This window comes from Streptomyces sp. NPDC027672, from assembly GCF_055566335.1.
The window spans coordinates 512,787-567,473 of sequence record NZ_JBVHSO010000005.1 but is presented as its reverse complement, the minus strand read 5'-3'; the positions used below and the strand labels follow the sequence as shown (position 1 = coordinate 567,473).

Sequence of the window (54,687 nt, the reverse complement as noted above, 5' to 3'; positions counted from 1 at the left end):
CCACCGGCGACATTAACCGCGAAACGCTCGTCCGTCAGCAACAGACGCAACGTGTTACAGATCCAGTTCCCGGTCGGCTGCTGCGCGGCAGCAATGACGGAGATCAAATCCTGCACAACCTCCACGTCACTCAGCCCGGCAGAGTGGACCAGCATGCGCGAGGTGACGTCCGGGCCGGGACGCTCCCGCTTCTCCTTCACCAGCCGCATGATGCGCTCACCGACGCGCGTGTACGCGGCCACCGGGTCGTCGCCCTCGCCGGCGTCCAGGGAGATGCGCAGGTCGTCGACGAGGCGCTCGGTGTCCGTGTCCCCCGCCGGCATCCCGCACATCCACAGCACGCCACGGGCGGGCAGCGCGTGCGCGTACATGCTCATCAGTTCCGCCCGGCCACTGCCGGAGAAGGAGGAGATCAGCCGCGCCGCGATCAGCTGACACTCGCGGGCCAGCTCGAACTGGTCCACCCCTTCCAGCGCCTGGGTGATCACGCCCGCCCGGCGCTGGTGCTCGGCGCCCTCGGTGAAGAGCACCGACGGCTGGTAGCCGACGTACGGCAGCAACGGCCAGTCGGGCGGGATGTGCTCCCACTGGTTCCAGCGGCGGGAGTCCCGCGCGAACAGTTCGTCATGGGCCGTCACATAGCTGACCTCGGGGTAACCGAGCACCAGCCAGGCCGGGATGCCGCCGTCGAGCAACACCGGCGCGACCGCTCCGTGCTCCCTGCGCAGGGCGCGGTACAACTGCGAAGGCGTCTGCTGGTACTCCAGCCCGGCCAGGTGCACGGCGGAGCCGTGCGCGGGGCAGCCCGGCGGAGGGGCGTCCGTGGACAGGAAGCCGGTGGTGTCGCTCACGGTGTGCTCTCCTTGGCCAGTGCACGTGTGTACAGGTGGTCCACCAGAGCGATGAGGACCTCCTTGCCCGACGCCCTGACGCGGGCGTCGCACTCGATCATGGGTACGTGCTCGCCCAAGGCGAGTGCCTGACGGATCTCGTTGAGGGAGAACCGCTTCTCGTCGCCGTCGAAGCGGTTGACCGCCACCACGAATGGTGTGCCGTGGTGCTCGAGCCGGTCTATGGCATACCAGCAGTCCTCCATGCGACGGGTGTCGACCAGGACGACCGCACCGAGGGTCCCGGCGAACAGGCGGTCCCAGAGGAACCAGAAGCGCTCCTGGCCGGGTGCGCCGAAGAGGTAGAGCACCATGCGGTCGTTGAGGCTGATGCGGCCGAAGTCGAAGGCGACGGTCGTGGTGGTCTTGCGCTCCACCCCGGTCGTCTCGTCGACGCCCTGTCCCGCCTGGGTCATGACCTCTTCGGTGTTCAGGGGCCGGATCTCGCTGACCGAGCGCACGAGGGTGGTCTTGCCGACCCCGAAGCCGCCCACGACGACGATCTTCAGACCGGTCTCGGCCGCGGCGGTCAGCGGTGTGCGCTGGGAGGGCAGCTCAGAGGTTGTGGAGCCCATGGAGCACCTCCTGGAGCAGGGCGGTTTCTGGAAGGCCCGCGACGGACGCGGCCGCGCGCGGGTGACGGGCGCTGACCTTGCCCAGGGCGCACAGGTCGCCGAGCAGGATGCGCACCACGGTGATGGGGAGTTTCAGCTCGGCCGCGATCTCCACCACCGCGGTGGGATGCCGGCACAGCTCGAGAATGCGGACGTGCTCCGACTGCATGCCGGTGGAGGGCTCGCACTCGGTGACGATCAGTGTCACCAGGTCGAGGGACGAATCGGCTTCGCTCCGGCCTCCCGTGACCATGTACAGCCGGTCCGGGGCGCCGAGATCCACGGGTTTGCGCATCACGCCGGGGCACCCCGGTCGGCGGGCTTGCGGGGCTCGGCCCGCAGATGGTCCCCGATCTGTTCGACCATTTCGGTCATCTGGTGGCCGACGACACCGGGATCGGCGCTCTCCTGCGCGACGACCGCGAGGTGCGCGCCCTCGCCCGCCTCCACGATGAACAGAAGGCCACCGTGGAACGCGGTCATCGAGTGCCGAACGCCGCCCGATCCGTCGCCGAACTCCACGGAGGCGCCCTGGGACAGCGCCTGCATGCCGGAACAGATGGCCGCCAGTTGGTCGGCCTGGTCGACGGTCATGTGTTCGGTCCAGCAGAGTTTCAGACCGTCGCGCGAGAGCACGAGAGCGTGGCGCGTGCCGGGCGTGCGCTCCAGCAGGTTCTTCAGGAGCCAGGTGAGGCTGTTGTCGGTGGTCTCCATGATGGGTGGGGTCGGCTGCCGACCGGTGAGGTCACCAGCCGCTCCCGTGCCTCCAATCCAGCGAAGTGCGGCGAAAAGTGCGGCGAATCGGTGTCGGGGTGATGGGCTGCTGCGGCCTGCCGACGAAAGGGGCCCGGCCCTCAGGCGTCGGGGGCGGAGCCGTGCGTGTCCCCGTCGGCCGAGGCGCCGCCGGCGCGCCGCCGACCGCGGTGGAAGGCCCCGAACCGGCTCCCCGCGTCGCGGGCGGGACCGGACTCACGCGGGTCGGCGGGCGTCTGAGTGGCCGACTTGCGCCGGGTGCGCTCCGCCTCGGCCATGGCGCGGCCCGGGGCCCGGACGGGCAGTCCGTTGGCGGTGGCCCCACCACGCCCGGCGGACACGTTCGTCGTGGACGTAGACGTAGACGGGGACGGGGACGGGGGCAGCGACGGGGGTGGTCCGACCGGTGCCGGGCGTACGGGCCGCGGCTCGTCGGCGGGGTGCGCGGGCGAGTGCAGTGCTGGTACGGCCTGCCTCGGCCGCTCGGCCGGGACAGGCTCGTGCCGCTGGGCGACCAGTTGCGGCGGAATCAGGACGACGACGCCCGTGCCGCCACGCGAGGAGGGCCGGTAACTGACGCTGATGCCGTACTTGACGGCGAGTCGCCCCACCACGCTCAGCCCCAGCCGGGTGCCTTGCAGCGAGGCGAGGTCGGTGACGCGGCCGGACACGGACTCCACCGCCCGCCGCATCGCCGCGTCGGACATCTTCAGGCCGCTGTCCTCGATGGTGACCACGAGGCCCGCGCTGCGTTCCTCCACGTAGACGTGGACCTCGTCGACGGGTGGGGAGAAGTTGGCGGCGTTGTCCATGAGTTCGGCCAGCAGGTGCATGACGCCCTCTGCCGCGAAGCCGCTGATCGCGGCCCTGCTGGAGGAGTGGAGGCGCACACGCCGGTAGGCGGCGATCCTGCCGACGGCACCCCGCAGGATGCTCTCCATGACGATGGGCTTGTTCCACACGCGGCTGGAGCGGCCGCCCATCAACAGGGCGAGCCGGTCGGTCATCAGACCGAGCTGCGAGGTGCTGTGGTCCAGACGCAGCAAGTCGCCGAAGACCTCCTCGCCATGCCGTTCCTGCATCTCGCGCAGATCGGCGAGCATGCTGACCGTCTTGGCCTGGACCCGGCTGAGGGCCTTGGCGGACGCGGCCTGCGCGGCGGCGGAACGCCGCTCGCTGTAAGCCAGTTCGCGGACGAAGCGTTCGGCCGACGACCGCAGCAGAACGTTTTGCGGCCAGTCGAACCTGGCGAGCACCGTATCGGCGGAACTGCCCTCCCGCAGCAGGGCGATGGCGGCGGGGAGCGTTTCCTCGGTCACGCGCCTCAGCTCGGCCGTGTCCCGTTCCAGCCCGGCGCGCACAGCTTCGAGTCCGGACTCCGCGGCGAGGGCGCGTCCGATCGATGCGGACAGCTCGGTGCCGTAGACGCGCAGCAACCGTTGCAGGTGCGGGTCGGAAGGGAGGGTGATCGTCGACAGCACCTCTTCGAGGCCGGTGCCCTTGCGTACCTGCTCGGTGACGTCCGGCAGAATCACGTCGACGAGCCGGGACGTTTCGGCAGCCTGATGCCGAAACGCGCTCCTGGCCTGTTCCAGTTCGCTACCCTGCGCGGCCGCGCGCCGGTGAGCCCGGCCTACCAGGACCGAGGCCCGGCCGACCACCACCGCGATGCAGATCCAGGCGACGGCCACCACGCCCCACACCCAGCGCCGGCCGTCCTCGGGAGCGAGGACGGCCGCGGTAGCGGCGCCCGCGGCGGTGACGGCCAGGATCGCGGGCGGCGCGAACGGCGAGACGGGCGCCGCCCCTTTTGCGCTTCGGCGCTGGCGGCGGCGAGCTGACATAGACATTCCGCGGTCCCTCGGTCCGTGCATACGGGGCTGTGTGGACGACTGAGCATCACCGATGCCAGGGAAGGGCGGCCGAACGAAGGACGGCGACCCTTCCGGTTGTGGATCACCGTTCATGCTAGTCACCGACCGGAGCGCGGATGACCGGGCGATGCGTTCGTTCCCCCACGAATTCGCTTCGTCGGAAAACAATCACTACCACACGCTTTTATGGTATTGGGGATCAGTCTCACGAGGCTGTTCTGCGAGCGCGGCGAATGCGGACATTCACGCTCTTGTTCTGTGATGTGTCACGCCGTGCGCCGCGTCGTGAGAATCAGGAGCGTACAGATCACGCCAATCACCGGTCGACTGCCGAGTGTTCGGCCAGGAGAGATCACCTCAGTCCCGGGCGAAGCGGCCCCTCACCACGGTCGGCTCGGCCCCGGGTGGCCGGTGGACGACATCCGCCGCCACGCCGGGCAGCACTCTGGCAGTCCAGCGGAACGTCACTCCCGCCCGGCTCTGCCGACGACGGCTGGGCCGGGGTGCGGCTCTTGAATCATGCGCCCTGCTACCTGGCCCCGGCCGCCACCGGCACACCGACATCCGGCCTTCGCGGGACTCACCGCCCATGGCTCAGTGCGGGGGCTGGACGGTGACAGCCCCGACCACTCTTGCTGCTGTCACCAATCAGCGCTGCCCGGATCTGGCGGGATGACCCGGCGAGCGCACGGCGCAGCGAAGTCATCCTGCTTCAGCACGGGGGCGGTTGGTCGCGGTTGGGACCCGGACGGGACCACGGCACGGGCGGGAGGGCATCGCGACATCGGTGCGGTGGCACGCGGGAGCGGAGGGCGTCGGAGCGCCGGAACGGCGCCTCGCGTCCGCCGGTGGGCGGTAGCGCGCGGGCGAGGTCGATGCGGGGGAGCAGCATGGGCGGCGGGCGAGCCAGGCCATCACCGAGATGACCGGCATCGCCGCCGACCGCGTCGCGGTACTGTCCGGCCCGAACCCGGCCCGCGAGATCACGGCCGGTCAGCCCGCCGCCACCATCGCCTGCCCTGACAAGGCCGCCGCCCACCGCGTCCAGCGCGCGTGCCACACCCCCGCACTTCCGGCCCTGCACCTCCACCGACGTGACCGGTTGCGAGCTCGGTGGAGCGGTGAAGAACGTCATCGCCCTCGCGGTCGGCATCGCCTCCGGCATGGGCACGGGCCACAACGCGCAGGCCATGCTCATCACCCGGGGACTGGCGGAGACCACCCGGCTGGCCACCGCGATGGGCGCTCACCCGGCCACCCTCACCCGGCCACCCTCGCCGGGCTTGCCGGCCTGGGCGACCTGGGCGACCTGGGCGACCTGGGCGACCTGCTCCTCCCCGCTGTCGCGCAACCGTACCTTCGGCACCCAAGTCATCGGGACCCACTGACAACGCCCCTTTCCGCGCGGACCGGCTCCCGGCATCCGGCCGGGCGGCCCGGCACATGGCTTTCGACGTCGACCTCGACGAGGTCAGCCTCCGGGACGCATCCGCCTTCCTCGGCCCGCTCCTGGCCCGTACCGCCCTCCACCTCGCCGCAGCCGACGTCCCTCTCGCCGAGCGGATGCTGGCGTGGCCGCGGATCGCCGCCGCAGACCCGCCCCTGCACGACCGGCTGCTCGCCTCCCACCTGACCGCCCACCCGCCCGCCGCAAGCACCGACACCGCGGACGCCGAGACGGTCTGAGAGTGGTGGGACCAGGCGATCGACGTCACCGCGCGGCTGCTGGCCGGCCGGCCGACGCCGGAAGGCGTCCGCCTGGCCGCCATGGTGCTGGACACCTGCCCGCCCGAGCGGAACGGGAGCGGGCCCAGCGGGTGGTGGACGAGATCATCGCCGCAAACGCGGTCGGCGGAGGGGGATGAGAAGGCGCGGTCAGCGACGACACGCGCGCCCACAACGAGGAAGCCACCCGTGCGGCCATCGACCGGCTCCTGCGGGGGCGACCTCCCGCAGGGCGGGAGGCCGACCTGAAGACGCTGGCGGCCCAGGCCGGAGTGACCCGCACCGGCTTCCACTCTGGGAAACCGCGACGGCACGACCCGGCCCGGCCCGCCCCCTGCCAGCACCTTGCCGAGAAGTTCGAACGACGGCTGAAGGCTACCCAGGACGCCAGGGAGATCGGCGCACCTCGTCGTCCAGCCGCCGGCGTTCCTCAGGGTCCGGCCCGGTCTGCCAGGTGGCGAGCAGGAACAGCGCCTCGTCGGCGAGGGCGGCGTTCCAGCGGACGGCCGTGGTTCCCGCCGGGGCGCCCGCCTCGGTGCCGCCTGCCGACCAGACTCGCAACAGGACGAGGGCTTGCGACATGACCGGTTCGAGCACCTCGTAGTGCTCGCCGGGCCCGCCCGTCTCGAGACGCAGCGCGATGTGGTGACCGTCCACCGGCAGGCCAAGCGTCCGACCGCGGGCCGGAGGCAGACGGTCCGCTCCCGGCACAAGGCTGCTCAAGAGGCCTGGACGGTGTACTTCTCGTGCGGGATGCCGCGTTCCCACACCGTCTCCAACGCGGCGGCACACAGCGCGACGGCGGCCGGATCGGTGGTGCGTTCCTTGCCCTCCGGTGCCCAGTCGCCGGTGCCGGTGAAGTGGTGGACCTGCACGAGCGTGTCGTCCAGGAGCCAGAAGTCGTTGCCGGGCAGCGCGATGTCGGAGGCGTGGCGGCGGGGCAGCCGGCGCACGTCCTTTCCGGCCCGGAGGCTGAGCGGGGTGATGGCGTGCTCGTAGCGGATGTAGTCGGTGACCGGCTCGGAGACGATCCGCGCCCGGCGCACCACCACACCGCGAGCCACCGCGTCCTTCACGAGCGGCCTCCACTGGGGCCAGAACGAGCGGCGCGGGTCGAGATGCGGGACGCCGGTCTGGAGGAAGGCGGCGTAGTCGTCGGTTTCGTCTCCGACGGCGTACACGTCGCGCGTCTCCAGGTGGGACGCCGTGTGGTGGGTGTCGGCGAGCAGCTCAGCGAATGTCGAGGTGTTCGGCGGCTGCGTGTTCAGCGGCATCGCACGCCTCCCTCGGAATCGACACCATGCAGGCCGGAATCCGGATCACCGCTCGTTCGGGGGAATCCCGGACCTGTGGCCGGCCACCCACTCGGTGGAGCCGACCAAGTCCTTCAGGAGTTCGTCGGCTTCCTCGCCCTGGAGGACCAGGTCCGCGCTCTCCTCTTCCACCCACGCCGTGGGCGATCCCTCGCCTCCGGTGTTCGGGTCGATCCCGGCGAACCGTAACGTCGTACTTCTCTCCCCTGCGACGTCGTTGCGCATAGTTGCGCGCACCGACCGTCCCGCAGCCAGGAGGGCCGGTCAAGGGGACGTCGGTGGGGCTGACCCACTGGTCGCGGAGCAGGTCAGCCCTCGCAGGTCAGTTCGAGCCGCTGGCGAAGGCGATCGACGAGGTCATCGGGAACGGCACCTCCGCGGAGGTCCTGAAACGCTGGAACCTGTCCGGCGAAGCCGTGGCCAAGTCCTGCGTCAACCCTCCCGGCCTGCCCCGGACCGGCAGGGGGGTGAAAGACGGCGGGGGAACAGCCGGTTGCCCCGGTCATGACGCCGTCTGCTCGCGCGTCAGGTCACCAGGCCTTGGCACCTGCGGGCACCAACTGCGTGGGGATGTGGTCCGACGCCGTACCGCGCGGTTCCCGGCCATCGGCCGGATCGCCGGTGACTGGGGCGGCGGCTGGGGCCTCGCCGAGGAGGCGCTGTGGCACGCGGCGGACGGGCGGCGCGAGGCCACGACGCTCGTGCACGCTGCCCGCCCACTTCGGCTGTCCTCCATGTACGCCCTGCTCCAGGTGCCGCACCTGGAGCACATCGCGCACGAGCGCCGGGGCGAGCCGGCGCCGGTACTGCTCGCCACGGCGGCCGACGGGGAGCCGGTGGCCCGCGCGATCGTGGACCGGCTCGTCGAGGAGGTGACGGTCATGGCCATGGTCGCGCTGACCCGCCTGTACCTGCTGGACGAACCGGCCCCGGTGCTGCTCGGCGGCAGCTTGCTCACCGCCGGACTCCCGCGGCTGAACCTCGGCATCCGGGCCCTGCTGGGGCCCACGCGTCCAAGGCCCGGGTCCGGGTCGTCACCGCGCGCCCGGTGCTCGGCGCGGCCCTGCTGGGTTTGGACCGGCTTTCCGCCCACCCTGAGGCGCTGACGCGGGCGCGGGCACACGGGGAGGTGTCCGGAAAGGGCTGTTGACGGGAAAAAGCGGGTTTCTCCGGGCGATTGCCGGGATTGCCCGCCCTGCCGGAACCCGCGCGGCTAGTTTCCCCGGGTCTTGCAACCGGCGAAAGGACAGCCCATGGAACACCAGTCCATATCCCGATGGCTCCGGGCCCGGCGCGCGGCCGCCGTCGGACTCGGCACGCTCGCGGTGCTCGTGGGGGTCACCGCCGGGACGGCGGCCCCCGCGAGCGCCGCCACCGCCGCCCCCGACCCGGCCCAGCTGACGGGCCTGACGCTGACCTCGGTGAGCAACGGCCGCGGTCTGGACGTGCAGAACGGCAACACCGGCGACGGCGTCTTCCTGGTCACCAACAGCGCCCCCGGCTACCACCAGAAGTGGAACGCCAACCTCGGCCCGGGCGGCTCCTTCACCCTCGTCAACGACGCCACCGGCAAGTGCGCCACCGCCGGGCTGCCGCTGACCCAGCAGCCCTGCGACGGCCGTAGCGGCGAGCGCTGGTACTTCCAGCCCGTCGCCGGCGGCTCAGGCGCCTTCATGGTCCGCAACGCCCAGGACGACAAGTGTCTGGACGTCTGGTACAACGGGCAGTACAACGACGCCTGGACCGACACCTACGGCTGCAACGGCAGCCAGGCCCAGCAGTGGCGACTGCCCGCGAGCGCCCAGCAGGCCGCCGTCGCGGCGGCCGTCGACCACGCGGCGGCCCGCTGCGTCAAGGACACCTCCAGCTGCTCCTGGCGCACCCGGGTCCAGGCCCCGGCCGCGCCGCTGCCGCAGCAGTGCGTCTCGCCCGTCTGGTACAACGGCACGACGGCGGCGGTGCCGTGGACGTTCTCCATGAAGCGCACCACCGGCTGGGGGTCGGAACTGGGCTTCACCCTCGGCTCCGACCTCGGCACCGGCGGCGCGTCCCCGGTCACCGCGAAGATCAGTACGCAGATCAGCGGCAAGGTCACCCAGAGCCTGACCGACGAACTGGGCAACAGCCTCACCATCAGCGTGCCGCCGGCGCAGTACGGCTGGGTCGCCCTGTCGGAGCTGGCGACGAAGGTCACCGGCACCTGGACCTTCGACGTGAACGGCTACCCCTGGACCGCCGACGACACCCTGACCGTCCCGCTGCTCAGCGACGGCCAGGGCGGTGCCAGCATCTACCTGGCCCGGACCAGCGACACCTTCTCCGGCTGCGGCAGCGCTTCCTGACCGTCCCCCGCCCTACGCCCGCCGGGTGAGCGGGTCCTCGGGCCGCCGGCCCGAGGACCCGCTCACCCCGAGGAGCCCGACCTTCGCGAGGGGCTCCAGGCCCAGTCCCGTCCGAACGCCGAGACGCGGTAGGCCCGCCCACGACCTGCCCCCGATCCCGTGACTACCGGCTTGGCATCAACCCCTGCCAGTACCGAGGCCGTCGCCCACGCCCTCCGTCCACGAGCTCCTGCCACCCGGTCAGCGGTTTTCCGGATGCCCTGGTAGCCGGGGCCGAGTCCGCGGCGCTTGCGGGGCCTTGGCGCGGCGGACGCCGTCGCCGCGGCGGAGGACTGGTCGGCGACGGAGATACCGAGGCGCCGGCGGGCGGAGGTGGTCGCGGGCGCCACCGTGGCGAGGGCCTCCGCCAACTCAGCTCCGACGGCGCTCAGGGCCTCGGTGAGGGTGTCGATCGCATCCTCGGCGGCCGCCGTGCTCCACCCGCCCGGACCAGCGGCGTCCGCGAAGTGACAGGCGGCTTCGGCGGCCTGTCCGGCGCACCGCTCCGCCCCTGGTGCTGCCTGATCCGCCAGCGCTGCCCGGCCGGCGCTGCTCGCGCTGCGCCGGCTGGTGGACGCCCTTGCCGCCGAGGCGGGTTCCCTGCTGGGCCGGGACGGGTGAGCCGACCTAGCAGCTTGTCCTCGGTCGGACCTGTAGGGCCTCGCGGGTCCGATCGGGGCGGACCGGCTAGTCGGGTGAGGCCGGAGTCGTTGCCGTCCCCACCGTCGTGGCGCTGCATGCAGCCGAGCATCGAGCGCACTGCGGACGTTGCGCTACGGTGCCTTCGGCTGGACGCGCACCGCCACCCGCCGCAGTGGGGCGCGCTGAGGAGACGAGGTGCGGTAAATGTGGGCTCAGTCATCCGACTGCCCAGGTCAGAGAAGAGCAAGAGGAGGCCGACCGTCGCGGTGAGGAGGACGGCCGGGTGTCCAGCAGTGCGGCGTGGTGCGGGCGCGGCATCAGCAGCGGCGGCCCAGGAGCCGGGCGGGACTGGGGCTGAGCCGCAGGCTGGTCTAACGCGGGCACTCCCATTGGCTTTCGAACGGGAGGGAGTTGTTGTAGATCCAGCCCTTGAGGACCTGGCTGCCGTAGTACGCGGTGACGTGTGTCCACCTGTGTCCGTACAGGTTCGTTGTGGTGCAGTCGTAGACGAGCTTGGTCTGGCCGCTGAGGGTGTAGCCGGGTGTGCAGTCGCCATACGGGCCCGCTTGATGCAGCACAGGGGCTGAGCTCTTGGGGTATGTCACCGATCCGTCCAGGGGTCTCCAGTTCGCCGACGTGCACGCGGCGGCGCCAGAGGGAGCGGCTTGGGCCGGCGGGGCGGCGAAGAGGAATGAGGCGATACAGGCACCCGCCAAGGCGGCGCCACTCACTGAGCGTCTGAACACAGCTGCCTCCACCTGTCGTCATATTCGCTTCTTGGCGGAAGATAGAGGGCGCCCGTCAGCGGGTGAAAGACCTGCTTTGCGTCATCGTCGGCCGCACTGGACCTCGCCGGTACACCGTGCGTGCAGTCCCCGGTCGGCCGCCGCGGGGAGACGAGTGGGTGCCCAGGGCGTGGCCCGGTACGGGCGCAGCGGCGGCGGCCCGGGAGCCGGGGCGAAGCCATCCGCATCGGGCGTTGGCAGCACGATTACGGCTGTGGCCCGGAACCGTCAGCGGTCATTTCCATCGACACACTCTGGTTCACAGCCACCGCTGAGCGGCTTCGACGCTGTCGCCGCCGCTCGTATTGAACGCGATCGCCGCCTTCGGCGCATACCGCCGCACCAGATTCACGACCTGCTCGAAGAGCGGCAGAAGCGGTTCCGGCTTGCGGATCCCGCCCCCGATGACGACAACGTCCCAGCCGTGCTCGGACAGTGCTGCAACGATCGTCGACTCGGCAGACTCATCCAGCTCGATCAGCGTCATAGACGCATCGATGGCGTGCTGGCCGAAGCGGGCCAGCTCCTGGTCGAGGGCCGCTCGGACGGCGTCTCCGTCCATCCCGGGCACTGCACGCGGGTCAATTCCGAGAATGAGAACGCGGGGCATGCCCCAGAGGACGAGCAGCCGATCGTCCAGGTTCCCCCCGCACGAGTCTGGTGTCCGCGGGAGTGATGACGCTCTGGGGAAATACGTGACCGTCGACACCGTACGGAAGTGCGGGCGCCGAGATCCTCGGCGGTCAGGACGCGGTCGGCGGACAGCGACAGACCAGCGTCCGTCGACTGCGACGACGGGTGCGCTCAGGGGCGGGGCTCCAGCTTTTCCAGGGCGCCGGTCCGGGTGTCGTAGCTGCGCAGGGTGGTGAGCCAAAGCGACAGCGGCGGCGCCGGCAGCAGCTCGGAAATCCGCCGGTCGGCGAAAGCGCCGTCCGGCCGAGGGTGATGTGCGGGCTCCAGCGCCCCGGTCGGTGCAAGGGGTTGAGGGTCTCGGGCGGACTGCCGGAGGCCACCGCGTCCCACACCCCGGCGGTGCAACCCGGCCAGCGCGGAGTCGAGGTCCAGCGCCCAGGCCAGTACCGAGATGGGCCGCTCGAAACGGACCACACCGGTGCACCGCGCCGGCAGCGGCAGGGTGGCGGCCACTTCGGCGAGTTCCCAGCGGGTCGCAGCGGTGAGTTCCGGGCAGGCGGCCAGCGTGAGGTGGGGACTGTTGGTCGGTGAGCGGTGGCGTGCCTGACTGGGCAGCCCCGCGTCCGCCAGCCGTCGCCAGGCATTCCTGACCGCCAGATCCGCCGCCTCGTCCCACAGGAGCTCGACCGGGTGCACCGCCGCAGGCTACCGGCGATCGCCCGCAGTTCCGCCATCCGCCGGCCGTCAGACCGGAGGCTCGTCGGCCGCTTGGGGCCCGCCCTTCCCGTCCCCGGCCTGTGCGAGGTGCCGGACGAGCGCGCGGGCGACCTCGCACGCGGCGGGCGCCGCCCAGCGCCGTCGGTGCCGGGCCAGTCGTACGGGTACGTCGGCGAGAGGCGGGCCGTCGAGGGCGATCCGGCGCAGCCGTCCGTCGCGCAGGTGCTCGGCGACGGTCGTCGCCGGCAGCAGGGTCAGGCCCAGGCCCGCCGCGGCGCAGGAGCGGGCCGCGTCCACGCTGCCGAACCGGGTGACTCGCGGGCCCGCGCCGGGCGCGGCGCGCAGCCGCTGTTCGAAGGCGTCGCTGTACGCGCAGCCCTCCTCGAGGAGGAAGAAGCGCTCGGCCGCCAGATCGCCCCAGGCCGCCCGGCGGTCACGCCCGGCCAACGGGTGGCCGGGGGCGGCGACGAGGGCGAGGGCCTCGCGGGCGACCGGTTCGGTGGCGATCTCGCGGGACTCGGTGTCCTCGGTGTCCGCGGTCATCAGCAGCGCCAGGTCGAGGTGGCCGGAACGCAGCCCTTGCAGGCACTCCTCGGTGCCGGCCGCGCGCAGGTCGACGTCCACGTCGGGGTGTTCGGTGCGCAGGGCGGCGATCACGGCCGGCAGCCGGGTGGCACACAGCGATTCGGGCGTGCCGACCACCACCCGCCCCGCGACGGGCCCGTCCTCGCCGGCCGCGGAGCGCAGCCGGGCCACGGCGTCGAGCACCTCCTCGGCCTCCGCGAGGAGCCGTCGGCCGGCGTCGGTGAGCAGGGCGCCGGTGGGCAGCCGGTCGAACAGCGGCACGCCGAGGTCGCGTTCGAGAGTGCGGATGTGCACGGTGACTGTGGACTGCGCGAGGTGGAGTGCGGCCGCGGCGGCGGTGAAGCTGCCGGTGCGGGCGAGGGTGGTGAAGGTCGTCAGAAGTCGCGTGTCCACCCGCGCAGCTTATGCGGAATCCCGATGGGGTGCATCACCATCCATCGTTGGACGCGATGGGGGCAGGGATGTCAGGGTTTCCCCATGACCGACGACACGACCGCCGCCGCCGCCACCGATACGACGACCACCGCTCCGGCCCACGGCGGCCCCGGCGCGCCTTCCGAGATCCTGCGCTACTCCGCGTTCACCCGCACACCGGAGGGCGGCAACCCCGCCGGGGTCGTGCTGGACGCCTCCGGGCTGGACGCGGCGGCCATGCTCGCCGTCGCCGCCGAGGTGGGCTACTCGGAGACCGCCTTCGTCACCGCCGCCGATCCGGACGCCCGGCGTTTCACGGTGCGCTACTTCAGCCCGCTGGCGGAGGTGGCCTTCTGCGGGCACGCGACGGTGGCCCTGGCCGTCGCCCTCGCCGATCGGCTGGGCCCCGGCGACCTCACCCTGGACACCCCGGCGGGCGCCATCGCGGTGACGACCGCCGCCGACGGCGCGGGGGCGGTGCGGGCGACGCTCACCAGCGTGCCGACCCGGTCCCGCCAGGCGCTCGCCGACGAGTTGGAGGCCACCCTCGCGGCCCTCGGCTGGAGCGCGTCGGACCTCGACCCCGCGCTGCCGCCGCACGTCGCCTTCGGCGGCAACGACCACCTGGTGCTGGCCGCGGCCTCCCGCGAGCGGCTGGCCGCGCTCGACTACGACTTCGACGCGCTCGCCGAAGTCATGCGCCGGTACGGCTGGACCACCGTCGACCTGGTGTGGCGCGAGTCGCCGCGCCGTTTCCACGCCCGCAACCCGTTCCCCGTCGGCGGTGTCGTGGAGGACCCGGCGACGGGCGCGGCGGCGGCCGCGTTCGGCGGCTACCTCCGCGCCCTGGGGCTGATCACCGAACCTGCGGACATCGCGGTGCGGCAGGGCGAGGACATGGGCCGCCCGAGCGACCTCCTCGTCGGTGTGACGCCCGAGGACCCCCGGGTCCGGGTCACCGGCACGGCCGTGCTTCTCCCCCGCTGACGGCCCGCCGGCGGCGCGTCGTGCGGGTCGGCCGCGGCCTCCCGCGAGCGGCTGGCCGCGCTCGCGGGCTCCTCGATGGCTGCCGGCCGCAGTTGCGCGGCCCGGACCGGCCCACGTCGAGTGTGCAGGCCCGGTCGAAGTGCGCTGGCGGGCAGTCCGTGAGCGTGTCCGGTCTCGGTGTCAGCGGGCCGGTGCCGCAGGACGCCGTCGTCCCGGACTCAGACCGGGCGGGGGCCGGCATCGGCGACCCGGAACACCGGCCAGCCGATCTCGGTGCGCCACTCCTCGGCGGCCGGGGTGTCGCGCGGGCCCACGAGGTAGGTCTCGCGCACCGGCCCGGCCACGGCGAGGGCGTGGTCGGCGACCCACCTGCCCAGCTCGCCGTAGGTGACGTCGATGGTGTCGTGGGACCCCGGGTGCACGGTGACCGCCAGCTCGGCGGGCGGCAGTTCGGTGCCCCGGACGCGCCCCAGGTCCGGCACGGGCTCGGCGACCGGGACGTACACGAGTACGTCCCCGCGGCCCTCGCTGAACAGCGCGTTGTCGTAGAGGCCGCCCGCGGGGCCCGTGGGCGCGTCGACGACGGCGTCCAGCTCGGCCATCGCGCCCGCGTACCAGGACAGCACCTCCTCGTGGGTGACCGTGCCCCGTACCGCGGCCACGCGCCGCGCGGGCGCGTGGCGCAGCTCGACGGCGACACCGGCCGGTTCGGGGCGCAGCAGCCGTCGCAGCGACGCGACGGCCGCCTGGGTCCGCGACAGCTGGTCCTGGAGCCGCTGGAGGTGCTCGCCCACCAGGTGCGCGCGCACGGTCGGGTCCGGGGTGAGCAGGATCCGCCGGACGTCGGCGAGCGGTACGTCGAGTTCCCGCAGCCGGGAGATGACCTGTGCGCCGGGGATCTGGCCGGGGTCGTAGTACCGGTAGCCGCTCGACGGGTCCACGTGCGCGGGTTCCAGCAGCCCGGCCTCGTGGTAGCGGCGCAGCGTACGGATGCTCAGGTGGGTCAGCCGGGAGAATTCGCCGATCGTCAGCACGCCCCCACTGTGCACCCTCCCCCCGGGGGAGAGTGCAGCGCTTGACCCGGGTGCCGCGGGAGGCGGCACGCTCCGGCACATGACCAGCATCCCTTCCTTCTCCCCCGACCTCGCGGGGCGTCTCGCCGTCGTCACCGGCGCCGGACGGGGCACCGGCGCCGCGATCACGGCCCGCCTGCGCGCGGCCGGCGCCACCGTGCTCCCGACGGCCCGCACGGCGCCCGCGACCGCGGCGGCCGACCCGCTCTTCGTCACGGCCGACCTGACCGCCCCGGACGGCGTCGACACCGTGGTCTCGGCGGTGCGCGACCGGCTCGGCACCCCGGACGTCGTCGTGCACACGCTCGGCGGCTCGCATGCGCCGGCCGGCGGGTTCGCCGCCCTCACCGACGCCCACTGGCAGGACGAGCTCGCCCTCAACCTGCTGGCCGCCGTACGCCTCGATCGCGCCCTGCTCCCGGCGATGCGGGACGCGGGCCGGGGCGCCGTCGTCCACATCTCCTCCATCCAGCGCCGGCTGCCCCTGCCCGACGCCACACTCGGCTACGCCGCCGCCAAGGCCGCGCTGACCACGTACAGCAAGGGCCTCGCCCGGGAACTGGCCCCGCACGGAGTACGGGTCAACGTCGTCTCCCCGGGCGCGATCGCGACGGAGGGCACCACGGCCCTCGTCGCCCGCATCGCCGACGCACAGGGCATCGACCGGGCCGCGGCCTGGGACCAGGTGCTGGCCTCGCTCGGCGGGATCCCCCTCGGCCGTCCGGCACGCCCCGAGGAGGTGGCCGAGCTGGTCGCCTTCCTCGTCTCCGACCGCGCCGCCGCCATCACGGGCGCCGAGCACACCATCGACGGCGGCACGGTCCCCACCCTCTGACCCCACCCCGCACCCAGGAGAGCACCCGCATGATCCCGAACGGCCTCCCCGGCCTGCCCGTCCGCATCCGGACGTACCTCGACGCCCACACCCGCCACGACGCGCCCACGGCGGCCGGCTGCTTCGGCCCCGCCCCGGTGGTCGTCGACGACGGCCGCACCCACCGCGGCCGCGACGCGGTCCGGGCCTGGCTCGACAGGACCTCGGCCGAGTACACCTACACGACCACCCCCCTCACCGCCGTCCCGCACGACGACCTGCGCTGGACGGTGACCCAACGCCTCGATGGCGACTTCCCCGGCGGCACCGTCGACCTCGCCCACGCCTTCACGCTCGACGATGACGGACGTATCACCGAGCTCACCATCACCGCTGTCACGCTCGTGCGACCCGAGCTGGTGGGGAAGTCGGTGCCGCCGGCGCCCGGGACAGTGCCGGGCGCCGGTGACACCCTGTCCGCTGGTACCGCGCCCGGCCCGGCCTCTCTCCCCCAGCGGCGTCGCCCGCCTCAGCACGTGACCCGGTGGCCGGGCCCGTGAGTCGTGCACGAGGTCGCAAGAGGTCGGTCGCCATCCGGCTGTCGAGTCGGCCCGTCAGATGACCTCTTTCTCCTCGGTGACCATCACGGCCACCGAGTCCATGTCGATGAAGCGTGCCTCGTCGGGGTTGACCAGCGTCCGGTAGTTCTCGGAGGCGAAGAAGGCGTTGTGGTCCGCCCAGTCCTCGAACCAGATCTCCGTCAGGCCGTCGTAGGCGCGGGGCGGGTAGTTCTCGGCGGGTACCGGGTGGGACACGGTGTACCTGCGCACGTAGCGCCCCGCCTCCGGGATGGAGGTGAACAGCGGGGCGTGCCGGTCCCGGTGGTGCTCGACGAAACGCTCGTACGACATTCCCTCAACGCGGTTGATCATGAAGATGAGCTTCAGCATGTGGTTAGGCTAAAAGCTCACATCAATGTCAAGGGCAAGTGGTGAGGGGTCCGGTATGCGCATCGGTGAACTGTCCGCCCGTACCGGAGCCAGCCGCCGGTCGCTGCGCTACTACGAGGAGCAGGGCCTGCTCGTCAGCTCCCGCTCGCCCAGCGGACAGCGCCACTACGACGACGAGCACGTCCAGCGGGTGCTCCTCGTGCAGGCGTTCCTGGCGGCGGGCATGTCCAGCGGCACCATCGCCGAGATGGTGCCCTGCATGACCGAGCCGAGCGAGGACAGGGCGCGGCAGGCGCTGGAGATCATGGGTCGTGAGCGGGCCAGGCTGTCCTCGGCCATCGACGGCCTCGCCGCCGCCAGGGACGCCCTGGACCACCTCATCGAGGCCAACCACGCCTACCTCGCACGATCGGCGGACGCCGAGGTCTGAATCAGGGGGTCGTTCGGATTAGCGGGTGGACCAGAGGAAGGTGCCCGCGAGGAAAGCCTGCTCGGCCTCGCCGCCCGCAGCGAACCGGTCACCATCACGCTCGAAGACCGCGCCGACCCGGCCTGAACGGCACTGGCTGGCGGGGACGGGGTCGTCACCGGCGCCCGGACCACGGCCCAGCGCAAGACGGCGGTGCCCCTCTCACTCCATTCGAGCCCTCTGACCTGCCGGTTCAAGGTTCCTCGCAAGGTTCGCCCCAGGACAGTCGGCCAGGATCGGTGACGTGTTCCGGACCAGGCGGCCCCGCCCGGTCCGCCATCATCCGGTCCCGGCTGGTGACCAGCACCCGCAGGCGGGGCTGCCCGGCAGCAGCGGCAGGACCTGCGCGGAGTCCAGGGCGTTGTCCAGGACGACGAGCACCCGTCGGCTGGCCAGCAGACTGCGATACAGCGCGGCCTGGGCGTCGAAGGCCGCCGGAATCCGCCCGGGGTCGACACCAAGCGCGTCGAGGAACCCGCGGAGCACCACCCGGGGGTCGGCCGGCTCCCCGGACGGGGTGAAGCCGTGCAGGTCGACGAAGAGCTGCCCGTCGGGATAGTGGTGTTGCCGGCGGTGCGCCCAGTGCAGTGCGAGGGAGGTCTTGCCGACCCCGCCGATACCGCAGACCACCGTCAGCGGCAGGGTGGCGCGCGGCCCGGCCCGCGAGGGTCTGGTCCAGCACGGCGAGTTCGGCTTCCCGGCCCACGAAGTGCGCGGGCGGCGCGAGTAGTTGCCGGGGCACGGCAGGCGGGGCTCCGGCGGGCGAGGCGGTCGGGGCCTGCGGGGCCTCCTCGGGCGGGGAGAGCGCGGGGTCGTTGGCGAAGATTTGCCGGTGCAGGCCGAGCAGGTGCGGGCCCGGGTCGGCGCCCAGTTCCTCGGCCAGCCGGCGCCGCCGGCCCTGGTAGTGGGCGAGGGCATCGGAGGCGCGGCCGGACCGGTACAGGGCGAGCATGAGCTGACCGGCCAGCCGCTCGTCCAGCGGGTGTTCGCGGGCCTTCACGGTCAGCTCGGACAGCGGGTCGCCGTGGTGCCCGGCGCGCAGGCGCAGGTCGACGTGGGCGAGTTCGGCCGCCAGCCGCTCGCGCAGCAGGGCCTGGCGCTGGTCGTCGAACCAGGAAACGTCTACGGTGCGGCAGCGCTGTGTGCCGGCCGCACTGCTCGTGGACACCCGGCGCTCCTTGTGGGACCGGCGGTGCGCACGCGCGGACGGCGAGTTGTACGGCGGCGGCCGGCTCGGGGACGAGCCGGGCGGGCGGAGCGCGGGCACGGCGGCCGGACGGGGGCCGCTACGGGGGCGGTGGTGCCGCATGGGGGGCCGACGCGCTGCGCGGGTCAGGCCGGTACGGGCCGCACGGGCCCCGCATGACGGACCAGGACAGGCGGTGGCCCAGGGGCCGACGGGCGTCCGGGCGGGCGGCGGGCAGCAGCTCCTCAGCGTCCGGAACGAGCGCCGGGCGAATCACGGCCAAAGACCGGCCGGTCCGGTCGACCACACGCCGACCGCGGCCGCCACGCGGGACGGACACGTCACCGGCCCCCGACGGCCGCCGGGCAGCGGCCCGCCGCACCACGCCTCTCCGGCGCCCGTATCCGCGGCATCCCCCGAAACCGGATGACGCACCTCTGGGAGCGGGCCGAGCGTTTCAGGTCCCGGCCTGCCCGGTGCCCAGTGGACGACGTCGGATACCGGCACCGTGAGCAGCTTCCGTGCCAGGGCCGGCGTCGTGTTCCAGGCGCTCGGTGGCGGTGGCGAGCCGTTCGGCGGGCAGGAGCCGCGCGCGCAGCTCCGAAGCGGGGAGGAAGTCTGGGTCGCGGACCGGGCCGGACCCGGCGGGGCCGGTGCCCAGCGGGCGGCGTGTGTTCATACCCAGAGTGTCTCCGGAAACGGGGCGCCGGGAGGTGGGCATCGTGTAAGAGGGCATCGGCTTTCCTGTGTTCCCAGCGAAACTGTCCCCCGCCCGGCCGGCCCCAGTGCCACGCGGCCGGCGACGCGGGCCCGGTCGGCTTCTGTGTCCGGCCGGAGTGCCCGCATCACCGTCGGCATCGTCTGTGCCGCCGCGCTCCTCGTCCTTACCGCCCGCTCACCGTCTACCGCCGGGACTCGGCCGGTGTCGCTTCGGTCGCGGGGGCGTCGCGCAGGCCGAGCCTCAGGTGCTCGACGTGGAAGAGGGCCTGTTCCAAGAGCTCGGCGACGTGGTTGTCGTAGAGGGCGTAGACGATGGAGCGGCCCCGGCGTTCTCCGGTGACGAGTCCGAGGTTGCGCAGCAGGCGGAGCTGGTGGGAGCAGGCGGAGGCTTCCATGCCCACGGCTTCGGCGAGGTCGCCGACCGCGCAAGGGCCTTCCTGGAGGCGGGCCAGGATGTACAGCCGCGAGGGGGTGGCCAGGGCCTGGAGGGTGGCGGCGACATCCGTGGCCCCCGCCGCGTCCAGGCGCTCGCGAGGGGTGGCGTGGTTCGTGTCGTCAGCTCCGTGGCCCATGACGCCCATCCTACCCGGCACATATGAAGATCTGTTCATATGTTCCTGTACGGTGGATGTGTTGCCGCCTTCCGCCCCGAAGGGTTGTCGTGTCATGTCTTCTGCCCTGCTCCAGCGGCCTGAACGGGCAGCTCCGGCCGCCGCGGGTACGGCGCCGAGGCGCCGTACCCGCGTGTTCGCCCTGGCCGAGGCTCGCTGGGCCGCCGCAGCGCTGGTGCTGTTCCTGATCGCGCTGCCGCTCCAGCTGGCCGGCGCACCCGCCTGGGCGTGGGGCCCGCTGTACGCCGCCGCCTACGTCACCGGTGGGTGGGAGCCGGCGTGGGCGGGGCTGTCGGCGCTGCGGGAGAAGACCCTGGACGTGGACCTGCTGATGATCGTGGCCGCCATCGGTGCGGCCGCGATCGGGCAGGTAATGGACGGCGCGCTGCTGATCGTCATCTTCGCGACCTCCGGCGCGTTGGAGGCCCTGGCGACCGCGCGTACCCAGGACGCGGTGCGCGGTCTGCTCGACCTCGCCCCCACGACGGCCACCCGCCTGGCCGACGACGGGAGCGAGGTGACGGTCCCGACTGAGGACTTGGTGGTCGGGGACACCGTCCTGGTACGGCCTGGCGAGCGGGTCGGCGCGGACGGGCGCGTCCTCGCCGGGGCCAGCGAGGTGGACCAGGCCACCATCACCGGCGAACCCCTGCCGGTGGCGAAAGAGACCGGGGACGAGGTCTTCGCCGGCACCCTCAACGGCGCCGGCGCGCTGCGGGTCAAGGTCGAGCGGGACGCCTCGGACTCGGTGATCGCCCGGATCGTGGCCATGGTCGAGGAGGCTTCCGAGACGAAGGCGCCTACCCAGCTGTTCATCGAGAAGGTCGAGCAGCGCTACAGCCTGGGCATGGTCGTCGCGACCCTGGCGGTCTTCCTGCTCCCCCTCGTCTTCGGCGCGGACATGACCGGCTCGCTGCTGCGGGCGATGACCTTCATGATCGTGGCCTCGCCGTGCGCGGTGGTCCTGGCGACGATGCCGCCGCTGCTCTCGGCGATCGCCAACGCCGGACGTCACGGGGTCCTGGTGAAGTCCGCCGTGGTGATGGAGCGTCTCGGGCAGGTCGACGCGGTCGCACTCGACAAGACGGGCACGTTGACCGAGGGCACCCCTCGCGTCACCGACATCCGTCCTCTGGACGGCTCCGGCCTGACCGGGGACAGCCTGCTGGCGCTGGCGGCCGCAGCCGAACACCCCAGTGAACACCCCTTGGCCCGCGCCGTCGTCGACGCCGCCCGCACCCGCGGCCTGGCCATCGCCGGCATGCGGGACTTCACCTCCAGCCCCGGCATCGGGGTAACCGCCACCGTCGACGGCCACACGGTCGCGGTCGGCGCACCCGCCCGCCTCCTCGACGGCCATGACGACCTCGTCGCGGCCCGTGCCGCCGAGGTCGCGGCCGGCCTGGAGGACGGTGGCCGTACGGCCGTCCTGGTCCTGCGCGACAGCGTCCCCGTCGGGGTACTGGGCATCGCCGACCGGCTGCGTCCCGACGCCGCCGCGACCGTCGCCGCCCTGGCCACGCTGACCGGCAGCGTCCCGATGCTGGTGACGGGCGACAACTCGCGCGCCGCCACACGCCTGGCCGCCGAGGTCGGCATCCCCGGCGACGAGGTCCAGGCCGGATTGCTGCCCCAGGACAAGGTCGAAGCCGTACGGCGTCTGGAGGCGCGAGGGCGCAAGGTGCTGGTCCTGGGTGACGGAGTCAACGACGCCCCCGCTCTGGCCGCCGCACACACCGGCATCGCCATGGGTCGCGCCGGCTCCGACCTCGCCCTGGAGACCGCCGACGCCGTCATCGTCCGCGACGAGCTCGTCACCGTCCCCAAGGTCATCGCCCTCTCCCGGGCGGCCCGCCGTCTGGTGGCGCAGAACCTGGTCATCGCCGCAGTGTTCATCTCCGGCCTGGTCATCTGGGACCTGGTCGGCCACCTGCCCCTGCCCCTCGGTGTCCTCGGGCACGAGGGCTCGACCGTCATCGTCGGTCTCAACGGGCTGCGGCTGCTGCGCGACGCCGCCTGGAACCGCGCCGCCAAGGAGGTACGGTGAGCCGCCGCGCCAAGAAGGCCGCCCCCGCTTCCGGGGCGGCCCGGCCCACCGTCACCGTCTGCCGCGGCTGCTGCTGCGGCACCCCGGCCAAGGTGCCGCGCCTGGACCACGAAGCCCAGCTCACCGACCTGCGCGTCCGGTTGGCAGAAGTCGCGATGGTCCGGCGCACCGACTGCCTGGACGCATGCGAGCGGGCCAACGTCATCGTCATCCAGCCCTCCGCCGAAGGCCGCAAGGCCGGCGGTCGCCCGGTCTGGCTCGGGCAGGTCAACGACCCCGGCGCCGCCGCCGACATCGCCACCTGGGTCAAGAACGGCGGCCCCGGCCTTGCCGAGGCACCCGACATCCTCGACCTCTACACGTTCAGCCCGTCCCGCCGCGTCCGCCACGAACTGGAAGACTGACCAGCCCCGGCCGGGGCCCCGCACTCGCCACCACCGCGTACAGACGCCGCTCGGCCACCTGGCGTGCGTCCGCGAACCCGAGAGGCAGCCGCGCTGTGCCCGTTCTCGCGGCAGACCGCGGCCTGCCCGCCGTCGGCACGGCCCCGGACACCGAGCACACCGCCTCCCGAACCGGTCACTGACCGCTTATGCACAATCAAGGGGAAACGCGGCCCACGACGCCGCTCGCTCCGATGACCTCGCATGCGGCCATCAGGGCCTTCAGCTACTTCCGATGGCGTCGAAGGATTTAGGTGTCACACGTACAGCGATATCTAGCCGGCGATGCGGCGGGTGGTGACGTTGATGCGGTTCCATGCGTTGGCCGAGGCGATGGCCATCACCAAGGCCGCCAGAGTCGGCGCGTCGAAGTGCTGGGCGGCCTGGTTCCAGATGTCGTCGGGTACGCCGTCGGGGTTGTCGGCGATGCGGGTGACCGCTTCGGTAAGTGCCAGGGCCGCGCGTTCCTGATCGGTGAAGTAGGAGGTCTCGCGCCACGCTGCCACGGTCCACAGTCGCTCATCGCTCTCGCCCGCCTCATGGGCCCGGTGGGCATGCAGGTCCACGCAGGTGGAGCACCCGTTGATCTGAGCGGCACGCAGTCTGACGAGTTCCAGGATGTGGTGGGGAACGCCGCTGCCTTGCAGGAACTGTTCCAGCGCGGCCAACGCCTGGTAGCCGCCGCCTGCGAGGCGGTACACGTCGGGCATCCTTGCTTCCATCGGCTTCTCCTCATGCATGACAGGTGGTCACGGGAATCCTTGGTGACGGTTGCCCTGCCTCACGCCCTCCCGGACGGGTCCGGAGGCATCGAGCATTCCCCCCGGGGGCGGCAGAGGGCTTTGCGCTGCTGGCCGCTTTGTGGGGCGTCGCCTCTCGCGGGTGTCAGCCGGCGCGAGCCGCGATGAGGCGGTCGCGGGCAGGCGGCTGCCAATCGAGGACCGGGGTGAGCGCGTTGAGTGTGGCGGAGCCGGGAGTCAGGCGGAGCATCAGGTCGCGCAAGGCGGTGGCGGGCGCCGAGTGCCATTGCGCGACGGTGCCGATCCGGCGGGAGCGGCGGGCGATCATCTGGGTGCGGGGGCGTCGGTGGCGGTCGTAGGCGGCCAGCGCGGTGGCCACGTCCGGGGACGAGTCCAGGAGCACGGCCAGCGTGACTGCGTCCTCCAGCGCCTGGTTGGCCCCCTGACCCAGGTTGGGCGTCATGGCGTGCGCGGCGTCGCCGAGGAGCGCGGCACGCCCGGTGACGAAGCCGGCCAGCGGCGGCAGCTCATAGACGTCGTGGCGCATCACCGCGTCCTCGTCGGCGGCCGCGAGCAACAGGGGGATCGGATCGTGCCAGTGTCCGAAGCGCCGACGTAGCTCGGCCAGCTCGCCACCGGGACTGCGCTGTCCCTCGGGGGCGTTGGCGACGCAGAACAGGTAGGTGCGGCCATCCGCGAGCGGTGCCATCCCCACGCGCTCACCGCGTCCCCAGCTCTCGCCTCCTGCCGACAGCCGCCGGCCTGTGTCGACGACGAGACGCCATGTGGTGTAGCCGGCGTAGCGCGGCGCCGGGGCCTGTGGCCAGAGCGAGTGCCGCACGGTGGAGCGGATCCCGTCGGCGGCTACCAGCAGGTCGGTCCGCGAGACGCCCTTGTCATGCTCGGCCTCGACCCGTTGGCCGCGCGAAGTGACCTTGGTGACCCTGGTGTCCCCGCACAGGGTGTCCGCCGGAAGGGCCGCACGCAGGATGTCGAAGAGCCGGGCACGGTGAATCATCACCACGGGGCCGAAGCGCCTGGCCAGCTCCTGGGTGTCGGTCCGCGCCAGCCAACGGCCGGACATGTCCCGGACACCCGCCTGTGTCTCGGCCAGGGCCTGCGCACGTACCTGCTCCCCCACGCCCAGCGCGTCCAGCGCGCGCACCGCGTTGGGCCACAGTGACAGCCCCGCTCCTACCTCACCGAAGGCGGCGGTGCGCTCCAGCACCTTCACCCGCCAGCCGATCCGGGTCAGCGCGACGCCGGCGGCCAGACCACCGATCCCGGCGCCGACCACGATCGCGGAGCGCTCTCCGGTACCACCGGGGTGTGCTGCCTCTCCCATGAAACCCCCCTCTACATCTGTAGTGGACAGCCAGAGACTCTACACTTGTAGAGGCAGATTGCGAGAAGAGGGGGAAACCAGTGGCCCGAACCACGCTCCGCCGGCAACGGCTGGCCGACGCGGCCATCAGCACCCTGGCCCGTTCCGGCATGCGCGGACTCACCCACCGCGCGGTCGACCAGAGCGCCGATGTCCCGGCGGGCTCGTGCTCGTACTACTTCCGTACGCGCCAAGAGCTGCTGCAGGCCGCCGTCGAGCGTCTGGCCGAACTGGACATCACCGAGATCGACGAGCGCCCCGCCCTCACCGGGCCCGCGAGCACCGTCCAGATCGCGGAGGCCACCGCGGGGCTCATCGAGCACTGGACCACCGCTGGACGCGAACGCATGCTCGCTCGCTACGAGCTGGCCCTGGAAGCGCCCCGCCGCCCGGAGCTTCAGGCCGCCCTGCACAGCGCGGGCAGCCGCCACCGGGCCGTGGCCGAGAACTTGCTCGCCGTCGCGGGCGTACCCGACCCTGCGGCACACGCGAACGCGTTCGTGGCCTTCCTGGACGGCGTCCTCTTCAACCAACTGACCGCGGCAGCCCCACACCGGCTTACCCCCGAGCAACTGCGTCGGACCGTCCTCAGCCTGATCCACGCATGCAGGGCACCATCCTCAGCCTGATCCACATCAGCAGTCGGCCAGAATCCGGCGCACGTCCTATCGAAGGTCCAGCGCGCGTACGCCCGGCGCGGTCAACACCGCGGCCACGACCTCGCCGACCACGGACAGCCCGTCTCCGCCGGCCGGCTTAGTTCACGGCAACCGACAGCGGGTGCTGCTGAGTTGCGGAGGCGTTCGGTGGTCGTCGGCCGCCTTGATGGTCATGGGATTGACGGCAGTCGTGTTCCGGAGGCGCCGACTCGTTCCGTGCTGCGGACTGTTCACGACCATGGACGTAAATGAGTGCTGTCGCCGGTCTCTGCAGTGGCACTATGCGGTGTCATGGAAGACGACCGCACCAGCAGGTTTCAGGCAGGCCAGACGGGACTCATCATCAAGATCCCGGACGCGGAGCCGGCCGTCCGCGCATGGCGTGAACGACTCGATCCGTCAGCCCGAGCAGGAGTACCGGCACACGTGACGGTGCTTTTCCCGTTCCTCGACGAGAACCGGATAGATGCGGGGGTCCGCTCGGCTCTCAGTGTCGTGCTCGGCAGTCATCATGCCTTTGACCTGCGGTTTGAGAGCTGTGGGCGGTTTCCGGGGGTCGTGTATCTCGCTCCCGAGCCAGACGCGCAGTTGCGGCGGCTCACCAAGGCGATCGCTGACCGGTGGCCCGAAGCGCCTCCATACGGAGGCCAGTTCACCGAGATCGTGCCCCACCTGACCGTCGCTGACGGACAGGACGATGCAGTGCTAGACGAGATCGAGGCTGACTTGCTCAGCAGGCTTCCCGTCACGACCCGGGTCTCGTCAGTTGACCTCATGGTGCATGACGGCGCGCAGTGGCAGGAGCGGGCGTCGTTCGCACTCCTTGAATGAATCCGGCCCCCGCGCGGCCGACACCGACTGACCGCGCGACGGCTCCCGTCCCGCGACCCTGGCCCTCGCCCTCGCCCTCGCCCTGCGCCCTGCGCCCTGGCCTCACCTGGTACCCCACTCCGCACGCCCCCCGGCGTTTCTTTGCCGCGTGCGCTCGTCGTCGCGCTGGGCGCACTCGGCCTGGCCGTGGCAGGTGCCCCCTCCCCCGCAGGACACCTCCGCACCTCCACCCCCACACGATCACGCGATCACGACGAGCGGCGTGCGGCGGGTGGGTTGCTGCAGGGGCAGCAGTGGTGCGCCTGGTCCCCCAGGGTTGCTGTCGGCTCAGTACCAGCCGTTGGCCTGCCAGAAGTTCCAGGCCTGGGCCGGGCTGCCGTAGCGGGAGTTCATGTAGTCCAGGCCCCACTTGATCTGGGTGGCGGGGTTGGTCTTCCAGTCGGCGCCGGCGGTGGACATCTTGGAGGCCGGCAGTGCCTGGACCAGGCCGTAGGCGCCGGAGGAGCTGTTGGTGGCGGCCGGGTTCCAGCCGCTCTCGTGCGAGACGATCTTGCTGAACGCGTTGAACTGCGCCGAGTCCGGGATCATCTGGTGCGCGATCGACTGGGCGGAGGAGGCCGACGTGGTGGCGGCCTGGGCGGGCGCCGCGGTCAGGGCCAGGCCGGCGGTGGCGGCGGCCACGGCGGCGGTGGTGAGGGCCTTCTTCGGGGAAGCGATGCGACGGATGAAGGAGACGGACACGAAAGAACCTCTTGCCTCGGGGACGGGGGATCGCCGGCACGGGACGGGCCACACGCTGTGGCCGCATGCGTCGGCGCCGCGGCCCGCTGTGGGCTCGTGGCGCCTGGCGACGTCATTCAGATAAGCAGCCCCGGCAGGTGTCCGCAATGACCCCCTTTACTAGTGGTGGCCGGATCCGCCGGAAAAGCTGATTGTGTGGCGTGGGTCTCAATCCGCAGGTCAGCAAGGGTGCACGCGAGGGCGAATCGGGCAAATTGGTCTACGGCCCGGGGTCGTAGGTGACGTGCGTCATGTGGGCCTCTTCACCGTCCCGCTCACCGGGCGCGGGCGAGGTATCACCGTGCGGGACCGTCGAAAGTGACCGCGGTCTCGAAAGCGGCCCGCCGGGTGGCCCGGCGGGCCACCCGCAGCACCGCCGGACCGCTTCGCCCGGAACACGGACCGGGAAACCGAGGTGCACCACGCCCCCGCCCTCCCCCGTCGCGGCAGCCTTCTAGGTGACGAAGTCGCTGTACAAGATCACGCGCCGGGACGCCGGCGCCGACAGCGACGTGATCTTCGACCGCGCTGCTGCGGGGTGGAGCTGCTGCTCTTCGTGCTGGCTCTTGGGCTGGCTGGGCTGGCGATGCACCGGCGGAACAAACGCTGATCCCCAGGCGAGCGAACGCCCTGCGTCTCGTAGGAGGCGGCGGTTCCGTGGTGCGAAACCGCCGAACACCCGGTTACCGAAGGTCAATTGCCGGGTAGCGTGTGCACTCGACCGGCTCGGCACGGCCGAGTTCGGCGGGACAGGGGAGGTCTGGGGGATGGCGGACGATTCTTCGGTTCGCGGCGGTGGGCTGTCGCGGCGCGGACTGCTCGCGTCGTCGGCCGCCGCGGGTGGCGCGGTGTGGCTGCTGCGCGGCCTGGTCCGGCCGGACGGCGCGTACGCCACCGACGCACCCCCGACGCCGCCGGGTTTCCCGGCCGGACCCGACATCTACCGACGTGTCTACGAGAACTGGGCCGGCGAGATCCACACCGACCAGTTGTGGACCTGCACCCCGCGCCACCCCCAGGACGTGCTCGACGTCGTCAACTGGGCGCACAGCGCGGGCTGGACAGTACGCGCGCAAGGCAAACGGCACGGCTGGGCCCCGCTCACGGTGGCCGACGGCACACCCGCCGCGACCCAGGTCGTCCTGCTGGACACCACCGCACACCTCACCGCCATGTCGTTTGAGCGGCGGGCCGCCGACGGCTCGGCCGAGGTCCGGGTCCAGACCGGGGCCGCCCTGGAGGACCTGCTCGCGTTCGCCGGCGCCGCCGGTTACGGCGTCACCGCCGCGCCGGCACCCGGACAGTTGTCGGTCGGCGGCGCGCTCGCCATCGGCGCGCACGGTACGGCCGTCCCCGCCGTCGGCGAAAGCCCGTCGCCCGGCCACGGTTACGGTTCGCTGAGCAACCTGGTCACACAACTGACCGCGGTCGTCTGGGACCAGGACACCGGCCGCTACGTCCTGCGGACCGTCGGCCGGGCGGAACCCGACTGCGACGCGCTCCTCACCCACCTCGGCCGTGCACTCGTCACCGAGGCCGTCCTGCGCGTGGGCGCCGACCAGAACCTTAGCTGCCAGTCCCTCCTGGACATCCCAGCCGCCGAACTGTTCGCCGCCCCCGGCACCGCGGCCGGGAAGCGGACCCTGGCCCACTTCGTCGACCGGACCGGTCGGGCGGAGGCGATCTGGTTCGCCTTCACCGACAAGCCCTGGCTGAAGGTCTGGAGCGTCACTCCGCGACAGCCCCTGGGCTCCCGTGCGGTCGACGAGCCGTACAACTACCCGTTCTCCGACTCCCTCCCCGAGCCGGTGGCCCGGCTGGCCGGCTCCCTGGTCTCAGGGGCCTGGGCCAGCGCGCCGCTCTTCGGCCGGGTGCAGTACCTGCTGGCCAAGGTGGCGCTGACCGGCGACATCACCGACGTCCTGCTCTCCGACGACCTCGTGCGGGACGTGCTGACCGGTGATGTCCTCACTCATCTGCTGGCGGGCGGTCTGCGGTCGGACCTGTGGGGCGCCTCCCGCAACCTGCTGGAGTACGTACGGCCCACCACGCTGCGCGAGACGGCCAACGGCTATGCCGTCCTCGTCCGCCGCGCCGATCTGCAGTGGGTGGTCAGCCGGTTCGCCGACTTCTACCGCACGCTGCTCGCCGAGTACGCGGCGCGCGGCGAGTACCCGGTCAACGGCCAGGTGGAGATCCGCGTGACCGGCCTGGAGGACCCGTCCGTGTGCGGCGTACCCGGCGCGCGACCACCCCTGCTGTCCCCCCTGCGACCGCGCCCCGACCGGCCGGACACCGACACCGCCGTGTGGATCGACATCCTCTCCCTGCCGACCACACCCGCCCTGCACCGCTTCTACCGGGAGGTCGAGCAGTTCTTGTTCGCGCTGGACGGGGACAGGGCGACGGTCCGGGTGGAGTGGTCCAAGGGCTGGGCCTACACCGACACCACCGCGTGGTCCGACCCGGACATCCTCGCCCGCACCGTCCCCGCCAGTCTGCGCGCCGGGGGCGGCCCGGGCTGGGACGAGGCCGTCACGGCCCTGGAGCGGCTCGACCCACACCACGTGGTGTCCAGCCCCTTCCTCAACACCCTGCTGCGCTGATCCGGCGATCGTGCCGGGCCGGGTGGGACGAGCCCGGCCTCACCGGGCGCGGGTACGCTCCGCTCGGTGAGACCGCGCCCGATCCCCCGGCACGGCGGGCCGTGGCTCCGGTCCGACTCCCCTTCAGGCGGCCGGGACGGTTCCTCACCCAACTCCGCACCGAGCCTGCCCGCGCGACCCGTCTCCTGCGCACTCTGCTCGTCCTGACACACCTCGAAATCAACCGCTGACCGAGGCGCGGGACCGCACCGTCTGAACGTCCGACGTCACCCAGCGACGGCGAGTGAACGAAGGTCGGCATCCAGCATGCGGATCAACTCACCAACCCGTCCGCCGCCACTCGGCGCCGTCGGGAAGCGTTTGAGCACGTCAACGACGACCGGCGTCGCACGATGCAGCGCCCGCTCAAGGTGCTCGACACCAACGCTCGGATCGTCGTCGGCGACGAGTTCGGCCGCTCTGGCCGCGTGAGCGCCGGCTCCGAGGATGTGCTTGACCTGGGTGGCCTTGGCCAGCGGATGCAGGTAGGCGGCGCCTGCCGCGGACATCGCTGCCCGAGCCGCCTCGCGCGCAGCCGCGGTGTCCGCGCTCTTGGCTGCCTTGAGTGCCGCCCACGCCCTGTCGCGCAGAACCTTCCCACGCTCACCACCTCGAGCGAACTCCCACGCGGCAATGACAGCGTCTCGAGGCCGCAAGTCGTCCGGCTGATCGCTCTCGAATACTTCGAGCACCACTTCCGCACACGCTGCGGCGAACGCGGTGACCTCACGAAGATCTTGTTTACTCAGAGCTATCTCGCTTATTTCCCCCGCCATGCCCCTATCCTCGCCCATTGCGCTGGACAGCAAGGCGGCTGGGCCGTTCCCCCGCACTGAATGCAGAAGGTGGCGGCGTCTGAACGCGCCGCGCATCACGTAGGCCACGGCGACGGTGTCCACGGCCGCCAGGACGCCGTCGACCACGGGCCGCGCCCGCTCCGTCGCCGGTCGATGACGTCGGTGCCGTAAACCCTGATCGCCGAACGCCGCCAGCCGTCGCGCAGCTCGGACAGCGGTACCAGCACCTTCCTCTTGGGCACGCGCGTCTGACCGGTGGCCTGGCAGGCCAGCGCGTAGGCGGTCCGCTCCCCCGGCGGGTGCCCCTGCCGTTCCTCGTGTCGGCTGCCAGCCGACGAGCCGCTGGTCGATCCCGGCCACTTCCATGACGGGTGGACTCGTGGTGCCGGAACGCCGCGACGATCAGCCCGTCCTTCACCGGGGCGCGGTGTTTGCCGCCGCTCCCCCAGCGGCCTGCCCAGCACGGGGTTGCCCGCCGGGCGCGGGCCAGGCTCTCGGCCTGCGCCGGGAGCCGGCGCTCGATCCGGTCGGCGTCCGGGTGCCGGCCCTCCTCCAGGAGCAGTTCGGACTGCTTCCCCGCCTGTTCGACGGAGTCCTCGAGCGCTGGACCGGGCGGGCGCGGACCCCGACTGCGGGCCCCCGCCCCTCAGGAGTCGGTCGGCCCGCGTCCCAGGCGACAGCCGAGGACGAAGGTGAGGGCGAACAGGGCCGCGGTACCGGCCAGACTCGCCCGCATCCCCGCCACGAAACCTCCCGACACCAGCGTTCCGAAGACCGCGATCCCCAGCCCGCCGCCCACCTGCCGGGCCGCGTTGAGCACTCCGGCCGCCAGGCCGGCCCGCTCGGCCGGCACAGCCTCCATCATGACCACCGTCAGCGGCGGGACGGTGAGCGCGCAGCCGAGGGCCAGCGGGACGAGGAGCGCGGCCACCACGATGGCGGACGTGCCGGCGTCGACGTACAGCAGACCCAGCAGGCCCGCCGTGGCGAGCGCCTGGCCCACGAGCAGGGGCAGGCGCGGGCCGTAGCGTCCCGCCAGCTTTCCGGCCACCACGTTCGTCACCGCGATCAGTGCCGACATCGGCAGGAACACCAGCCCGGCGTAGAGCGCCGAACGGCCCTGCACCCGCTGGAAGAAGAGGGAGAACAGGAACACCGTCCCGTAGAACGCCACGCTGCACGCCGCCCCCGCCGCGACCGCCACCCGCACCGCCCGGTCGCGGAACAGTCCGAGCGGGACGACCGGGTGCGGCTGGCGTGCCTCGGTCCGGACGAACAGGACGGCCGCGGCGACGGCTACGGCGAAGGCCGCGATCCCCGTCGTCCCGCCCTCGATCACCGCGAACGTCAGCGCGGTCAGGGCGATCACGGCCGTCAGCTGCCCGGGCAGGTCCAGCGGTGCCGGCCGGCGCTCGGAGCGCGGCGCACGCAGCAGCAGGACCAGGGCGACCGCGCCCAGCGGCAGGTTGACGAAGAAGATGCCCCGCCAGTCCCAGGCCGTGGTCAGCGCACCGCCCGCCACGGGACCCAGCGCCACCGCGACCGAGCCCCCGGCCGCCCACAGCGCCACCGCCCTGGCCCGACGCGCCGGATCGGTGTACGCCTGCCGTACCAGGGCGAGCGAGGCGGGCAGCACCACGGCCGCGGCGACTCCCTGCACCACCCGCGCACCGATCAGTGCCGCGAGGCCCGGCGCCAGGCCGCAGGCCGCCGAGGCCAGGGTGAAGACGGTGATGCCGAGGGCGTAGGCCCGGCTCGCCCCGGCCCGGTCGGCGAAAGCCCCGGTGGAGAGCATCAGGGCGGCGAAGGCCAGGGTGTAGGCGTCCACCACCCACTCCAGCCCGGACAGGCCGCCGCCGAGCGCGGAGCCGATCTCCGGGAGGGCCACGTTCACCACGGAGGCGTCGAGGGTGATCAACGCGAACCCGAGGAGGGCGGCGAACAGGGTGCGGGGGGGAGCGGGCCGGTCGGCCGGCTCGGTCTGGAGGCCGTGGAGTCGGGGGAACCGGGCGGTCTGATCGGTTGGCATGTCCCCATGCTGCGGAGGGTCTTCGCCGTACAGTAGTGGCCTGAATGCCATGCTTCCGGAGGTTCTGGCCATGCACCGTGTCGCCGTCGTCGCGTCGCCGCCCGTGTCGATGTTCAACCTGGCCATCCCCGAACTGCTCCTGGACAAGGCCCGGATCGACGGGCGCCCGGGTTACGAGGTGGTGATCTGCGCCCCCGACCCGGGGCCGGTGGCCACCACCGGCACGCTGGGACTGTCGGTGCCGTGCGGCCTGGAGGCCCTGCGCGGAGCGCACACCGTGATCGTGGCGGGCGCCGGTGAGCCGTTCGCTCCGGACCCGCGGGTGCTCCAAGCGCTGCGCGAGGCCGCCGCGGACGGTGTGCGCATCGCCTCCATCTGCACCGGAGCCTTCTCGCTCGCCGAAGCCGGACTGCTCGACGGCCGCCGGGCCACCACCTACTGGGCGCACACCGAGGAGATGCGCCGTCGCCACCCCGCCGTCGACGTCCGGGGTGACGTCCTCTACACCCAGGACGGCCAGTTCCTGACCTCCTCCGGCTACGCCGCCGGCATCGACCTGTGCCTGCACCTCATCCGCACCGACTACGGTGCGGCCGTCGCCAACGAGGTCGCCCGGCTCGCCCTGGTCGCCCCCGTACGACCCGGCGGCCAGACCCAGTTCACCCATACCCCGCTGCCGTCCGAACGCGGTACCGCCTGCTCCGACACCCGCGGCTGGGCCATGCGGAACCTGGACAAGCCGCTCACGCTGACCGACCTGGCCCGGCACGCGGGCGTCTCCGTGCGCACCCTCACCCGCCGGTTCCACGCCGAGAGCGGGGTCAGCCCGCTCCAGTGGCTGCTGCACCAGCGCGTGGAGCGCGCCAGGGAACTGCTGGAGACCACGAATCTGCGCATGGACCAGGTGGCCGCCGCCTGCGGTCTCGGCACCGCCGACTCGCTGCGCGGCCACCTGGTCCGCCGCACCGGCCTCACCCCGAGCGCCTACCGGGCCCGGTTCGGCCGACCCGGCGGAACCGGCCCACTGCCGTCCGCGTCCTCCACGTCCTCCGCGGCCTCTGCATCCTCTGCGTCCTCTGCGTCCTCTGCGGCTTGATCGATGGCCGTGCGACCGGGGGCGGGTGATCCGGGCCGCGGTGACCGCCGAGGCCGGGAGCATCGCCGCGCTGCACCACCGGGTTCCACGTCGGCCCCGGTCGCTGGCACTGCGGCATCGGTACGGCGCTGCGCGCGGCCTGTGCCGAGCGGTGCCCGTGCCGAGTTGCAACGGGTGCGGGCGGCTCTGGGGGACGCGGAAGAAGCGCACCCGCGGCGGGTAATCGGCCTGGAGCAGTATCTGGAGGCGCTGGCCGAGGAGGACACACCTGTCGATGTAGTCGGCGAGGTATCGAGGAGGACGCCGGTCGGGCCGCGTCGAGCGGTGCCCCACCGGCAACTCGCGCCGCCCACGGGAAGTCCGTCACACAGGTCGTACTGCGCTGGCTCATCCAGCGCAGTGTCGTCGTCATCCCCAAGTCGGTGCGCGCCGACCGGATGGCGGAAAACCTCGATGTCTTCGACTTCGGACTCACCGACGACCAGATGGCGGCCATCGCCGCCCTGGAGACCGGAGCATCCCTGTTCCTGGACCACCGCGACCCGGCCGTCGTCAGCCGGCTCGGCACTTACACACTGACCACCTGATCACGCACTCGCGCCGACCGCGTGGTTCGGTTTTCCGAACTCCCGGTTCGGGGGTGGGCACGATCGATCGCCGCCCCCAGTCCGCCGAGCGTGATCCGCGTGGCGTCCCGTACGTGAGGAGTCGTCATGCGCGACACGTTGCTGCCGCCCGCACCGATGTCCCCGGACGCGGTGATCAGCGCGTCCAGTTACCTTCGGGCCCTCCAGGCCGATGACATGGGCGCCGGCCGCGAGTTGGCGTACGCCGGGCCGCACATAGCCGGGTGGGCTGCCGCGTGCGGCGTCGAGGCCGGGGGCGGGGCGGTGATGTGGAGGCTGCGCGGGTTCCTGGCGCGCGTGTCCGTCCCGCCCCCGGCTCCCGTCCACCTACCCCGGATTCCCTTTGTGACGCATTCGTCCAAAGTAGCCGTGTTGTTCACCGGAGATGCGTGCAGGGCCCGGCCGTCTCCGGCCGGGCCCTACACGTGGGCGTGCGGTGTCAGGTCACCATCGGTACCAGCGGCCGCGGCCGCCACCGGTGTTGGTGGAGCGCATCACGAAGCCGAGCAGCCACACCACCAGCACGGCGACCGCCACCCACCACAGGATCTTGAGGGCGAAACCGGCACCGAAAAGGATGAGCGCGAGAAGCAGGACAAGCAAAAGGGGAACCATAACTATCAACCTCCTGGACTCCCGATTGCCCTGCATTCCTGTTCACATTCCTCGATCACACCTTTGTTTGTGCTGAGCGAGCCGGGGCACGAGCCGGTTACCGCAACAGTGAACCACTACTCCTGGGAGGCCCTGGATCATGAGTGCCGACGAGAAGGCCAAGGCGAAGACCGAGCAGGCCAAGGGCAAGACCAAGGAGGCCGTGGGCAGCGCCCTCGGCAACGACCGGATGGCCGCCGAGGGGCAGGCCGAGAAGAGCACCGGCGACGCCCGCGACGCCAAGGAAAAGGCCAAGGACGCCTTCAAGCACTGACGCCCTCCCCCTTTTTCCCGCAGCGCCGAAGCGGGGCCCTTCCCGACAGGGGGAAGGGCCCCGCTTCGGCGTCACCCGCCAGGAACTCGGACCGTTTCCCGGCTTCCTCGCACTCCTGGAAGTCCTGCACGCCCATCAAAGGGCGCTGGTGCGATCGGGGCGGGGGTGCCGTTGCCGTACCGGGCGTAGCCGATGCACTCGACCTGAGCCGCCCCGCCCGCGGAACCGCTCAGATCCCGCAGGAGGAGGCCGACCAGAGGCGGGAGCTCTGGCTGCCCAGGTGAGCATGGGTGCTGTGGCCCGGGTAGCCCGGACCGAGGATCTCGTTGAAGCCGTGGTTGCGAGCCTGTTTGACGATCTCGCAGTAGGACGGCGAGCCCACCAGGTCGATCCCGCGCCCGTACAGGTGGTTGCTGGTGGCGGCTCCGCCGACGGCGTTGTTGCAGGAGTACGAGCGGAAGCCGCTGCTGGTGGTCAGGGGCCGGTCGCCGAGCGCGTGCCGCAGCGCCTCCAGTTTCCACATCTGCTGCAGCGCGTTGGCGCGGGCCGCCGCAGCGGAGACGGCCCCGCCGGACCAGTCGGAGTTGCAGCGGTTCATCTCCGCGTAGGTGAAGTGGGCCGGCGTGCAGTCGCTGTCCTGCAAGGCGTAGATCTTGCTGAAGGTCGCCGGGCCCGCGACGCCGTCCGCCCCGAGCCCGTACGCCTGCTGGAAACGGGTGACGGCGGCCTTGGTGCCGGGCCCGAACTCCCCGTCGATCGCCAGGACGGCCCCGTACCCGGGGTAGCCGGCCACCCTGATCTGCAATTGCCGCACGTCCTCACCGCTGCTGCCCTGGCTCAGCGTGCGCGGGAAGGTGTAACAGTCGTCCGCGTGCGCGATGCCGGTGGTGAGCGTGACACCGAGTCCAGCGAGTGAAGCGAGCATGACAAGCGAGAGAAGGGTACGGAGCGCGCGTCTGAGCATGGTGCCTCCCAAGGAGGGGATGGGACCCTCGACGGTGCCGGAACGTGCCCGGGCCGTCAACAGGACCCACGATCGCCTCGCCCGCGGTCGTAAACCCCGACCCGCGCCGGCCTGACAGGGCCGCTTTGACGACATCTCCTGTACGCGACGGGTACGCCATGGGTACGCGAAATCTGCGCTTGAAGGGGTGTGCGCGGCACGGAAGCGTCGCGCGCCCTGCACGGACCCCGGTCTTCGCCCGCATGCCGCGTCACACTCGGCGGCGTACCGCCCTCTTGGACTGCGACAGACACGCGTGAGAGGGGCGGCATTGTGAAGATCGTTGTTTTCGGGGCCAACGGCCCTACGGGGCGGCAGGTCTGCGTACAGGCGCTGACCGAGGGACATGTGATCACTGCTGTCACCCGACAGCCCGGGGCCTTCCCGCTGAGGCATCCTCTTCTGCGCGTCGTCCGGGGCGACGTGCACGACCTCGCCGCGGTCGACGCCGCGGTGGCGGGCCAGGACGGGGTGATCTCGACGCTCGGGGTGCCCTTCAGCCGCCGGCCCGTCACGGTGTACAGCGCGGGCGCCACCCACATCACCCGGGTCATGGCCCGGCACGGCGTCACCCGCCTGGTCTGCGTGACCTCCACCACCGTCGGCGGGCAGGAGTCTCCCGGCGAGAGTTTCCTCTTCCGCAAGGTGCTCGAACCCTTCGTCGCGCGCTTCGTCGGGCGCAGCGTGTATGAGGACATGCGCCGCTCGGAGGACATCGTGCGGAGCAGCGGTTGCGACTGGACGATCGTCCGTCCGGCCGGCCTCTTCGACACGGCTGCCGTCAGTGCCTACCGGATGGCCGCGGGACCGCGCCTGCCCGGCCGGTTCACCTCCCGTGCGGACCTGGCCGACGCGCTGCTGCGTCAGGTGGTCGACGCCCGTGATCCACGGGCGGTGGTCGAGGTGCGCACCGTGGAGGGGGTTCCCGGCTTCATCGGCATGCTTCGCAAGGAGGCGTTCGGCGGCAGGCGGAGGGGTCCGGGCGCTCCGGGCAGTGGCCCTGACGGGGACCGCGCCGCGGCTGTCGGCGGCGTCCCGTCCTGAGGCATCCGGTCCGCGCGTGGCCGGGCGCGCCGCCCGCGCGCGGCCGGCCACGGTCTACGGCCCCGGCCCCGGACAGCGGACTTCCGTGCCGGAGGTCGGACAGCCGTCCCGCCGGCTGGTGAACCGCCGTCAATCAGCCGGGGCCTCCTGCGCCGTATCCGGCGTGACATGGGCCAGCTTCTCGGGGTTGGTCACGGCGTAGATCCCCGACACCTGGTTCTCCTCGGGGCTGAGGCCGATCACCATGACGGCGAACGGGGCATCGTCGGCGAGGAGCAGCGCGGACGGGTCGCCGTTGACCGTCCGGTAGCGGACGTCGATGTGCTGCCCCCGCCGGGAGACGGCGCCGGCGATCAGGCGGGCGACCTTGTCGCGGCCGTGCACCGGGCGCAGAGCCGCTTGCCGGACCTTGCCGCCACCATCGGTCCACATGGTCACGTCGGGCGCCAGGATCTCCATGAGGGCGTCGACGTCACCCCCGAGTGCGGCGGCGAGGAACCGCTCGGTCACCTGCTGCTGCATGCGCGGATCGGCCTGGTAGCGGGGGCGGCGGGCCTGGACGTGCTCGCGGGCACGGTGGGCGAGTTGCCGTACGGCGGACGGGGCGCGGTCGAGGATGTCCGCGATCTCGGTGTGCCGGTAGCCGAACACCTCGTGCAGGACGAACACGGTGCGTTCCAACGGCGTGAGAGTCTCCAGGACCACGAGCAGCGCCATCGACACCGCCTCGGCCCGCAGAGCGGGGGCGGCGGCGTCGGGGGTCTCGGCGGTGCCGGCGGCCTCGGTGACCAGGGGCTCGGGCAGCCAGGGGCCGACGTAGGTCTCGCGGCGGCGTCTGATGGCGGCCTGCTGTGCGAGAGCGGCGTTGACGGCGATCCGTACCAGGTAGGCCCGCGGGTTGACGACTTCTTCCGCGTCCGTGGCCCGGTGTCTGGGCGCCCACGCCAGCCAGGTGTCCTGGAGTACGTCCTCGGTGTCGGCCACGCTCCCGAGCAGGTTGTAGACGATGGAGAACAACAGCGGTCGGTGCTCGGCGAACACCGTCGTCGTGCTGTCTTGCGTACGGTCGGGCATCGGCGCGGCCTCTCTTCTCGGATCCCCTTGAGAGGCCCGACGGCACGGGAAGTGTGACATCCGGGCGCCACACGTGCTGCGGACCGTGTCGCCCGGCTCATCGCCGTCTCTGCAGCAGCCGTGAGACGCGGGTCACATCGGCGATATCGGTGTCACGGTCCCACGCCCACCTGTCTCTCAGGATGGCAGCCGTATCGACCGAGACAGGCGGAACTCACGGAGCCCGCCGCGAAGAAGACACCCACTCACACAGGAGCCACATTGAAGATCTCCCGACTGGTCGCGGCGTCCGTCGCGGCCGGCGCCGTCGTCACAGCCGTCGCCGTCCCGGCGAACGCCGCCGTACCGGCCGACCAGCACCGTGACCGCGCCACGGCGGCCCTCCCCGCCCATGCGACCGCCGACAGCGCGCCGAACCTGCCGTGCGGCACTACCGAGCACGATCGCGACACCAGTCCGACACTCACCATCGCCGCGGTCACGGGCACCGTCAACATCCGGACCGGGACGACCTCCCAGTGCAGCATCGTCGGCAACATCGGGGTAGGCGAAGCGATCAACTACCACTGCTACGTGTGGGATGCCATCGGGCGCAGTTGGACCTACCTCCACACATCGGAGAACGAATACGGGTGGGTGCTCAACACATCTCTTCCCGACCCCTACGCCACCGGCTGGCACGGCAGCACAGTGCGCTGCTGACCGGACCCGGACACGCTCGGCACCGCACACAGCGCGCGGTGCCGGGCCGGCTGTCCCGCGTGCCGCGCCGGGCCGGGCCGGGCCGGGCCGGGGAGCGCGGGCAAAAACCCGTTTGGCGGGCCACCGTCACCGCTGCTACGTTTCCCAAGGCCGTGCGAGAGAACGAGGAGGTGGTACCCGTGAACGCAGTATCGACATGGGTGCTCCCCTCCGGGGTCACGGTCGGGCGGTAGGTCGTCCGGGAGCGCCGTTGCAGAGCACTCCCGAAAGGCACGTCCATGCACGTCACTTCCGAACAGTTCCTCGACGACGGTGTTCTCGAGCGCGCATTCACCCTCGGTGACATCCCCGGCATCCTGTGGACGCCCCCGTCCGGTCCCGCACCGGCGCCGCTGATCCTGCTCGGCCACCCGGGCGGACTGCACAAGATGTACCCCCGGCTGGTGGCCCGGGCCCGGCACTCTGCGGCGGACGGCTTCGCCACCGCCACCATCGAGCTTCCCGGCAGTGGTGACCGGCCCCGTTCCGCCGCCGCAGAGCAGGCCCGCGCCGACCTGCGCCGGGCTCTGGAGGCCGGCGAGCCGGTCGATGAGGGGATCGTGGACCGGCTCATCCTGCCGCTGGTCGAAAAGGCGGTCCCGGAATGGCAGGCCACCCTGGACGCCCTGCTGTCGCTGCCCGGGATCGGGGGCCCGGTCGGCTACTCGGGGGGATTGATCTCCCTCGGAATCCGGCTGGCGGTGGCCGAGCCGCGTATCTCGGCCGCCGTCCTGTTCGCCGGCAGTTTCGTGCCGCGCGCCCTGTTCGAGGAGGCCCGGCGCGTCACCATTCCTCTGCACGTCCTGCTGCAATGGGACGACGAAGGCAACGACCGGCAGGCGGCCCTGGACCTGTTCGACGCCTTCGGCTCCAAGGAGAAGACCCTGCACGCCAATCTGGGCGGGCACACCGGCGTCCCGCAGTACGCGGGGGACGCCGCGGCCCAGTTCTTCACCCGACACCTGAAGTGAGGCCGGGCCTTCGGGCCACCAGCAGCCGGTAAACCGTGCCGGGACGCTGCTCACCGGGGCAGGCCCCGCCGCCCCTCCGCTGCTCGCGCCGCGGACCCCTGCCGTCTCGGCGGGGGCCCGCACTGGTGTGCCTGAACAGGCAGAGGGAGCCCGGCAGCTCACCGTCACCGATCACGCCGTTACCGATCAGGCATGTGTCGGTCCTGTGCCGGCCCCGGTCAGGGCTCGATCCGTGCCGTCAGCCGTTCGGTCACCGGACCGTGACATCGGTGATCTGCACGGATACCTTCGTACCCGCTGACGCGGTGCTGATCATTGACGGCGTGTAGTTCAGGCTCGTCTGCTCCGACAGCTCGGCCGTTTCGATGACCGGGCCGGACTCGTCGCCGTGGACCTCGTAGGTGATCTCGTACACGGCATTCGGGTCAATGCTGGCGCTGTCGCCGAGGAAGGTCAGGTTCGGCTCGACCGTCATGTTGCAGCCCGCCGACCCGAAGCACTGTCGCTTGGTCGTGCGCAACTTGATCGTGAAGTTATCGGCTGTGACCTCGGCGTACGTCGGTTCCGGCTCCCCCGTAGCGGCGGCGACGTCCTTGTGCGGAGTGCTCGGGCTGACCACCCTGACCGGTTCGCTTCCGTCGTCGCTGGACTGCACCACCACGACGCCGGTGGCTACGACTGCGGCGATGACGGCGGCAGCTGAGCCGATGATGACGAGGTTGGTGCGGGACTTCTTCGGCGCCGACGGCGGTGAGCCGGGCATTGGTGGCGGCGTGGGCGTGGTGTCGCTCATGGTCCCCCCAGGGATCGTGTGGTGGGGGGAATCATCCGCTCGCCTGGGCGGGCGCGAGATGGGTGTGGTCAAGCTGTGACCAGTGAGTGGCGTCCGGCTGCGGGCGGAGCCCGTACGGAGTTGGCGGGATGGTCAGCAACACGCCGGGAGGGACGTGGTCGTGGACGCCGTCGGACGCCGTGCCGTTCGCCGTGGCGGTGATCAGGCGGAGTTGGGTGTCGTAGGCCGGGGCATCGGAGCGCAGACCAGGTCCGCTCTGCCATCAGACCTTCGAGTACGGCGGTGAACCCGCCGGTTCGTGACCATCGCGCTTCACGAGGGCACGCGAGATGCGACAAGTGGCATTGAGGCGTCGGTGTCATACGGCGCCGCGCTTCGCGGTGTGTGGGTGGGAGGCGGAGGGGCTCAGCGGCGCGGGAGTGCCTTGGCCACGGCGATCTGGGCGGGGTCGATGGTGGTCCGCCCGTCCTCCACGTCCCATAGCGTGTTCTGCAGCAGCCGGCCCAGGGTCCAGCCGGCCGCGCGCTCGCGGTCCAGTTCCAGTGCCTCGGTCAGCAGGTCGAAGCGGCGCCGCACCACCCGCGGGGCGTCCCCGGTGGCCTCGATCTTCTTCCAGCCGGTGTCCAGGGCCGGCCACAGGTCGAAGCCCGGGTCGCCGACCAGGGGTTCGGGGTCGATGGCGAGCCACGGTTCGCGCTCGGCGGCCAGCACGTTCTCGTAGTGCAGGTCCCAGTGCAGGAGCCGGTCGCCGGGTTCGTCCACCAACTCGGCGACGGCCGATGCCCAGGCGTGCAGCCGCCTCCGGTCCTCCGGGTCCGACAGCGAGACGACGGCCTCCGGCACCGCCGCCAGCATGGCGAATGCGACGTCGTCGAGGCGGCGTAGGCCTCCGGGCGCCGGGGCGGCGTGCAGCCGCGTCATCAGGCCGGCGAGGGTGCCCATGGCCGTGTCGTCGTCGACGACGGACGCGAGAGTGCGCGAAGCGTCCAGGCGCTCCAGCAGCATGGCGCTGCTCTCCGGGTCGTGATCGAGCAGCCGCACGATGCCGTCGCCCTTCCAGGCCCGCAGTCCGATCAGCGCGGCCGTCGTCTCCTCGCGGGGCATCTGGAGCTTCAGCGCGGCCCTGCCGCCGTCCTCGCGCCGTACCGGCACCACCAGCGAGGCCTCGCCGGAGCCGATGGCGCCGTCCCGTTCCAGCCGCCACCGGTCGAGAAGCTCCGCGACCAGTGTGGGCAGGGCGGCGATCCAGGCCCGTTCCGCCTCACCGCCGTTCTTGGTGTACGACGTGATCAGGGCGTCGGGGACGTCGATGTCTTCCGGCGACTTCATGCGGGGCTTTCCTTCGGGGAGTGGGCTTCCCGCCCCCGGCCGACGGAACCCGGGCGGGTTTCGCCTTGCCGGGGGTGGCCGTGCGGGAGGTGGCGGGCGGTACGTGCTCAGACACCTGACGGTAGTCCGGCCTGGTGCACCGCACCGAGCGTTTCGCCGCCCGTGGTGCGGAGGTCCGGCAGGTCGACCTCGACCTTTCCCAGGTGTTCGGCCACCTGCCGCCAGGTGTCGGCGTAGCCACGGGCGAGTTCGGCGATGGCCTTGACGCGCTGCGGCGGTACTACCCAGGAGCTGAGCCCAGTCCTGGCTCCGCACGGCCACCACGTTGAACCAGGGCAGCAGCGCCCGTGACGGCTGGTTCTCCGCTGTTCGGTCGGTCCGGGCCGGTGACGGCTCGGCGTCCGCCGCGTCCTCCCGCCGGCGGCCGCGTCCGGGCGGCGGACTCTCGCCGCACCGGAGACGTTCGCGGACGTCGTCGGAGACGGTGGCCAGGGGCACTGCGGTCCAGCAGCCAGGTCGCGCCGAGCAGTTGCTCGCCCGCGGCCCCCTCCGGATGGCAGGTGATCAGGAGCGTGCCGCGGTGTTCGCGCTGTGCTCCGGGCAGGAGCCGGCCAGCTTGGTCAGCGTCTGGTCGAGGTCGTGCAGGCCGGTGACCGATTGCTTGATCGCGTACGTGGGTGTCGTGAACGCCGTGATCCGGTCCGCCGTGAGGTCGCGTACGGAGGTGCCGACAAGGACGTACCGGGTGCGGGGCGGGGCGGGCCGGCGGAGTCGCCGAGGTGCCGCGCGTCCCTGCGCCCGTCCGCACTGTGCCGAGGTACCGCTATGCGTCCGGGTGTCCTGCGCGGGCGGCTGGCGGGGCGGCGTTGGTCAGCATCGGGGCGCTGCGGACGAGGCGCAGTGCCGTCGTCAGCAGGAGGCCGCCGACGACGTTGCCGAGGACCGCCCAGCCCAGCCAGCCGAGCCAGCGACGTAGCCGTAGGGCGTCCGGCCGGTGTGCAGGCCGGCGAACGCGACCAGGGAGTCCAGGACCCGAGTGCCACAGCCCGAGGCCGGCCAGGACGAACGCGGTGGCGATCGAGGCGATGATCTTCCCGGTCATGGACTCGGTGCCGTGGTGCATGCGGGTCATGAGCGTGATGACGCCCCCGCCCAGTACGGCGAGGCAGAACGTGCCGAGGGTGTAGCCCCCGTCGACGAAGTGCGCGCCCGCGGCGGCCGCGGTGGGGTGCAGGCCGGGGTAGGCCCGCATGACCAGCCAGGTGAACACCCATCCGCCGATCAGGTTCATCACCAGGACCGCCGCCGCGGCGTCGAGTGCACGGAGGACGTCCTGGGCGAACCCTCCGGGGGAGTCGGTCCACAGGGCGTAGGTGGTGCCGGTGCGCAGGTACGACAGGACCATCAGGTCGCACACGATGTCGTCGTCGAGTCCGGCGAGGAGGGCAGGGCGGGTGGGGGCGGGGATCGCGGCCAGGTGCTCGAGGTGGTCCAGGCGGACGAGCCAGTCGGGGACCGCGGACGTCTGGGTGCACAGGCCGGAGTCGACGATGTCCCGGCGCGGACGGCAAGCGAGGCAATCCGGGTGCGGGACGGCGCGGCGGTCGTGACCATGGCCGCGGACCGTAGGCGCGGGCCCGCTTAGCGTCGCGCGGTGAGGTGACGTGACGTGAAACGGCAGCTCAGGCCGCGTCATGTCACCTGTCGCACGAGTCGACGACCCGCATCCCATTGTGACGTGCGCCACATCGTGTGCACATTTTCCCCTCTGCGCGCCTCTACAGCAAAACCGCAGAGAAAAAGAGGGCTCCCCGTGGGGCACATCATTGCCGTCGTCCTCCCGGCCCTCATCACGGCAGCCGCAACTATCGCAGGCGCGTTGATCAGCCGAAAGCCGAAGAGGGAGGAACCCACCGACGAAGACGACACGAGCGCCTGCTCGAACTCGTCGAGAATCGTCACGATGTCGTCGATCTTCACGTAGGAGATCCCGAAGGTGACGGTGCCGTCTGCGTGGACGTCGAACTCATACTCCGCGTACACCGCCCTGTGCGCCGACGAGGGCTGGCTGGACACCGTCGGCTTCGGCGACGACGCCGTCCGCGAAGGCCGCGGTGCTCGCGCACTTCGACGGCTGGGACGAGGGTCTGCGCGGCCTCGTCGCCGACGCCGGCGGCGCGCTCGTCCCGCGGCGCATCCACGCCCTCCCCGTCGGGCACCCGCTGGGGCCGCGTCCCCGGCGTCACCCTGCTCGGCGACGCGGCCCACCTGATGTCCCCCTTCGCCGGCGAGGGCGCCAACCTGGCGATGCTGGACGGCGCCGAGCTCGCCGAGGCCGTCGCCGCCCACCCGGGCGACCCGGAGGCGGCCCTCGCCGCGTACGAGGAGGCACTCTTCCCGCGCAGCGCCGCCGCCGCGTCGGCCGCCAGCCTGGAGACGATGTTCGGCGAGAAGGGGCTTGAGCGGATGACCGAGTTCTTCACGTCCGTGCGGGACGGTGCGGGACGGCGGCTCCGCCCCGTACGACGGCGACGGCCGGGCGATGGCGATCTCATGTGACCGTGTCGAGGCGGGTGATCTGCTCGGCCACACTCCTTTCGATCGCGACGGCGAGGTCCTTCGCCTGCTCGGCGCTCCCCGACGTGCGTTCGCTCGCACACAGCATGCGGACCTGGACGAGATGCGCCCGCAGACTCTCGGTGAGGAGACGGTCGAAGTTCTCCCCGGACACGGTCTTCACCCTCCGCACCGTGTCGAGGCCGACCATCCCGGGCATGGTGTGGCCTTCGTGGGGGCGGGTGTCGGGCACGCCCGAGAGCCTCAACAGCTCGCGCAGGTGCACGAGTTCGTCCCCGAGCCTCCTGCCCGTCTCCTTCGCCCAGGCGGCCAGGGCCGGGCGGCCGGCGCGTGCGGGCGCCAAGTCGGTGAGCAGCCCGGCCCGTTCGTCCATGGGGATCATCAGCTGGATCCACGCGGTGTCGGTGTCGTTGAAGGCGGCGGGCGCGGGCCGGTCGGTCGCCGGCTGCGGGGTGCAGCCGGCGACCGCCAGGCCCAGGAGCAGGGCGGCCGCCGTCCGCCGGGTCAGTACGTTCCGGCGGTGTTGCACTTGGCGCTCTGCACGATGCAGTCCTTCACGCGCTGCCCGAGGGCCGCGGTGTCCCAGGCGTTGAAGAAGTCACCGTGGATGGACGAGGCCATGCCCGACGCCAGGGAGAACCCGTCGGCGCTCCCGCTGGTCGGGTAGCTGATGACGAACGAGACCGAGGGGATGGCTACCGGGTAGGCGCCGCTGCATTTGCCGTCGTAGGTGAAGGCGACGTGCGACTTGTGGTCCGGGCTGTCGAGGTGCTTGCCGTCCCAGCAGTCCGGGAAGACCAGCTGGTACACCAGCTTGGCGGTCGGCGCGCACAGCGGCCAGTTGCCGTCGGCGCTGCGGCCGGTCTCACCGCCCGGTCCGGCGCACCAGAACTGGTTGGGCGAGCCGGCCGGAGTCGCCACCTGGAGCTTGGCGTTGCCCGCGATCATACGGAAGCCCTGCGGGAAGGGCACGGTCGCCGTGGGGTCGGGCAGCCGCGACCCGTAGTAGACGATCATCCCGTCGGGTTCGACCGCCTTGCCGCGCTCGTAGAGCGTGGGGATCCAGTAGGCGGAGAGGTCCTTGGGCGGTGCGCAGCTCGTGCCCGTGTTGCCCAGCAGGCTCTGGGTCGTGGTGAACGCGTCGGTGCTCTTGTTGCCGAAGAAGCTGTGCATGTGGGACGCGCCCGGCAGCCCGGGGGCGACGATCGGGTCGTCCGGCTTGGAGTGGCTGTAGGTGCAGGTGGCGTTGAATTCGGGGACGCGCACCACGTTGGCGGGCACCGGCGCAGGGGTCATCGCCCGGAACTGGGTCAGCTGGGCCTGCCACTTGGCCTGGTCGACGTCGACCCAGCCCGGCGCGGGCTCGTCGCCGCCGCTGACGAACGAGAACCAGTTGATGTTGACGAAGTCACCGGGCGTGGTGCTGCGCAGCACCGCGAACACCGTCTGGGGGCCGGTCGGGTGGGTGGTGACGTCGGCACTGCGGCTCGCCCAGGTCTGCCAGCCCCCGGTGGGGCTGACCTGGATCACGGCGAGCAGGGGGCCGGTCAGGGAACCGGTGCGCAGTTCGACGGAACCGGTGCCCGTGGCGGAGGCCACGCGCGCCGACACCGTCAGCCGGCCGGCGGCCCCGAGGTCGGCCTGGTCGAACCGCATCCAGTCGCCGTCGGCGAGGTAGGCCGCGTTCTGCCCGCCGCCCTGGTCGGCGGTCGTCTCCAGGGTGACGCCGGACTGCGCCGCGTAGGACTCGGCCTGGACGGTGACCGTGGCGGCCCGCGCGGCCGGGGCGCCGAGGGTGATGCCGAGGGCGGCGGCCAGGGCGATCGCCAGAGCACCGACCCATACGGGATAGAGGTGAAGGGAGTATCTGCGCATGTCACTTCCTCGTCTGAGGGGTGGGACGTGGTGCGGCTGCGGTCCGGCCCGGAACGGAGGTGTCCGGGCCGGACCTGACAAAGGGGGCCGGTGCCGGCCGCGCTACTGGTACACGCGTACGTAGTCGACGAGCATCCGGGACGGGAACGGCGTCGACGCGTCGGTCGGGCCGGGCCAGTCGCCGCCGACCGCCAGGTTGAGGATCATGTAGTGCGGGTGGTCGAAGATCCAGGGACCGCGCGTGCGCTCCACCTGGTCCTTGTCCAGGGTGAACACGGTGCGTCCGTCGAGGCTGAACACGATGCCCTTGCTGTTCCAGTCGGCGGCCCAGGTGTGGAAGTCGTCCGAGAAGTCGGCACCCGAGGACAGCCGGTACGGTGAGCCGATCCCGTTGCCGCCGTTGTAGGCGGGCGCGTGCACGGTCGAGTAGGCCGTCTTCACGTCCTTGCCGAGGACCTCCATGATGTCGACCTCGCCGTTGTACGGCCACGGACGGCCGGTGAGGAAGTCGGCGCCCATCATCCAGAACGCGGGCCACAGCCCGTTGCCCTTGGGCACCTTGATGCGGGCCTCGACGCGCCCGTAGGTGAACTGGAAGGTGGCACCGGTGTTCATGCGGGCCGAGGTGTACTGGCAGGTGGTGCTGCCGGTCAGCGGGTCCGGCGGGCAGGCCCGGCCGGGGCTGGCCTCCTTGCGGGCCTCCATGACGAGGTGGCCGCCGCCGTCGAGCGCGGCGTTCTGGTGGTCGGTGTAGTACTGCAGCTCGCCGTTCTGCCCGGTGCCGGGATCGGCCCGCCACTTGTCCGGGTCGGGCTTGCTCGCGGCGGCTCCGTCGAAGTCGTCGCTCCACACCAGCCGCGGCGGCTGCGCCGGGTCCGGCGGCAGCGGCGGCGCCGGGATCGGGGCGCCCCCGGTGCCGTACACCTGGAACTCCCACAGGGAGTAGCCGTAGGGGGTGGCGCGTTCGGTGCCGTACATCCGTACGTAGCGTCCCGTGCCGGACACCGCCAGGGTCTGTTTGAAGCCGGTGCCGGACGTGGTCGAGTAGACCGGCGTCCAGTCGGTGCCGTTGGAGGAGACCTGGATCTGGAAGGACTTGGCGTAGGCCGGGTCCCACTGCAGGACGACCTCGGAGATCTGCGCGCTCGCGCCGAGGTCGACGGAGATCCAGCCGGGGTCGGTCCATCCGGTGGTGGAGCTGGTCGCCCAGCGGGAGGCGGGGTCGCGGTCGAAGGCCCGGGCGGGCGTGCACTCCCAGCAGTTCTGGTCGCTCTGCGAGGAGGAGGCCGCGCCCGTCTTCCCGTACGACAGCAGCGCGTCCCCGCCACCGCCGCCTGGGTCGCCGCCGGTGCCGCTGGTCCCGAAGACCTGGAGCTCCCAGAGGGAGAAGCCGTATCCGGTGCCGCGCTGGGTGCCGTACATGCGGACGTAGCGGCCGGTGGCCGTCAGGGTCAGGTTCTGGGTGCCGCCGGTGCCGTCCGTCGTCTCGTGGACGGTGGACCAGGTCGCGGCGTCGTCCGACACCTGGATGCGGAAGGCCTTGCCGTAGGCCGCCTCCCACTGCAGGGAGACGCGGCTGATGCGGGCCGGGGCCCCGAGGTCGACCCTGATCCACTGCGGGTCGGAGAAGGCGCTGGACCAGCGCGTCGCCGGGTTGCCGTCGACGGCTCCGGGCGCGCCAAACGGGTCCTCGGTGCTGGACGCGACGACGGGCCGGCCCTGCGACAGCAGAGTCTCGGCGGCGTGGGCCCGGGGCGCGGGCAGGCTGACGAGCGTGAACAGGACGGCCGCGACGACGGCGGGTAAGCCGATGCGGCGGAGTAGGGGATGCACGGGCGACTCCTCAGTGGGGGAAGAGTGAGGGAGCGCTCCCTGAGGGGTGAGAATGGGCCGGTCCCCATGGACTGTCAAGGCTTTGAGCAACAGGCCCGTAACACCCTTGACGCACAAGGCTGGTTCCGGGGAACGGTTCCTGAGATCCACTTCGGCGGTGCGCACGACGCCCGTCGACAGGCGCCCGGAAGGGGTCCGTTGACGAAGAGTTCCCCCACCAGGGCGCAGAGAGAGGCCCGTTGACATGCGGATTGGGCCGAGGTCATCCTGAGGGGAAAACGCTCCCTGGAGTCGAGGACCGGGCACCGGTGATCGGAAGGCGATGAAACGACCCACGCTCGCAGTGGTCGCCGCCCGGGCCGGCGTGTCCAAGTCGAGCGTCTCCCGGGTCATCAACGGGGAGACCACCGTCGCGCCGGAGATCCGGGAGGTCGTGATGCAGGCGGTGCGGGAACTCGGGTACGTGCCGAACGCTGCCGCCCGCAACCTGGTCACCCGCCGCACCGACGCCGTCGCCGTGGTCGTCTCCGACCCGCCCAAGGGCGTGGTGTCCGACGACCCGCTGTTCTCCGCCGTGGTGCGCACCGTCAGCCGGGAGTTGGAGGCCGTCGGCAGACGCGTGGTGCTGATCCTCGCCGAGTCCGACGAGAGCCGGGCCCGGGTGGAGCGGTACGTGGCGGGGGGTCACGTGGACGGCGTGATGCTCGTGGCGCTGCACGGCGCCGATCCGCTGCCGGCCGCGCTCGCCCGCATGGGCCTGCCCGTCGCGTCCTTCAACCGCACCGCCGCGACGGACGTCCCGTACGTGGCGCTGGACAACGCGGGCGGCGCGGCGCTGGCCGTACGGCACCTGCTGGAGCGGGGCAGACGCCGGATCGCCACCATCACCGGACCGCTGGACCTATACGAATCCCGCGAACGGCTCGAGGGGTACCGCGCGACCCTGCGGGACACCGGGCGCCGATCGATCGTGGCGCTGGGCGACTTCACCCGGGTGTCGGGCGCGGAGGGCATGCGGCAGTTGCTGGAGGACGACCCAGACCTCGACGCGGTGTTCGCGGCCAACGACCTCATGGCCATCGGGGCGTTGCGCACCCTGCACCAGGCGGGCCGCCGGGTCCCCGATGACGTGGCCGTCGTCGGGTTCGACGACATCGAGGCCGCCGCGTACACCACGCCCGCGCTCACCTCGGTGCGCAGTTCCATGGCCGACCAGGCGACCGCGACGGTGCGTCTGCTGCTGGCGCTCATCGAGGGCGGTCCGAGGAAGCCGGTGATCATGCGGAACGAACTCGTGGTCCGCGAGTCGAGCTGAACGGACGGTTCGGACCCTTCGGAGCCTCGTCGCTCTCGCGTGCGCGGCCCGGCGCCGTGCTGCGATGAGCACGGCGCCGGGCTGAAGCGCACCCGCCGCGCCTCAGCGCGTGACGGTCGGCTTCAGGGTCGCCTGTCGTCCGGCGGACGCCTCGGGTACGCCCGTCTCCGCCTCGGCCGCACCGGCGATGACGGTGGCGACGGGCACCAGGAAGCCTTCCGTGAACAGCTCGCTGTGACCGAGCAGCAGGGCGATGAGCCCCACGGAGAAGGCCAGCCCGGCCAGGAGTTCGCTGCCGGTCGCGTGCCGCACGTAGAGCAGGGTCATGACGCCGACCCCCACGTCGATGCCGCCCAGCAGCGAGGTGGCGACCAGCGACGTCCAGGTGCGGTGCAGCCGTGGCCGGCCCTCGGCCACGATCCGTTCCGCCGCTTCGGCGACCCGCCGCTCCCCGGGTCCCTGCATGATCGGGTCGTCCGGCTCCATGACGGTTCCTCCGCTCTCGCTCCTTGCGGGAACGCGGCCCCTGCGTCCCGCCGGATGCGTTACCGGAGTGATCTTCGGCGCGGGCGCACCCGGGTCCCGTCACCCACGCCGTACGGGACCGCGCCGTTCGCGCCCCCGGTGCCGCGTTCCGTCCACCCGGTGGACCGGGAGGCCGGGCCGGGAACGGGACGCCGGGGCCGCCGGGCGGCGCCTGTCGGACCGGCGAGGGGACCGGCTGCCCGTCCCCCGTTGGGCTGTCGGCCGTCGTGGTCTATCGTCTGAATCCTGAGATCAGGACGAGGAGGACGGCCGGTGGCGCCGCAGGACGAGGCCGTGATCGGCTGCACGGGCGAAGTACTCATCGGAACGCGCGGGCCAGCGGGTCCGGGCGAGGTCCTCGTGCGGGTCAGAGGCGGTACCGAGACCTTCCTCGCCTGGTCGGAGGAGCCCCTGCCGGTGGGCACGACGGTTCTCGTGATCGAATCACGGGGATGCCGCGAAGTCGGCGTCATCGAGTGGGTGGATCCATTGGACGCGCTCGGCGGAGGCATCGTCGGCGCAGGCTGAGGAGTCAAGGATGTTCGGTTACCGCGTTCCCGCGCCCGACGAGGCGATGTTGATCTCGGGGGGTCGGCGGGGACTGGGGGGCGCGCCGTTCCGAGTGGTGACGGGGCACGGCAAGTTCGTGCTGCCGGTCTTCAGGAAGGTCCGCTTCCTCACCCTGTCGATGTGCGAGTCGGAGGTCACCGAGACCTGTGTGACCCGCCAGGGCATCGCGCTGCACGTCCGCGCGGTGATCGCCTTCAAGGTCGGCAACGACCACGAGAGCATCATCAACGCCGGTCAGCGCTTCCTCTCCGACCAGGAGCAGATGTCGGTGCTCACCGGCCGGATCTTCGCGGGGCACCTGCGGGCGATCATCGGCTCGATGACCGTCGAGGAGATCGTCACCGAGCGGCAGAAGCTCGCCGCCGAGGTACTGGACACCTCCAAGACGGAGATGGCCAAGATCGGCCTGACCGTGGACTCGCTGCAGATCCAGTCGATCGACGACGGCGACACGGGTTACATCGACGCGATGTCCGCGCCGCACAAGGCGGCCATCCAGCGGCAGGCGCAGATCGCGCAGGCCCAGGCCACCCAGGCCGCGGTCGAGGCCGAGCAGGCCGCGGCCCGCAAGCAGGCCGAGTACGCCCGGCAGACCGCCATCGTCAAGGCCGAGTACTCGGCCGAGGTGGACCGCGCCCAGGCCGAGGCCGGGCAGGCCGGACCGCTCGCCCAGGCCCACGCCCAGCGGGAGGTGCTCGCGGCGCAGACGGAACTGGCGCAGCGCCAGGCCGAGTTGCGTCAGCAGCAACTGGTGGCGGAGGTCGTGAAGCCCGCCCAGGCCGAGGCCGAGCGGGTCAGGATCCTCGCTGCCGCCGAGGCCCAGCGGATGAAGATCCAGGCCGAGGCGGCGGCCTCGTACGACCGGGTGGCACTCGACCGGATGCTGATCGACCAGCTCCCGCAGATCGTCAAGGAGGCCGCCGGCGGCCTGGCCGGTGCCAACGTCAACGTGCTGAACGGTGCCGACGGCCTCGGGGAGATCGCCGCCGGACTGGTGTCCCAGGGTCTGACCATCCTGGACTCCGTCCGGCAGAACCTCGGCGGCCAGGAATCCGACGGCCACCGCCCCGAGGAGCGCAAGGGCAGGAGCCTGCCGCAGCTGGGTGCGGGCGCCGGCAGCAAGCCGGACGACGGCCCGGTGAACGTCGACTAGCGGACGCCAGCGCCGACCACCGCGGACACCGGTCACCGCGGACGCCAGCGCCGGTCACCGCGGACGCCGACGCCTGTCACCGCGATCGGCCCCGGCCGCGCGCGGTGACCACCCGGGGTGACCCTCCGGGGTGACCGCCCGGCACTCCCTGCGGCGCCCGGCCACGTCGCGCGGCTCGTCGGATGCGTCACGCCGGACTCGCTCCCCCGCCCTACTCGGCAACTCGCCGACGGCGGCGTCCAGTTGGCCCAGGCCCGGGTTCATCCAGTTCTTCACCCGTGCCGACGCCCTGCCCGGCCGGGCGGTCGGCGAACGCGGTAGGGATGCGGCCCAGGGCGATCCCGCGGCGCGCCGCTGCCGAGCGGTGCCCGGACCGTCACCTGCCTGGAGGAGGCGAACGACCCATCGGGGTTGCCGCGACGCGGTGCCGGGCCCACCGGTCCGATCAAGTCACATCCATAGACGGGTAGTGACTAGCCGTCAGCTCCTCAGTAGGTTGGTCACCCCAGCACACCGCACTGGTTGTGAGGACACCATGGACCCGCTCGTGACCGCCGCCGCTACAGCACTGGTCAGCAGCATGGCCACGGACGCCTGGCAGCAGGTGCGGGCAACGGCCGTGGCGCTGTGGCAGCGGGCGCTCCCGGAGTCGTCGTCGGCGGTCGACGCCGAACTGGCCCAGGTCCGCGAGGAGGTCGTGGCCGCGCGCGACGGTGACGACCAGCAGGCGGAGGCCGATCTCGCCCAGGAGTGGGGGCTCCGGCTGGCCCGGTTGCTGCGCCAGGCACCCGAACTCACGGAGGAATTGGGCAGGTTGCTGGACGACGAGTGGCTTCCGCTGCTGGGGGCCGCCGACAGGGAGCGGGCCGCCGGCATCCGGATGACCGCCCACGCCTCCGGGCAGGCACGGATCTACCAGGCCGGCCGGGACCAGCACATCACCTGATCATGGCGGGGCGAGAGGACGGGGAGCCCGGACCGGCCGCCGCCGGACACCGGGACGACGCAGACCCCAGGGGCCACGCCGATCACGGCGATGAGAAGAGTGACGCGGGCGGTCCTTCCGGGCAGCCTCGTTCCGGCCTGGAGGACGACGGCCGCCCCGTGGTGATGCACGCCACGGCTCACGGTGACAGTACGGTTCTGCAGGCCGGACGCGACCAGTTCGTCGCCGAGCGCGACCTGCACCTGCACTACCGCGACGGCGTCCGCGGTGCGCGCCGCGCCGGCACCGTGTCACCGGCCGACGAGTGCCCCTATCCGGGGCTGGCGGCCTTCGGCCCGGAACAGGCGCGCTGGTTCTTCGGCCGGGACCGGCTGGTGGCCGAGTTGGCCGAGCGTCTGGCCGAGGTCCTGGACGACGGCGGCGCCGTGGCGGTCGTCGCGCCGTCGGGAGCGGGCAAGTCCTCGGTGCTGAGGGCCGGACTGCTCCCTGCGATCGCCCGGGGCGCGCTCCCCGCGGCCGGGTCTCGGCACTGGCCCCGCCTGGTACTGACGCCGACCGCCCGTCCCCTGACCGCACTGGCCCACCGCCTGGCCCCCCTGCTGGGTCTGCCGCCCGACGAAGCCGTCCGGGTACTGCATGACGCTCCGGAGCAGGCGGCCGTCCGGCTGCGCGTCGATCCCGGCCATCGGGCCGATCCCGGTCGTCGGGCCGACCCTGGCCATCGGGCCGATCCCGGATACGCCGATCCCGGACATCGCACCGACCCCGGACACCACGTCGATCCAGGGCATCACGCCGGCACCGTACCCGGGCAAGACCCCGCAGACCGGATCCTCGCGGTCGACCGGCGCCTGGTCATCGTCGTGGACCAACTGGAGGAGATCTTCACCGAGTGCTCCGACCCGGTGGAACGCCAGGCCTTCCTCGGCACCCTGGAGGCACTCGCCCGCCGCGGCGCGGCCGGCGAGGCACCGGTCGCCCTGGTGCTCTACGGCCTGCGCGCCGACTTCTACGCCCCGTGCGCGAGCCGTCCGCACCTGCGTGAGGTGCTGCAGCGCCGCCAGGTGCTCGTCGGGCCGCTCAGCCGGGACGAGTTGCAGGAGGCTGTCGTCTTTCCGGCCGAGGACGTCGGTCTCACGGTCGAACCGGGGCTCGTGGACCTGCTGTTGCGCGACTTGGGGGCCGGCGCCTCCGGCGGGCCCGGTACCGCCGGAGGCGAGGCGTACGAGGCGGGCCGGCTGCCGTTGCTCGCGCACGCGCTGCGCACGACCTGGCAGCAACGCCACGGCAGTACTCTCACCGTCGACGGCTACCGCAGCACCGGGGGCATTCACCACGCCGTCGCCACCACCGCCGAGCGCATCTTCCGGGATCTCGGTCCGGCATCCCGACAGGCCGCGCGGTTGCTGTTCCTCCGCTTGGTCCGGATCGGCGACGGCACCGAGAACACCCGCCGCCGCGCCCGCCGCCCGGACCTCCTGGCGGGCATGGCCGACCCGGCAGCCGCGGCGGAGGCACTGGAGGCGTTCACGCGCAGACGCCTGCTCACCCAGGCCGAGGACACCGTGGAGATCACCCACGAGGCGCTGCTGTCGGCGTGGCCGCGGTTGCGCGGATGGATCGGCACCGACCGGGCCGGGAACCTGCTGCGCCAGCGGCTGGAGGACGACGCCGGAGCCTGGGAACGCGACCGCGAGGACACCTCCAGGCTGTACCGGGGCGCCCAGTTGGACGCCGCCCGGAACTGGGCCGCGGGCAACGGGAGCGGGGGGCTGAGTCCCGCGGCCACCGCGTTCC

Annotated in this window: 53 protein-coding genes and 6 pseudogenes (1 of these 59 cut by a window edge); 25 read left to right on the top strand and 34 right to left on the bottom strand. The window is 72.0% G+C overall.

Features of this window, described 5'->3' with window-relative positions:
• The 5 genes from ACZ4SV_RS15840 to ACZ4SV_RS15820 form a co-directional block, all read right to left on the bottom strand.
• On the bottom strand, positions 1-851 hold an 851-nt coding region (locus ACZ4SV_RS15840), incomplete at its 3' end, for a cytochrome P450 family protein (protein WP_468004775.1).
• On the bottom strand, positions 848-1,465 hold the full coding sequence (locus tag ACZ4SV_RS15835; RefSeq protein ID WP_468004773.1) for a GTP-binding protein: 618 nt from the start codon (positions 1,463-1,465) through the stop codon (positions 848-850). The genes ACZ4SV_RS15840 and ACZ4SV_RS15835, both read right to left, overlap by 4 nt.
• The gene (locus ACZ4SV_RS15830; protein ID WP_468004771.1) at positions 1,446-1,802 is read right to left on the bottom strand and encodes a DUF742 domain-containing protein; all 357 of its coding nucleotides are present in this window, start codon (positions 1,800-1,802) and stop codon (positions 1,446-1,448) included. The genes ACZ4SV_RS15835 and ACZ4SV_RS15830 overlap by 20 nt, the downstream gene beginning before the upstream one ends.
• Positions 1,799-2,218, bottom strand: a complete 420-nt coding sequence (locus ACZ4SV_RS15825) for a roadblock/LC7 domain-containing protein (RefSeq protein ID WP_359278587.1) — start codon at positions 2,216-2,218, stop codon at positions 1,799-1,801. Before ACZ4SV_RS15825 ends, ACZ4SV_RS15830 begins: the two co-directional genes overlap by 4 nt.
• A gap of 140 nt (positions 2,219-2,358) precedes the next feature.
• Positions 2,359-4,107: a sensor histidine kinase gene (locus tag ACZ4SV_RS15820; protein ID WP_468004768.1), complete on the bottom strand. Its 1,749-nt coding sequence runs from the start codon at positions 4,105-4,107 to the stop codon at positions 2,359-2,361.
• A gap of 919 nt (positions 4,108-5,026) precedes the next feature.
• Between ACZ4SV_RS15820 and ACZ4SV_RS15815 the strand changes: the two are divergent.
• Both ACZ4SV_RS15815 and ACZ4SV_RS15810 read left to right on the top strand, forming a co-directional pair.
• Positions 5,027-5,504, top strand: a pseudogene (locus ACZ4SV_RS15815) (NAD(P)H-dependent glycerol-3-phosphate dehydrogenase); the annotation flags it as partial.
• Between the two features lie 70 nt (positions 5,505-5,574).
• Positions 5,575-5,817 carry a hypothetical protein gene (locus ACZ4SV_RS15810; protein WP_468004766.1) on the top strand — a complete coding sequence of 81 codons (243 nt, stop codon included), beginning with the start codon at positions 5,575-5,577 and terminating at the stop codon, positions 5,815-5,817.
• A 414-nt stretch (positions 5,818-6,231) separates the two neighbouring features.
• Here ACZ4SV_RS15810 and ACZ4SV_RS15805 read toward each other — a convergent pair whose 3' ends face one another.
• The 3 genes and pseudogenes from ACZ4SV_RS15805 to ACZ4SV_RS15795 all read right to left on the bottom strand — a co-directional run bounded on the left by ACZ4SV_RS15805 (position 6,232) and on the right by ACZ4SV_RS15795 (position 7,394).
• A complete protein-coding gene (locus ACZ4SV_RS15805) occupies positions 6,232-6,513 on the bottom strand; it encodes a hypothetical protein (protein WP_468004764.1) in 282 nt (93 codons plus the stop codon).
• A 62-nt stretch (positions 6,514-6,575) separates the two neighbouring features.
• Entirely contained in the window at positions 6,576-7,130 is a 555-nt protein-coding gene (locus ACZ4SV_RS15800; RefSeq protein WP_468004762.1) for a DUF6879 family protein, read from the bottom strand.
• Positions 7,087-7,394, bottom strand: a pseudogene (locus tag ACZ4SV_RS15795) (hypothetical protein). Before ACZ4SV_RS15795 ends, ACZ4SV_RS15800 begins: the two are co-directional and overlap by 44 nt.
• Positions 7,395-7,718: 324 nt before the next feature.
• Between ACZ4SV_RS15795 and ACZ4SV_RS15790 the strand changes: the two are divergent.
• Positions 7,719-8,319 (top strand): annotated as a pseudogene (locus tag ACZ4SV_RS15790) (ATPase); the annotation flags it as partial.
• Positions 8,320-8,422: 103 nt separating this feature from the next.
• A complete protein-coding gene (locus ACZ4SV_RS15785; protein WP_468004760.1) occupies positions 8,423-9,511 on the top strand; it encodes an RICIN domain-containing protein in 1,089 nt (362 codons plus the stop codon).
• 1,052 nt (positions 9,512-10,563) lie between these two features.
• Here ACZ4SV_RS15785 and ACZ4SV_RS15780 read toward each other — a convergent pair.
• The 4 genes from ACZ4SV_RS15780 to ACZ4SV_RS15765 all read right to left on the bottom strand — a co-directional run bounded on the left by ACZ4SV_RS15780 (position 10,564) and on the right by ACZ4SV_RS15765 (position 13,305).
• On the bottom strand, positions 10,564-10,770 hold the full coding sequence (locus tag ACZ4SV_RS15780; RefSeq protein WP_468004758.1) for a hypothetical protein: 207 nt from the start codon (positions 10,768-10,770) through the stop codon (positions 10,564-10,566).
• A gap of 466 nt (positions 10,771-11,236) precedes the next feature.
• Entirely contained in the window at positions 11,237-11,587 is a 351-nt protein-coding gene (locus ACZ4SV_RS15775) for a hypothetical protein (RefSeq protein WP_468004756.1), read from the bottom strand.
• Between the two features lie 194 nt (positions 11,588-11,781).
• Positions 11,782-12,306 carry a 2'-5' RNA ligase family protein gene (locus tag ACZ4SV_RS15770; protein ID WP_468004754.1) on the bottom strand — a complete coding sequence of 175 codons (525 nt, stop codon included), beginning with the start codon at positions 12,304-12,306 and terminating at the stop codon, positions 11,782-11,784.
• A gap of 48 nt (positions 12,307-12,354) precedes the next feature.
• On the bottom strand, positions 12,355-13,305 hold the full coding sequence (locus tag ACZ4SV_RS15765) for a LysR family transcriptional regulator (RefSeq protein WP_468004752.1): 951 nt from the start codon (positions 13,303-13,305) through the stop codon (positions 12,355-12,357).
• An 84-nt stretch (positions 13,306-13,389) separates the two neighbouring features.
• On the opposite strand from ACZ4SV_RS15765, the gene ACZ4SV_RS15760 reads away from it, so the two are divergent.
• Positions 13,390-14,313 (top strand): PhzF family phenazine biosynthesis isomerase, encoded by a 924-nt coding sequence (locus tag ACZ4SV_RS15760; RefSeq protein WP_468004750.1) that lies wholly within the window; start codon positions 13,390-13,392, stop codon positions 14,311-14,313.
• A 218-nt stretch (positions 14,314-14,531) separates the two neighbouring features.
• Here the strand turns inward: ACZ4SV_RS15760 and ACZ4SV_RS15755 are convergent, their stop codons facing one another.
• Positions 14,532-15,347: a MerR family transcriptional regulator gene (locus tag ACZ4SV_RS15755; RefSeq protein WP_468004748.1), complete on the bottom strand. Its 816-nt coding sequence runs from the start codon at positions 15,345-15,347 to the stop codon at positions 14,532-14,534.
• 79 nt (positions 15,348-15,426) lie between these two features.
• On the opposite strand from ACZ4SV_RS15755, the gene ACZ4SV_RS15750 reads away from it, so the two are divergent.
• Positions 15,427-16,221 carry an SDR family oxidoreductase gene (locus tag ACZ4SV_RS15750; RefSeq protein ID WP_468004746.1) on the top strand — a complete coding sequence of 265 codons (795 nt, stop codon included), beginning with the start codon at positions 15,427-15,429 and terminating at the stop codon, positions 16,219-16,221.
• A 29-nt stretch (positions 16,222-16,250) separates the two neighbouring features.
• Positions 16,251-16,760, top strand: coding sequence for a nuclear transport factor 2 family protein (locus ACZ4SV_RS15745; protein ID WP_468004744.1), 510 nt, complete (start codon positions 16,251-16,253; stop codon positions 16,758-16,760).
• Between the two features lie 54 nt (positions 16,761-16,814).
• Here the strand turns inward: ACZ4SV_RS15745 and ACZ4SV_RS15740 are convergent, their stop codons facing one another.
• Positions 16,815-17,150 carry an EthD domain-containing protein gene (locus tag ACZ4SV_RS15740; protein WP_468004742.1) on the bottom strand — a complete coding sequence of 112 codons (336 nt, stop codon included), beginning with the start codon at positions 17,148-17,150 and terminating at the stop codon, positions 16,815-16,817.
• A 55-nt stretch (positions 17,151-17,205) separates the two neighbouring features.
• On the opposite strand from ACZ4SV_RS15740, the gene ACZ4SV_RS15735 reads away from it, so the two are divergent.
• The gene (locus ACZ4SV_RS15735; protein ID WP_468004740.1) at positions 17,206-17,580 is read left to right on the top strand and encodes a MerR family transcriptional regulator; all 375 of its coding nucleotides are present in this window, start codon (positions 17,206-17,208) and stop codon (positions 17,578-17,580) included.
• Between the two features lie 318 nt (positions 17,581-17,898).
• Here the strand turns inward: ACZ4SV_RS15735 and ACZ4SV_RS15730 are convergent, their stop codons facing one another.
• The 4 genes and pseudogenes from ACZ4SV_RS15730 to ACZ4SV_RS15715 form a co-directional block, all read right to left on the bottom strand.
• Positions 17,899-18,249: a hypothetical protein gene (locus ACZ4SV_RS15730; RefSeq protein ID WP_468004817.1), complete on the bottom strand. Its 351-nt coding sequence runs from the start codon at positions 18,247-18,249 to the stop codon at positions 17,899-17,901.
• 253 nt (positions 18,250-18,502) lie between these two features.
• A pseudogene (locus ACZ4SV_RS15725) lies at positions 18,503-18,928 on the bottom strand (AfsR/SARP family transcriptional regulator); the annotation flags it as partial.
• 334 nt (positions 18,929-19,262) lie between these two features.
• Entirely contained in the window at positions 19,263-19,484 is a 222-nt protein-coding gene (locus ACZ4SV_RS15720) for a hypothetical protein (protein ID WP_468004738.1), read from the bottom strand.
• 223 nt (positions 19,485-19,707) lie between these two features.
• A complete protein-coding gene (locus tag ACZ4SV_RS15715) occupies positions 19,708-20,097 on the bottom strand; it encodes an ArsR/SmtB family transcription factor (protein WP_468004737.1) in 390 nt (129 codons plus the stop codon).
• Positions 20,098-20,191: 94 nt separating this feature from the next.
• Here ACZ4SV_RS15715 and ACZ4SV_RS15710 point away from each other — a divergent pair, with 94 nt between their 5' ends.
• Together ACZ4SV_RS15710 and ACZ4SV_RS15705 are read left to right on the top strand one after the other, a co-directional pair.
• Positions 20,192-22,183 (top strand): heavy metal translocating P-type ATPase, encoded by a 1,992-nt coding sequence (locus tag ACZ4SV_RS15710; RefSeq protein ID WP_468004735.1) that lies wholly within the window; start codon positions 20,192-20,194, stop codon positions 22,181-22,183.
• On the top strand, positions 22,180-22,587 hold the full coding sequence (locus ACZ4SV_RS15705) for a (2Fe-2S) ferredoxin domain-containing protein (RefSeq protein WP_468004733.1): 408 nt from the start codon (positions 22,180-22,182) through the stop codon (positions 22,585-22,587). Before ACZ4SV_RS15710 ends, ACZ4SV_RS15705 begins: the two co-directional genes overlap by 4 nt.
• Before the next feature lie 314 nt (positions 22,588-22,901).
• Here the strand turns inward: ACZ4SV_RS15705 and ACZ4SV_RS15700 are convergent, their stop codons facing one another.
• Positions 22,902-23,366 (bottom strand): carboxymuconolactone decarboxylase family protein, encoded by a 465-nt coding sequence (locus ACZ4SV_RS15700; RefSeq protein WP_468004731.1) that lies wholly within the window; start codon positions 23,364-23,366, stop codon positions 22,902-22,904.
• 145 nt (positions 23,367-23,511) lie between these two features.
• Positions 23,512-24,711, bottom strand: coding sequence for an FAD-dependent monooxygenase (locus ACZ4SV_RS15695; protein ID WP_468004729.1), 1,200 nt, complete (start codon positions 24,709-24,711; stop codon positions 23,512-23,514).
• Positions 24,712-24,791: 80 nt separating this feature from the next.
• Between ACZ4SV_RS15695 and ACZ4SV_RS15690 the strand changes: the two genes are divergently transcribed.
• Positions 24,792-25,379 (top strand): TetR/AcrR family transcriptional regulator, encoded by a 588-nt coding sequence (locus tag ACZ4SV_RS15690; RefSeq protein WP_468004727.1) that lies wholly within the window; start codon positions 24,792-24,794, stop codon positions 25,377-25,379.
• 321 nt (positions 25,380-25,700) lie between these two features.
• Positions 25,701-26,240 (top strand): 2'-5' RNA ligase family protein, encoded by a 540-nt coding sequence (locus ACZ4SV_RS15685; protein ID WP_468004725.1) that lies wholly within the window; start codon positions 25,701-25,703, stop codon positions 26,238-26,240.
• Between the two features lie 327 nt (positions 26,241-26,567).
• Here the strand turns inward: ACZ4SV_RS15685 and ACZ4SV_RS15680 are convergent, their stop codons facing one another.
• Positions 26,568-26,981: an aggregation-promoting factor C-terminal-like domain-containing protein gene (locus ACZ4SV_RS15680; protein WP_397949232.1), complete on the bottom strand. Its 414-nt coding sequence runs from the start codon at positions 26,979-26,981 to the stop codon at positions 26,568-26,570.
• 806 nt (positions 26,982-27,787) lie between these two features.
• Here ACZ4SV_RS15680 and ACZ4SV_RS15675 point away from each other — a divergent pair.
• Complete coding sequence (locus ACZ4SV_RS15675) at positions 27,788-29,626, top strand: cholesterol oxidase substrate-binding domain-containing protein (protein ID WP_468004723.1); 1,839 nt, start codon at positions 27,788-27,790, stop codon at positions 29,624-29,626.
• A gap of 266 nt (positions 29,627-29,892) precedes the next feature.
• On the opposite strand, the gene ACZ4SV_RS15670 is transcribed toward ACZ4SV_RS15675, so the two are convergent.
• Entirely contained in the window at positions 29,893-30,588 is a 696-nt protein-coding gene (locus ACZ4SV_RS15670) for a putative immunity protein (protein WP_468004721.1), read from the bottom strand.
• A gap of 520 nt (positions 30,589-31,108) precedes the next feature.
• Complete coding sequence (locus tag ACZ4SV_RS15665; RefSeq protein ID WP_468004719.1) at positions 31,109-32,491, bottom strand: MFS transporter; 1,383 nt, start codon at positions 32,489-32,491, stop codon at positions 31,109-31,111.
• 70 nt (positions 32,492-32,561) lie between these two features.
• Between ACZ4SV_RS15665 and ACZ4SV_RS15660 the strand changes: the two genes are divergently transcribed.
• Positions 32,562-33,587 carry a GlxA family transcriptional regulator gene (locus ACZ4SV_RS15660; protein WP_468004717.1) on the top strand — a complete coding sequence of 342 codons (1,026 nt, stop codon included), beginning with the start codon at positions 32,562-32,564 and terminating at the stop codon, positions 33,585-33,587.
• 350 nt (positions 33,588-33,937) lie between these two features.
• Positions 33,938-34,174, top strand: a pseudogene (locus ACZ4SV_RS15655) (aldo/keto reductase); the annotation flags it as partial.
• Positions 34,175-34,657: 483 nt separating this feature from the next.
• Here the strand turns inward: ACZ4SV_RS15655 and ACZ4SV_RS15650 are convergent.
• Complete coding sequence (locus ACZ4SV_RS15650) at positions 34,658-34,828, bottom strand: hydrophobic protein (RefSeq protein WP_365942013.1); 171 nt, start codon at positions 34,826-34,828, stop codon at positions 34,658-34,660.
• Positions 34,829-34,967: 139 nt separating this feature from the next.
• Between ACZ4SV_RS15650 and ACZ4SV_RS15645 the strand changes: the two genes are divergently transcribed.
• Positions 34,968-35,141: a CsbD family protein gene (locus ACZ4SV_RS15645; protein ID WP_365942014.1), complete on the top strand. Its 174-nt coding sequence runs from the start codon at positions 34,968-34,970 to the stop codon at positions 35,139-35,141.
• A 229-nt stretch (positions 35,142-35,370) separates the two neighbouring features.
• Here the strand turns inward: ACZ4SV_RS15645 and ACZ4SV_RS15640 are convergent, their stop codons facing one another.
• Positions 35,371-36,105, bottom strand: a complete 735-nt coding sequence (locus ACZ4SV_RS15640) for a D-Ala-D-Ala carboxypeptidase family metallohydrolase (protein WP_468004714.1) — start codon at positions 36,103-36,105, stop codon at positions 35,371-35,373.
• A 312-nt stretch (positions 36,106-36,417) separates the two neighbouring features.
• Between ACZ4SV_RS15640 and ACZ4SV_RS15635 the strand changes: the two genes are divergently transcribed.
• Positions 36,418-37,188, top strand: a complete 771-nt coding sequence (locus ACZ4SV_RS15635; RefSeq protein WP_468004712.1) for an NAD(P)-dependent oxidoreductase — start codon at positions 36,418-36,420, stop codon at positions 37,186-37,188.
• Positions 37,189-37,317: 129 nt separating this feature from the next.
• On the opposite strand, the gene sigJ is transcribed toward ACZ4SV_RS15635, so the two are convergent.
• Positions 37,318-38,262, bottom strand: a complete 945-nt coding sequence (sigJ, locus tag ACZ4SV_RS15630) for an RNA polymerase sigma factor SigJ (protein WP_468004710.1) — start codon at positions 38,260-38,262, stop codon at positions 37,318-37,320.
• 261 nt (positions 38,263-38,523) lie between these two features.
• Here sigJ and ACZ4SV_RS15625 point away from each other — a divergent pair, with 261 nt between their 5' ends.
• Both ACZ4SV_RS15625 and ACZ4SV_RS15620 read left to right on the top strand, forming a co-directional pair.
• Complete coding sequence (locus ACZ4SV_RS15625) at positions 38,524-38,964, top strand: hypothetical protein (protein ID WP_468004708.1); 441 nt, start codon at positions 38,524-38,526, stop codon at positions 38,962-38,964.
• A gap of 278 nt (positions 38,965-39,242) precedes the next feature.
• Positions 39,243-39,974: a dienelactone hydrolase family protein gene (locus ACZ4SV_RS15620; RefSeq protein WP_468004706.1), complete on the top strand. Its 732-nt coding sequence runs from the start codon at positions 39,243-39,245 to the stop codon at positions 39,972-39,974.
• A gap of 250 nt (positions 39,975-40,224) precedes the next feature.
• Here the strand turns inward: ACZ4SV_RS15620 and ACZ4SV_RS15615 are convergent, their stop codons facing one another.
• From ACZ4SV_RS15615 to ACZ4SV_RS15600, 4 genes are all read right to left on the bottom strand, one after another.
• Positions 40,225-40,767: a hypothetical protein gene (locus ACZ4SV_RS15615; RefSeq protein WP_468004704.1), complete on the bottom strand. Its 543-nt coding sequence runs from the start codon at positions 40,765-40,767 to the stop codon at positions 40,225-40,227.
• Between the two features lie 405 nt (positions 40,768-41,172).
• Positions 41,173-42,096, bottom strand: a complete 924-nt coding sequence (locus tag ACZ4SV_RS15610) for an aminoglycoside phosphotransferase family protein (RefSeq protein ID WP_468004702.1) — start codon at positions 42,094-42,096, stop codon at positions 41,173-41,175.
• Positions 42,097-42,919: 823 nt separating this feature from the next.
• Positions 42,920-43,792, bottom strand: coding sequence for a hypothetical protein (locus ACZ4SV_RS15605; RefSeq protein WP_468004700.1), 873 nt, complete (start codon positions 43,790-43,792; stop codon positions 42,920-42,922).
• Positions 43,789-44,172 carry a hypothetical protein gene (locus tag ACZ4SV_RS15600; RefSeq protein WP_468004816.1) on the bottom strand — a complete coding sequence of 128 codons (384 nt, stop codon included), beginning with the start codon at positions 44,170-44,172 and terminating at the stop codon, positions 43,789-43,791. The genes ACZ4SV_RS15605 and ACZ4SV_RS15600 overlap by 4 nt, the downstream gene beginning before the upstream one ends.
• On the opposite strand from ACZ4SV_RS15600, the pseudogene ACZ4SV_RS15595 reads away from it, so the two are divergent.
• Positions 44,129-44,655 (top strand): annotated as a pseudogene (locus ACZ4SV_RS15595) (FAD-dependent oxidoreductase); the annotation flags it as partial. The gene ACZ4SV_RS15600 and the pseudogene ACZ4SV_RS15595 overlap by 44 nt on opposite strands.
• On the opposite strand, the gene ACZ4SV_RS15590 reads toward ACZ4SV_RS15595, so the two are convergent.
• The 3 genes from ACZ4SV_RS15590 to ACZ4SV_RS15580 all read right to left on the bottom strand — a co-directional run bounded on the left by ACZ4SV_RS15590 (position 44,648) and on the right by ACZ4SV_RS15580 (position 48,381).
• Positions 44,648-45,202 carry a DUF305 domain-containing protein gene (locus ACZ4SV_RS15590; RefSeq protein WP_468004698.1) on the bottom strand — a complete coding sequence of 185 codons (555 nt, stop codon included), beginning with the start codon at positions 45,200-45,202 and terminating at the stop codon, positions 44,648-44,650. The pseudogene ACZ4SV_RS15595 and the gene ACZ4SV_RS15590 sit on opposite strands and share 8 nt — an antisense overlap.
• On the bottom strand, positions 45,178-46,548 hold the full coding sequence (locus tag ACZ4SV_RS15585) for a DUF1996 domain-containing protein (protein ID WP_468004696.1): 1,371 nt from the start codon (positions 46,546-46,548) through the stop codon (positions 45,178-45,180). The genes ACZ4SV_RS15590 and ACZ4SV_RS15585 overlap by 25 nt, the downstream gene beginning before the upstream one ends.
• 102 nt (positions 46,549-46,650) lie before the next feature.
• Positions 46,651-48,381, bottom strand: a complete 1,731-nt coding sequence (locus tag ACZ4SV_RS15580) for a discoidin domain-containing protein (RefSeq protein WP_468004692.1) — start codon at positions 48,379-48,381, stop codon at positions 46,651-46,653.
• 322 nt (positions 48,382-48,703) lie between these two features.
• On the opposite strand from ACZ4SV_RS15580, the gene ACZ4SV_RS15575 reads away from it, so the two are divergent.
• On the top strand, positions 48,704-49,696 hold the full coding sequence (locus ACZ4SV_RS15575) for a LacI family DNA-binding transcriptional regulator (RefSeq protein ID WP_468004690.1): 993 nt from the start codon (positions 48,704-48,706) through the stop codon (positions 49,694-49,696).
• Positions 49,697-49,798: 102 nt separating this feature from the next.
• Here ACZ4SV_RS15575 and ACZ4SV_RS15570 read toward each other — a convergent pair whose 3' ends face one another.
• Positions 49,799-50,182, bottom strand: a complete 384-nt coding sequence (locus ACZ4SV_RS15570; protein WP_468004688.1) for a formate/nitrite transporter family protein — start codon at positions 50,180-50,182, stop codon at positions 49,799-49,801.
• Positions 50,183-50,494: 312 nt separating this feature from the next.
• On the opposite strand from ACZ4SV_RS15570, the gene ACZ4SV_RS15565 reads away from it, so the two are divergent.
• From ACZ4SV_RS15565 to ACZ4SV_RS15550, 4 genes are all read left to right on the top strand, one after another.
• Positions 50,495-50,749: a hypothetical protein gene (locus ACZ4SV_RS15565; protein ID WP_365880567.1), complete on the top strand. Its 255-nt coding sequence runs from the start codon at positions 50,495-50,497 to the stop codon at positions 50,747-50,749.
• Positions 50,750-50,759: 10 nt separating this feature from the next.
• Positions 50,760-51,944: a flotillin family protein gene (locus ACZ4SV_RS15560; RefSeq protein ID WP_468004686.1), complete on the top strand. Its 1,185-nt coding sequence runs from the start codon at positions 50,760-50,762 to the stop codon at positions 51,942-51,944.
• A 535-nt stretch (positions 51,945-52,479) separates the two neighbouring features.
• The gene (locus ACZ4SV_RS15555; protein WP_468004684.1) at positions 52,480-52,890 is read left to right on the top strand and encodes a hypothetical protein; all 411 of its coding nucleotides are present in this window, start codon (positions 52,480-52,482) and stop codon (positions 52,888-52,890) included.
• Between the two features lie 164 nt (positions 52,891-53,054).
• Positions 53,055-54,687: the beginning of an nSTAND1 domain-containing NTPase gene (locus tag ACZ4SV_RS15550; protein ID WP_468004814.1), read on the top strand. It continues 2,372 nt past the right edge of the window; the window shows 1,633 of its 4,005 coding nt (coding positions 1-1,633); the start codon lies at positions 53,055-53,057; its stop codon lies off the right edge, out of view.

What these genes read in the sequence shown, in the direction of transcription:
- ACZ4SV_RS15570 (WP_468004688.1), bottom strand. Translation starts at nt 50,182, where the DNA reads ATGGAGCCGGACGACCCGATCATGCAGGGACCCGGGGAGCGGCGGGTC.
- ACZ4SV_RS15715 (WP_468004737.1), bottom strand. Translation starts at nt 20,097, where the DNA reads ATGGGCCACGGAGCTGACGACACGAACCACGCCACCCCTCGCGAGCGC.
- ACZ4SV_RS15610 (WP_468004702.1), bottom strand. Translation starts at nt 42,096, where the DNA reads ATGAAGTCGCCGGAAGACATCGACGTCCCCGACGCCCTGATCACGTCG.
- ACZ4SV_RS15660 (WP_468004717.1), top strand. Translation starts at nt 32,562, where the DNA reads ATGCACCGTGTCGCCGTCGTCGCGTCGCCGCCCGTGTCGATGTTCAAC.
- ACZ4SV_RS15615 (WP_468004704.1), bottom strand. Translation starts at nt 40,767, where the DNA reads ATGAGCGACACCACGCCCACGCCGCCACCAATGCCCGGCTCACCGCCG.
- ACZ4SV_RS15735 (WP_468004740.1), top strand. Translation starts at nt 17,206, where the DNA reads ATGCGCATCGGTGAACTGTCCGCCCGTACCGGAGCCAGCCGCCGGTCG.
- ACZ4SV_RS15820 (WP_468004768.1), bottom strand. Translation starts at nt 4,107, where the DNA reads ATGTCTATGTCAGCTCGCCGCCGCCAGCGCCGAAGCGCAAAAGGGGCG.
- ACZ4SV_RS15775 (WP_468004756.1), bottom strand. Translation starts at nt 11,587, where the DNA reads ATGCCCCGCGTTCTCATTCTCGGAATTGACCCGCGTGCAGTGCCCGGG.
- ACZ4SV_RS15640 (WP_468004714.1), bottom strand. Translation starts at nt 36,105, where the DNA reads ATGCTCAGACGCGCGCTCCGTACCCTTCTCTCGCTTGTCATGCTCGCT.
- ACZ4SV_RS15785 (WP_468004760.1), top strand. Translation starts at nt 8,423, where the DNA reads ATGGAACACCAGTCCATATCCCGATGGCTCCGGGCCCGGCGCGCGGCC.
- ACZ4SV_RS15740 (WP_468004742.1), bottom strand. Translation starts at nt 17,150, where the DNA reads ATGCTGAAGCTCATCTTCATGATCAACCGCGTTGAGGGAATGTCGTAC.
- ACZ4SV_RS15650 (WP_365942013.1), bottom strand. Translation starts at nt 34,828, where the DNA reads ATGGTTCCCCTTTTGCTTGTCCTGCTTCTCGCGCTCATCCTTTTCGGT.
- ACZ4SV_RS15685 (WP_468004725.1), top strand. Translation starts at nt 25,701, where the DNA reads ATGGAAGACGACCGCACCAGCAGGTTTCAGGCAGGCCAGACGGGACTC.
- ACZ4SV_RS15695 (WP_468004729.1), bottom strand. Translation starts at nt 24,711, where the DNA reads ATGGGAGAGGCAGCACACCCCGGTGGTACCGGAGAGCGCTCCGCGATC.
- ACZ4SV_RS15750 (WP_468004746.1), top strand. Translation starts at nt 15,427, where the DNA reads ATGACCAGCATCCCTTCCTTCTCCCCCGACCTCGCGGGGCGTCTCGCC.
- ACZ4SV_RS15555 (WP_468004684.1), top strand. Translation starts at nt 52,480, where the DNA reads ATGGACCCGCTCGTGACCGCCGCCGCTACAGCACTGGTCAGCAGCATG.
- ACZ4SV_RS15720 (WP_468004738.1), bottom strand. Translation starts at nt 19,484, where the DNA reads ATGAACACACGCCGCCCGCTGGGCACCGGCCCCGCCGGGTCCGGCCCG.
- ACZ4SV_RS15835 (WP_468004773.1), bottom strand. Translation starts at nt 1,465, where the DNA reads ATGGGCTCCACAACCTCTGAGCTGCCCTCCCAGCGCACACCGCTGACC.
- ACZ4SV_RS15675 (WP_468004723.1), top strand. Translation starts at nt 27,788, where the DNA reads ATGGCGGACGATTCTTCGGTTCGCGGCGGTGGGCTGTCGCGGCGCGGA.
- ACZ4SV_RS15605 (WP_468004700.1), bottom strand. Translation starts at nt 43,792, where the DNA reads ATGACGCGGCCTGAGCTGCCGTTTCACGTCACGTCACCTCACCGCGCG.
- ACZ4SV_RS15700 (WP_468004731.1), bottom strand. Translation starts at nt 23,366, where the DNA reads ATGCATGAGGAGAAGCCGATGGAAGCAAGGATGCCCGACGTGTACCGC.
- ACZ4SV_RS15710 (WP_468004735.1), top strand. Translation starts at nt 20,192, where the DNA reads ATGTCTTCTGCCCTGCTCCAGCGGCCTGAACGGGCAGCTCCGGCCGCC.
- ACZ4SV_RS15760 (WP_468004750.1), top strand. Translation starts at nt 13,390, where the DNA reads ATGACCGACGACACGACCGCCGCCGCCGCCACCGATACGACGACCACC.
- ACZ4SV_RS15585 (WP_468004696.1), bottom strand. Translation starts at nt 46,548, where the DNA reads ATGCGCAGATACTCCCTTCACCTCTATCCCGTATGGGTCGGTGCTCTG.
- ACZ4SV_RS15800 (WP_468004762.1), bottom strand. Translation starts at nt 7,130, where the DNA reads ATGCCGCTGAACACGCAGCCGCCGAACACCTCGACATTCGCTGAGCTG.
- ACZ4SV_RS15745 (WP_468004744.1), top strand. Translation starts at nt 16,251, where the DNA reads ATGATCCCGAACGGCCTCCCCGGCCTGCCCGTCCGCATCCGGACGTAC.
- sigJ (WP_468004710.1), bottom strand. Translation starts at nt 38,262, where the DNA reads ATGCCCGACCGTACGCAAGACAGCACGACGACGGTGTTCGCCGAGCAC.
- ACZ4SV_RS15825 (WP_359278587.1), bottom strand. Translation starts at nt 2,218, where the DNA reads ATGGAGACCACCGACAACAGCCTCACCTGGCTCCTGAAGAACCTGCTG.
- ACZ4SV_RS15645 (WP_365942014.1), top strand. Translation starts at nt 34,968, where the DNA reads ATGAGTGCCGACGAGAAGGCCAAGGCGAAGACCGAGCAGGCCAAGGGC.
- ACZ4SV_RS15560 (WP_468004686.1), top strand. Translation starts at nt 50,760, where the DNA reads ATGTTCGGTTACCGCGTTCCCGCGCCCGACGAGGCGATGTTGATCTCG.
- ACZ4SV_RS15575 (WP_468004690.1), top strand. Translation starts at nt 48,704, where the DNA reads ATGAAACGACCCACGCTCGCAGTGGTCGCCGCCCGGGCCGGCGTGTCC.
- ACZ4SV_RS15665 (WP_468004719.1), bottom strand. Translation starts at nt 32,491, where the DNA reads ATGCCAACCGATCAGACCGCCCGGTTCCCCCGACTCCACGGCCTCCAG.
- ACZ4SV_RS15620 (WP_468004706.1), top strand. Translation starts at nt 39,243, where the DNA reads ATGCACGTCACTTCCGAACAGTTCCTCGACGACGGTGTTCTCGAGCGC.
- ACZ4SV_RS15810 (WP_468004766.1), top strand. Translation starts at nt 5,575, where the DNA reads ATGGCTTTCGACGTCGACCTCGACGAGGTCAGCCTCCGGGACGCATCC.